This is a genomic window from Hydrogenophaga sp. H7 (assembly GCF_002025745.1).
GTDB lineage: Bacteria > Pseudomonadota > Gammaproteobacteria > Burkholderiales > Burkholderiaceae_C > Hydrogenophaga > Hydrogenophaga pseudoflava.
Map to the genome: position 1 here is coordinate 223519 of NZ_MCIC01000015.1, position 56181 is coordinate 279699.

Sequence of the window (56181 nt, forward strand, 5' to 3'; positions counted from 1 at the left end):
CGAACGCCTGCTGGACGCGCAGCAGCGCGCCGACGCCGAGGGCGCCGAACTGGCCGCGCGCGGGCTGGAGCAGCGCATCCGGCTGGAAGCGAAGTCCATGGCCGAGAAGTACCTGGAGCCGCCGCACACCACCGATTTCGCCATCCTGTTCCTGCCCACCGAAGGTCTGTACGCCGAGGTGCTGCGCCGCCCGGGCCTGATGGAGGCGCTGCAGCGCGATCACCGCGTCACGCTCACCGGTCCGACCACGCTCATGGCCATGCTCAATGCGCTGCAGATGGGCTTTCGCACGCTGGCGCTGGAAAAGCGCAGCAGCGAGGTCTGGCAGGTGCTCGGTGCGGTCAAGACCGAGTTTTCCAAGTTCGGCGACGTGCTGGCCAAGGTGAAGAACCAGACCCAGACCGTGCTCAACACGCTGGACGCGGCCGAGGTGCGCAGCCGCGCCATGGGCCGGGCCCTCAAGACCGTCGAGGCCCTGCCGCAGGACCGCGCGCAGTCGCTGCTGCCGCTGGACGCTGCCGACGGCGATCCGGCTTGAGACCCGGCACCCGCACCGCCCTGGTCCGCCTGATCGGCGCGCAGATCTGCGTGCACGCCTGCATGACCGGTTTTCGCATGGCTGCGCCGCTGATGGCGCTGCGCGAAGGTCACAGCGCCGCCGCGGTCGGCGTGCTGCTGGCCCTGTTCGCGCTGGCCCAGGTGGTCCTGGCCCTGCCCGCTGGCCGGTACGCCGAGCGCCATGGTCTGCAGCGCCCGTTCGTGCTGGCCAGCGTGGTGGCGACGGCCGGGGGGCTGTGCTCGGTCGCATGGCCGCAGTTTGGTGTGCTCTGCCTGACGGCGATCACCAGCGGCGCCGCCGTCTGCCTGGCCATGATCGCGCTGCAGCGCCACGTGGGCCACATGGCGAGCGACGCCACCGAACTGCGCCAGGTGTTCAGCTGGGTCGCCGTCGGGCCGTCCATTTCAAACTTTCTCGGACCGTTTCTGGCGGGCCTGCTGATCGACGCCAGCGGTTTTCGTGCCGCCTACTTGCTGATGGCCTTGCTGCCTTCGCTGGCCTGGTGGTGGGTGCGGCGCGTGCCCGACCATCCCGCGCCCGACACGGGCGAAGCGCCGCGCCGGCAGTCGTCCTGGGATCTGCTGCGGGACAAACCGTTCCGCAACCTGATGCTGATGAACTGGTTGCTGGCCTCGTGCTGGGACGTGCACACCTTCCTCGTGCCGGTGCTGGGTCACGAGCGCGGGCTCTCGGCCACGGTGATCGGCGCCATCCTTGGCTCCTTCGCGCTGGCGGCCACGGCCATCCGGCTGATCATGCCCTGGCTGGCCTCGCGGCTGCACGAAGGCACGGTGATCGGCACCGCCATGGTCAGCACGGCCGCACTGTTCGCGCTCTACCCGCTGGTGCACACGGCCTGGCTGATGGGGCTGCTGTCGGTGCTGCTGGGACTGGCCCTGGGCTCGGTGCAGCCCATGGTGATGAGCACCCTGCACCAGATCACACCGAAACACCGGCACGGCGAGGCACTGGGCCTGCGCTCCATGGCCATCAACGGTTCCAGCGTGGTGATGCCGTTGCTGTTCGGGTCGGCCGGGGTGCTGGTGGGCGTGAGCGGCGTGTTCTGGACAGTGGGCTTCGCGGTGGGGACCGGGTCCCGGCTGGCCTGGCGCATGCGCGGGTCCGCCCCCCCACCGCAGCGGCTCGACTGATTCCGGTTAAGCCCCCGGGAACTCGCGGGGTGGGTGGTGCTCCCTAGAATGCCCGCTCACCCGAAGGAAGCACCGTGCTCTTGTTGATTGTCTTGCTGCCTCTGCTGCTCGGGACCGTGGCCACCGCCTGGCTCGGTTCAAAGTCCCGCCCTCTCACCGCCCTGGCCGCCGGCCTGGTCACCGCGTCGGCGCTCGCGCTGCTGCTGGCGCAGGCACCGGCGGTGTTCGCCGGCCAGACGGTGATCAACGCCTGGCCCTGGGTGCCCGAGATCGGCCTGCAGCTGAGCTTCCGGCTCGATGGCCTTTCGCTCATGTTCGCCGGGCTGATCCTGTTCATCGGCCTGCTCATCGTGCTGTACGCAGCCTACTACCTCGCGCCCGAGGACTCGGCCGGCAAGTTCTACAGCTTCATGATGCTGTTCATGGCGGCCATGCTGGGCGTGGTGCTGTCGGACAACCTGTTGCTGCTGGTGGTGTTCTGGGAGCTGACCAGCATCTCGTCCTTCCTGCTGATCGGCTTCTGGAGCCACCGTGCCGACGCGCGCGCCGGGGCGCGGCAGGCCCTGGCCGTCACCGGTGGCGGTGGTCTGGCCATGCTGGGTGGTTTCGTGCTGCTGGGGCAGATCGCCGGCACCTACGAGATCAGCGCCCTGGCGGCCCAGGTCGCCACCATCCAGGCCGACCCGCGCTTTGTGCCCGCGCTGCTGCTGATCCTGCTGGGCGCCTTCACCAAGAGCGCACAGTTCCCGTTTCATTTCTGGCTGCCCGACGCCATGGCCGCGCCCACGCCGGTGTCCGCCTACCTGCACTCGGCCACCATGGTCAAGGCCGGCGTGTTCCTGCTCATGCGCCTGTACCCGGTGCTGGCCGGCACGGGTCATTTCGAGGTCATCGTGAGTGCGGCCGGACTGGCCACGGTGCTGTTCGCGGCCTTCATTGCCATCTTCAAGCACGACCTCAAGGGCCTGCTGGCGTACTCCACCGTCAGCCACCTGGGGCTGATCGTGTTCCTGATCGGTCTGGGCTCGCCGCTGGCGGCCGTGGCCGCCGTGTTCCACGTGCTCAACCACGCGGCGTTCAAGGCCTCGCTGTTCATGATCGCCGGCATCGTGGACCACGAGACCCATTCGCGCGACATGCGCCAGCTCGGTGGGCTGTGGAAGTTCATGCCCTGGACGGCCACCTTGTCCATGGTGGCGGCCGCGTCCATGGCCGGCGTGCCGCTGACCAACGGTTTCCTGTCCAAGGAAATGTTCTTCACCGAAGCCGTGGTCGGCACCAGCGGCATCTATGCCTGGCTGGTGCCCGCGCTGGTGACCCTCGCCGGCGTCTTCAGCGTGGCCTACTCGCTGCGCTTCGTGCACGACACCTACTTCAACGGCGAGTTGGGCGATGTGCCGAACGATCACCCGCACGAGCCCCCGCTGGGCATGAAGCTGCCTGCGATGCTGCTGGTGATCATCTGCATCGCGGTCGGCCTGGCGCCCGCGCTCACCTTCGGGCCGCTGGTGCACGTGGCCGCGACCGCGCTGTTGGGCCAGGCACTGCCCGAGTACCACCTGGCGATCTGGCACGGCTTCAACCTGCCGCTGCTGATGAGCGCCATTGCGCTGGCGGTGGGCGTGGGCTTGTACCTGTGGCTTGCGAAGGGCCGACGCCTGCACCACATCGCGTCGGAAAACTGGTTCGGTGTGGCCACGGGCCGCAGCATTTTCGAATGGCTGATCGACCGCCTGTTCGGCCTCTCGGGCCGGCTGACGGCGCGGCTGGAAACCGGTTCGCTGCAACGCTACGTGGGCTGGCTGCTGCTGACCGCGCTGGTGCTGGGTGCGCTGCCGTTTCTGGGCAGCGGCATCGGCACCGGGACCCGGCCCCAGATGCCGGCAACGCCGCTGGCCTGGGCCATGTGGGCGCTGCTGCTGCTGACCTGCATCGCCATCGCGCGCACGCACCACCAGCGCTTCCAGACCGTGGTGCTGGTGGGTGTGGTCGGTGTGGCGGCCTCGCTCACCTTCCTGGGCTTCTCGGCGCCCGACCTGGCGCTGACGCAGCTGTCGGTGGACATCGTCTCCACCGTGCTGCTGCTGATGGGCCTGGCTCTGCTGCCTCAGACCAGCCCGAAAGAAACCCCGGCGCTGCGCAAGGGCCTGCACGCGCTGCTGGCGCTGGGTGGCGGCGCGGCCATGTCGGTCATCACCTGGCTGGTGCTCACGCGCGACCACGAATCCATCTCGTGGTATTTCCTGCAGGAGTCGCTGCCCAAGGGCGGCGGCACCAACGTGGTCAACGTGATCCTGGTGGACTTCCGCGGCTACGACACCATGGGCGAGATCACCGTGCTGGGCATCGCCGCCGTCGGCGTGCTGGCGCTCATGGACGGCCTGCGCACGCGCCGCCCGGGCATGGACCCCGAGGGCCGCGCCTGGACCTTCGCACAACAGCCGTTGCTGCTGCGCGTGGCCGCGTCGGTGGTGCTGCCGCTGGCCCTGGTGTTCAGCCTCTACATCTTCATGCGCGGCCACAACCTGCCCGGTGGTGGTTTCATCGCCGGGCTGATCACGGCCGTGGCGCTGGTGCTGCAGTTCATGTCGCTGGGTCAGGCGCGGGCCGAGCAGTTCCTGCGCGCGGGCGGCGGGCGCCGCTTCGTGCGCTGGATCGGCAGCGGCCTGGGCATTGCGGGCCTGACCGGCGTGGGCGCGTTCGCGCTGGGCCGTCCGTTCCTGACCAGCGCCCACGGCCACCCGCATGTGCCGATGCTGGGCGAACTGCCGCTGGCCACCGCTGCCATTTTTGACCTGGGCGTCTACCTCACTGTGGTGGGCAGCACGCTGCTGACGATCTCGGTGCTGGGTCAGTCCTCGCGCGAGTTGCCCGCCACCGCCACCCCCACCCCAAGGAGTGCCGCATGAGCATGGAATTCCTTCTCGCCACCGGCGTGGGCATGGTCACCGCCACCGGCATCTACCTCATGCTGCGCGGTCGCAGCTTCCCGGTGGTGCTGGGGCTGTCGCTGTTCGGGTATGCGGTCAACGTGTTCATCTTCCTGATGGGCCGGTTGTGGAGCAACGCCGCGCCGGTGCTGGTGGGCGAGGGTCCGGTGGCCGACCCTCTGCCGCAGGCGCTGGTGCTCACCGCCATCGTGATCGGCTTTGCGACCACCGGCTTCGTGGTGGAACTGGCGCTGCGCAGCCGCCATGAAAGCGGCAACGACCACGTGGACGGCCACGAGCCCGGAGGGCCGCGCGCATGACGGGCTCGCTCCACGACCTCTGGCTGCAGCACGCCCCGGTGCTGTCGGTGGTGCTGCCCATGCTGACGGCCGTGGTGCTGCTGCTGGTCGGCGATGCGGGCGGCATGGCCGGGCAGGGCGGGGCGCACGACGACGCGCCGCTGCGCTGGCGCCGCCGCATCGCGCTGCTGTCCACCGCGCTCGGCCTGTTCATGGCCGCGGGGCTGGTGCGGCACGCGGCCGGCGGCGAGCTGCTGGTCTACCGCCTGGGCGAATGGCCGGCGCCGTTCGGCATCGTCATGGTGGTGGACCGCCTCTCGGCGCTGATGGTGCTGCTGACCTATCTGGTGGCCTTGCCGGTGCTCTGGTATGCCGCCAGCGGCTGGGACACCCGCGGCCGCTACTTCCATGCCATCTTCCAGTTCCAGCTCATGGGCCTGTGCGGCGCTTTCCTCACCGGCGACCTGTTCAACCTCTTCGTGTTCTTCGAGGTGCTGCTGATCGCCTCCTACGTGCTGCTGGTGCACGGGCAGGGGCGCGAGCGCTTCCGCATGGGCGTGCACTATGTGGTGCTCAACCTGGTGGCCTCGGGCCTGTTTCTGATCGGCCTGTCGCTGGTCTACGCCGCCACCGGCACGCTGAACATGGCCGATGTGGGCCGGCGCCTGGCGCTGCTGCAGGGCGACACCCTGCTGTTCGCGCAGGCCGCCGCGCTGGTGCTGATGGTGGTGTTTGGCCTCAAGGCCGCCATGCTGCCGCTGTACTTCTGGCTGCCGGGCACCTACGCGGCGGCCTGCGCGCCGGTGGCGGCGCTGTTCGCCATCATGACCAAGGTGGGCGTCTACAGCATCGTGCGGGTGCACTGGCAGATCTTCGGCTCCGAGGCCGGTGGTGCCGCGCTGGCGGTGGCCGACTGGCTGCTGCCGCTGGCCCTGGCCACCAGTGCGCTCGGTGTGCTGGGCGCGCTGGCGGCGCACAGCCTGGGCCGGCTGGTGGGCTACCTCACCGTGTCGTCGGTGGGCACCATCCTGGCCGGCATCGGCCTGTTCACACCCGAGACGCTCTCGGCCGCGCTCTACTACACGCTGCACAGCACGATCGTGATCGCGGGCCTGTTCCTGCTGGTGGAGCTGATCGCGGCGCAGCGCGGCGAGACCATGGACCGGCTGCAGCCGGCGCACGCGGTGCGCGAGCCGGTGCTGCTGGGCGTGATGCTGCTGTTCGGCGCCGCCTCGGCTGCGGGCCTGCCGCCGCTGCCGGGCTTCCTGGGCAAGCTCATGGTGTTGCAGGCCAGCAGCGGTCTGGTGGTGCAGGCCTGGGTCTGGAGTGTGGTGCTGGGGGTGGGCTTCCTCACCATCATCGGCCTGGCGCGTGCCGGCGTGATCGTGTTCTGGCATGTGCAGCCCGCGGTGGACCAGGGCGCTCCCGGCAGCAGTGCCCACCTGCGGGCCCCTGTGTGGGCTTTCATGGCGTTGACGGTGGCGCTGGCCGTGCTGGCCGCGCCGGTCAAACGCTACACCGACGCCGCCGCGGCGCAGCTCTCGGTCAACGCCGACTACGTGCGCGCCGTGCTCGGGCCGGACGCACCGCCCAGCATGCGCCCCTACGACGGCCAGCGCGCCGCCCCCGCCCAGGAGAAGCAACCATGAAATCCGACACCCTCGACCGCCGCGGTGGCTGGTTCGACCACCCGGTGCTGTCCCTGCTGCTGGCGGCCAGCTGGCTGGCGCTCTCGCGCAGCCTGGAGCCGGTGCACCTGCTCTCGGCCGCGCTGCTCGGCCTGATCGTCCCTCGGTTGCTGCGTGGCCTGCTGCACGCGGGCAGCCCGATCCGCTGGGGAGCCGCGTTCCGTCTGACCTTCGTGGTGCTGTGGGACATCGTGCTGTCCAACATCACCGTGGCCCGGCTGGTGCTCGGCCCCATGAGCCGTCCGCAGCCGGCCTGGCTGCGCGTGCCGCTGGCCTGCGAACACCACCGGGTCAACGCGCTGTTCGCCAGCATCATCACCATGACGCCAGGGACGGTCTCGGCCGTGGTGGACGAGGTGGCACCCTGCATCTGGGTGCACGCGCTCAATTGCGACGACGCGCCCGGCATGGTGGCCGAGATGAAGGCGCGCTATGAGGCACCGCTGATGGCCATCTTCCGGCTCGACGGGGAGGGCGCCACATGAGCGTGCTGGATATCGCGCTGACCCTGGGCATTGGCGCCGTCACCCTGACCCTGCTGCTCTGCGGCTGGCGCCTGCTGCGTGGCCCGACCATCGCCGACCGCGTGCTGGCGCTGGACACGCTCTACCTGAGTCTGGTGGCGCTGGTGGTGCTGCTCGGTCTGCGCTGGCAGACCCCGCTGCTGTTCGAGGCTGCGCTGATCGTGGCGCTGCTGGGCTTTGTCGGCACGGTGGCGCTGGCGCGCTACCTCAGCCGCGGCGATGTGGTGGAGTGAAACGATGGAACTGAACCCGGTGATCGAATGGGCGGCCGCGATCCTGATCGTGGTCGGGGCCTTCTTCCTGCTGGTGGGTGCCATCGGCATGGTGCGCCTGCCCGACTTCTACATGCGACTGCACGCGCCCACCAAGTCGTCCACCCTGGGCGTGGGTGGGGTGCTGCTGGCTTCGCTGCTGCTGGGCTGGGCGCAGGGGCGGCCCGGCCTTGCCGAGTTGCTGATCACGCTGTTCGTTTTCGTGACCGCGCCGGTGTCGGCGAACCTGCTGGCGCAGGCGGCACTGCATCTGCGGCTGCCTTCGCGCGCGCCGCAGCCCGAGGCGCTGCCGCCTTCGGCGCCTCCGGGGCGCTGAAGCCCAGACCCGCCAGGTAGCTGTCCATCACCTGGGCGCCAACCTGGACCAGGTCGAAGTCGCTGGTGTCGAGCAGCCAGTTGTCGAGCACGCCGGTGAGGATGGCCTTGAGGCCCAATGCCGCGCTGCGGGTAGGGATGGACAGGCGGATGCCCGCGTCGGCGGCTGCGGCCTCGAACTGCTGGGTGAGATAGAGCAGGTACTCGTCGCGCCAGCGCAGCTTGCGTTCGCGAACGGCCAGCATCTCGCCGTTGTACTCGACCTGCTGGGTGGCGATTTCGAACACGCGGCGCGCCTGTTCGTCGGTGGCGGTCTTGTGCAGGGCCGTCAGCACCGACATGCGCATCTGCTGCAGCGGCGTTTCCTCGACCTGCGCGGCATAGGTCGACTGTTCCAGAGGCAGTGTCACCCGGTCCATCATGGCGTTGAAAAGATCGGCCTTGTCCTTGAAGTGCCAGTAGATCGCTCCGCGCGTGGTGCCTGCCGCGCTCGCGATGTCCTGCAGCGAGGTGCGTGAGACCCCGTTGGCCTGGAACAGCTGTTCGGCGGCGTCGAGCAGGGCGGTGCGTGTGGCTTCGGCGTCGGCCTTGGTGCGTCGGACCATGGTGATCTGTTGGTATAAAAAACAACCCTGCGAATATACATACATTCGTGTCTGTATGTATACTGCGACCCCTTCGGTAACGCTGGCATGCGCTTTGCGCAGGATGGCGTGTCCGTCCAGGTTCCGTCTTCATCCGTCGCCCATGAGGTTCTTCATGCCCGCTTCATCCCCCGTTTCCCCGACGCCGCCCGCGGCGCGCACATCCTCTGGCGCTCGTCTGCGCCAGACCTTCCTGCTGCTGCCCCTGGTGGCGGCGCTGGCCGCCTGCGGCAAGGCCGATGCACCGCCTGCCGGTGGCGGCGCACCGGGTGGGGGCATGCCCGCGCCGGAAGTGGGCGTGGTGACCGTTCAGCCGGGCGATGTCGGTCTGCAGACCGAACTGCCGGGCCGGCTGGAGGCCTCTCGCGTGGCACAGGTGCGGGCCCGCGCGGCCGGCATCCTGCAGCAGCGCCTGTTCAAGGAAGGCAGCGATGTGAAGGCCGGTCAGGCGCTGTTCCGCATCGACGCCGCGCCCTACCAGGCCACGTTGCAGAGTGCCCAGGCCAGCCTGGCCCGTGCCCAGGCGAACCTGGCCAGCACCACCGCGGTGGCCGAGCGCTACAAGCCGCTGGTGGCCGAGAACGCGATCAGCCAGCAGGAGTACACCAACGCGGTGGCGGCCCAGAAGGCCGCCGAGGCGGATGTGGCCGCCGCCAAGGCCGCTGTGCAAACCGCGGGCATCAATCTCAACTATGCCAGCGTGACCGCACCCATCTCGGGCCGCATCGGCCGGGCGCTGGTGACCGAGGGCGCGCTGGTCGGGCAGGGCGAGGCGACCGCGCTGGCCGTGATCCAGCAGGTCGACCCGCTGTATGTCAACTTCACCCAGTCGGCCACCGAGGCCATGCGCCTGAAGCGCGCGATGGAGGCCGGCCAGCTCAAGGGCGCCGGTGACGGCGCTGCCGCGGTCCGCGTGGTGCTCGACGATGGCAGCGAACACGCCAAGCCGGGCAAGCTGCTGTTCTCCGATCTGACGGTCGACGCCACCACCGGCCAGGTGACGCTGCGCGCCGAGGTGCCCAATCCGGGCGGCATGCTGCTGCCGGGGCTGTACGTGCGCGTGCGGCTGGAGCAGGCCGTGGCGAGCAACGCCATCACGCTGCCGCAGCAGGCGGTGACGCGCACGGCCCAGGGCGACACGGTGTCGGTGGTGGGCGCGGACGGCAAGATCGAACAACGCCCGGTCAAGGTGGGCGGGCAGCAGGGCGGCCGCTGGGTCGTGCTCGATGGCCTGAAGGCCGGCGAACAGGTGATGGTCGACGGCTTCCAGAAGCTGCAGATGATGCCCCCGGGCACCCCGGTCAAGGCCGTGCCCTGGGCGCCACCGGGCAGCCAGCCCGCAGCTCCGGCCGCTGCCGCGGCGGACGCCAAGCCTGCCGAGACTGCCAAGCCGGCTGCCGAAGCCAAGCCCGCTGCGGAACCCGCCAAGTAAGGAGCGCCCGACATGGCGAAATTCTTCATCGAGCGCCCCATCTTCGCGTGGGTGATCGCGCTCTTCATCATGGTGGCGGGCGCGGTGTCCATCACCCAGCTGCCGATCGCGCAGTACCCGCCGGTGGCGCCGCCATCCATCATCATCAACGCCACCTACCCGGGGGCGTCGGCCAAGACGCTGGAGGACAGCGTGCTGTCCGTCATCGAACAGGAGATGAACGGATCGCCGGGTCTGATCTACATGGAAGCCGTGGCCCAGGCCAACGGCACCGGCAGTATCACGCTGAGCTTCGAGCCCGGTACCAACGCCGACCTGGCGCAGGTGGATGTGCAGAACCGGCTCGCGCGCGCCACGCCCCGCCTGCCCGCGGCCGTGACGCAGCAGGGTGTGCGCGTCGACAAGTCGCGCAACAACTTCCTGCTGTTCGCGATCCTGACCAGCGACGACCCCGCCCTGGACCCGGTGGCCCTGGGCGACTACGCCTCGCGCAGCGTCGTGCCTGAAATCCAGCGCCTGCCCGGCGTGGGCCAGGCCCAGCTGTTCGGCACCGAGCGTGCGATGCGCATCTGGATCGACCCGGCCAAGCTGCTGGGCTTCAACCTCAGCGCGGCCGACGTCACCAACGCGATCCGCGCGCAGAACGCCCAGGTCTCGGCCGGTGAAATCGGCGCACTGCCCAACGTGGCAGGGCAGAGCATCTCGGCCACCGTGGTGGTCAATGGCCAGCTCGCCAGCGTCGAGCAGTTCGGCAACATCGTGCTGCGCGCCAGCAGCGACGGCGCCACCGTGCGCCTGAAGGACGTGGCCCGCATCGAGCTCGGCGCCCAGGGCTACGCCACCTCGGCGCGCCTGAACGGCAAGCCGTCCACTGGCATCGGCGTGCAGCTGGCGCCCAGCGGCAACGCGCTGGCCACCGCGGAAGCCGTGCGTGCCCGCATGACCGAGCTGGAGAAGTTCTTCCCCAAGGGCATGAGCTGGACGATTCCCTACGACAGCTCCAAGTTCGTGAAGATCTCGATCCAGGAAGTGGCCAAGACCCTGGCCGAAGCCGTGGCCCTGGTGTTCCTGGTGATGCTGCTGTTCCTGCAGAACTGGCGCTACACGCTGATTCCCACGGTGGTGGTGCCGGTGGCGCTGCTGGGAACCTTCGCCGCGCTGCTGACCATGGGCTTCTCGATCAACGTGCTGACCATGTTCGGCATGGTGCTGGTGATCGGCATCGTGGTGGACGACGCCATCGTGGTGGTGGAGAACGTCGAGCGCATCATGAGCGAGGAGGGCCTGCCGCCGCTGGAGGCCACGCGCAAGGCCATGGGCCAGATCTCGGGCGCCATCATCGGCGTGACCGTGGTGCTGATCTCGGTGTTCGTGCCGCTGGCCTTCTTCAGTGGCTCGGTGGGCAACATCTACCGCCAGTTCGCGGCGGTGATGGGCGTGTCCATCGCCTTCTCGGCCTTCATGGCGCTGTCGCTCACGCCCGCCTTGTGCGCCACGCTGCTCAAACCGGTCGAGGCCGGGCACCACCACGAGAAGAAGGGCTTCTTCGGCTGGTTCAACCGCACCTTCTCTCGCACCGCCAAGCGCTACGAGGCAGGCGTGTCGCGCCTGCTGCCGCGCGCGGGCCGCACCATGCTGATCTATGTCGCCATCGTGGCGGCCGTGGCACTGGTCTACCAGCGCCTGCCCGGTTCCTTCCTGCCCAATGAAGACCAGGGCACGATGCTGGTGAACGTGCAGCTGCCGCCGGGCGCGACCCAGGAACGCACGCTGGACGTGATGAAGCAGGTCGAAGGCTTCGTGCTGCAGCAACCGGAAGTGCAGAGCATGGTCAGCGTGCTGGGCTTCAGCTTCTCGGGCCAGGGCCAGAACGCGGCGCTCGCCTTCGTGACGCTCAAGGACTGGGCCGAGCGCACGGCGCCGGGCAGCGACGCGCAGTCCATCGCCGGCCGGGCCTTCGGTGCGCTGTCGGGCATCCGGGATGCCTTCATCTTCCCGCTGAGCCCACCCCCCATCCCTGAACTGGGTGCGTCGTCTGGCTTCAGCTTCCGCCTGCAGGACCGCGCCGGTCTGGGCCGCGACGCGCTGGTGGCCGCGCGCAACCAGATGCTGGGCATGGCCTCGCAGAGCAAGCTGCTGACCCAGGTGCGGCCGGATGGTTTGGAAGACGCGCCGCAGCTGCAGATCGACATCGACCGCGACCGCGCCAACGCGCTGGGCGTGGGCTTCGACAGCATCAGCGCCGCTATCGGCACCGCGCTGGGCTCCAGCTACGTCAACGACTTCCCCAACGCCGGGCGCCTGCAGCGCGTGGTGGTGCAGGCCGATGCCACGGCCCGCATGCAGCCCGAAGACCTGCTGCGCATCAACGTGCTCAACAACAAGGGGCAGGCGGTGCCGCTGTCGGCCTTTGCCAGCACCCACTGGATCACCGGCCCGATGCAGACCGTGCGCTACAACGGCTACCCGGCCATGCGCATCAGCGGCAGCGCCGCGCCGGGCGTGAGCACCGGCCAGGCCATGGCCGAGATGGAGGCGCTGGCGGCCAAGCTGCCGCAGGGCTTCGGCTTCGAATGGACCGGCCAGTCGCGCGAGGAAAAACTCGCCGGCTCGCAGGCCATGATCCTCTACGCCTTCGCCATCCTGGCCGTGTTCCTCTGCCTGGCCGCGCTGTACGAAAGCTGGTCGATCCCGATGGCCGTGATCCTGGTGGTGCCGCTGGGCGTGCTCGGCGTGCTGCTGGCGACGCTGCTGCGCGGCTACGCCAACGACGTCTACTTCCAGGTGGGTCTGATCACCATCATTGGCCTGTCGGCCAAGAACGCGATCCTGATCATCGAGTTCGCCAAGGACATGCAGGCCCAGGGCCACAACGTGATCCAGGCCGCGCTGGCGGCGGCGCACATGCGCTTCCGTCCGATCGTGATGACCTCGATGGCCTTCACCCTGGGCGTGCTGCCGCTGTTCCTGGCCAGCGGGGCCGGCTCGGCCAGCCAGCGCGCCATCGGCACCGGCGTGATCGGCGGCATGCTGACCGGCACCGTGCTGGCGGTGGTCTTCGTTCCGATCTTCTTCGTCCTCGTGCGCACATTCTTCAAGGACAGCGAGCGCCAGCAGCGCCTGCACGAGTCCGAGGCCCAACACCATGGGGTACACCATGCCTGACACCCGTTTCTTCTCTCTTGGCGCGCTGGCGGCAGCGGCCCTGATCGCCGGCTGCTCGATGACGCCCACGCTGGAGCGTCCCGCGGCCCCCGTGCCGGCCACTTTCCCAGGGCAGCCGGCCTCGGTCACGGCCAGCGGCCCGGTGCAGGCGTGGGAGAGCTTCATCACCGACGCCCGCCTGCGCGAGCTGGTGGCGCTGGCGCTGAAGAACAACCGCGACCTGCGCGTGGCGACACTCAACATCGAACAGGTGCGCGCGCAGTACCAGGTGCGCCGCGCCGACCAGGTGCCGACCGTCAACGCCACGGTGGCCGGCAACCGCCAGCCCACCCCCAGCGGCGACATCAGCAGCACCTACACGGCGGGTCTGGCCATGGCCAGCTGGGAGCTGGATTTCTTCGGCCGCGTGGCCAGCCTCAAGGACGCCGCGCTGGCCCAGTTCCTCGCCAGCGAGGAAGCGCAGCGCGCGGTGCAGACCAGCCTGGTCGCCTCGGTGGCCAGCAGCTGGCTCAGCCTGCAGACCGACGAGGCGCTGCTGGCGCTGACCCAGCGCACCCTGGCCACGCGCGAGGATTCGCTGCGGCTGACCAAGCTGCGCTTTGACAACGGTGCCGCGTCCGCGCTGGACCTGCGCCAGGCGGAGTCCCTGACCGCGGCGGCGCGCGCCACGCTGGCGCAACAGCGCCGGACCATCGCGCTCGACCTCAATGCCCTGACCTTGCTGGTGGGGCAGGAGGTGCCGGCGAACCTGCTGCCCGGCGCGGGCGACGTGGCGCCGTTCCAGCCGGTGCCCGAAGGTCTGCCGTCGGAACTGCTGACCCGCCGCGCCGACATCCGGCAGGCCGAACAGCAGATGGTCGCGGCCAACGCCAACATTGGTGCCGCGCGGGCCGCGTTCTTCCCGCGCATCTCGCTGACCGCTGGTATCGGCACCGTCAGCACCGAGCTCTCGGGCCTGTTCAAGGACGGGTCCTGGGGCTTCACGCTGGCGCCGCAGGCCCTGCTGCCGATCTTCGACATGGGGCGCAACCAGGCCAACCTGGACGCGGCCAAGGCTGCGCGCGACATCGCCATGGCCCAGTACGAAAAGGCCATCCAGGTCGCGTTCCGCGAGGTGGCCGACGCGCTCGCCGGGCGCGCCACACTGGGCGAACAGCTCGCGGCCCAGGAAGCGCAGGCCCAGGCAGAGACCGATCGCTTCCGCCTGGCCGAACTGCGCTACCGCAACGGCGTGGCAAGCTACCTCGATGTGCTGGACGCGCAGCGCTCGCTGTTCGCCACCCAGCAGGCGCTGGCACAGACCCGGCTGGCGCAGCAGCAGAACCAGGTGGCTTTGTACAAAGCCCTCGGCGGAGGGTATTAAGTCCTCAAGTCGTAGAAGCGCACGATGTGGTCCCAGGCCGACTGCGGGTCGTCGACCAGCTTGAACAGGCTCAGGTCCTCGGGCGATATCGTGCCTTCCTCGACCAGCACCTCCAGGTTCAGCAGGCGCTTCCAGTAGTGGCTGCCGAACAGCACGATGGGCACCGGCTTGGCCTTCTTGCACTGCACCAGGGTGATCACTTCGAACAGCTCGTCGAGCGTGCCAAAGCCGCCCGGAAAGGCCACCAGCGCCTTCGCGCGCATCATGAAATGCATCTTGCGCAGTGCGAAGTAGTGGAACTTGAAGCTCAGCTCGGGCGAGATGAAGCGGTTGCCCGACTGCTCGTGCGGCAGTGAGATGTTCAGACCGACGTTGAGTGCGCCCTCGTCGTGTGCCCCGCGGTTGGCCGCTTCCATGATGCCCGGGCCGCCGCCGGTGCAGATGAACAGCTGGTCGTGCCGCGGGCAGCCGCGGCTGTAGCGCGCCACGATGCGGGCGAACTCCCGCGCCTCGTCGTAGTAGTGGGCGTTGCGCAGCTGCGCCTCGGCCTTGCGGATGGTTTCGGCGTCACCGCCCTGGATGGCCTTCTCCAGGTTGGCTCTGGCCTCGTCTGGCTCACGGAAGCGCGCACTGCCGAAGACCACGATGGTGTTCTCGATGCCCAGCTGCTGCTGCGCGAGGTCGGGTTTGAGCATTTCCAGCTGGAAACGGATGCCGCGGGTCTCGCGTCGCAGCAGGAACTCGGGGTCGGCAAAGGCCAGCCGGTAGGCATCCGCCTGCAGGGCGTTGCCGCTGTTGGAATGGGCCTGCAGGTCGGCCCAGGCGTCGGCGATGCGCTGTTCGCTCAGGTGTTGGGTGGTTTCCATGCGAAATCCTCGGTGACAGACAAAAACGGATCAGAGCCCGATGGCCAGGGCCAGCGGCACGAAGACCACTGCCAGGGCGTTGCCCAGCATGATCATGGCGGCGACCTTGTCGGGCTCCTGGTGGTAGCGCTCGGCCAGCATGAACTGCATCACGGCCGGGGGCAGGGCGGCAAACAGCAGCAGCTGTCCGCGCGCCGCGCCCTCCAGTCCCAGGGCCCAAGCAAGAGGGATGCCGATGGCCAGGCCGAGCAGGGGTCTGGCCAGTGCACCCAGCAGACCCAGTGCCAGACCGGAACGGGTGAGCGAGGTCAGTCGCACGCCCAGGGCAAACAGCATCATGGGCAGCATCGCATCGCCCAGCAGCCTCAGGCCCCCCAGCAGCACGTCGGGCGGACGGAGGTCGGTGAGCGCGCTGGCGAACCCGAGCACGGTGGCGATCATCAGCGGGCTGGTCAGCAGGTCGCGCGTGCGGGCCGAGGCGCTGGTGATGCGCGCGCCGATCGAAAAGTGGAACAGGTTGCTGACCGAGAACAGCGCGACCGCCGCACCGAAGTGCGCCGGGCCAAAGGCCAGCAGGGCCAGCGGCAGGCCCATGTTGCCGCAGTTGTTGAACATCACCACCGGCACCAGGGTGCGCGGCTGTGCACCGAACCAGCGCGCCAGCGGCCAGGCCAGCAGGCCGCTGCCCAGGATCAGCACCGTGCCGCCGATCAGCAGCGGCACATGATCGGCCAGGTGGAAGTCCTTGGCTGCCAGAGCCGAATACACCAGCACCGGCGCCAGCACGTCCAGCGCGATGCGGTTGAAGGTGGACAGGTCCGGCACCTTGCGGCGCGCGTAGCCGTAGCCGATGGCCACGATCAGGAAGACCGGGATGATGACGTCGGCGATGCGGGAGAGAAGGTCCATGGTGCAAGGGTAGCAACAACAAAAAAGGCTCCCTTGCGGGAGCCTTTCTGTGGAGCGGGGACCGGATCAGACACGCTTGCGGTATTCGCCGGTGCGGGTGTCGATTTCGATCTTGTCGCCCTGTTCCACGAACAGCGGCACAGCGATTTCGAAGCCGGTGGCGATCTTGGCGGGCTTGAGCACCTTGCCGGACGTGTCGCCCTTGACGGCGGGTTCGGTCCAGGTGATCTCGCGCACGATGCTGGTGGGCAGTTCGACGGAGATGGCCTTGCCTTCGTAGAACACCACTTCAACGGCCATGCCGTCTTCCAGGTAGTTCAGGGCGTCGCCCATGTTCTCGGCTTCGACTTCGTACTGGTTGTACTCGGTGTCCATGCAGACGTACATCGGGTCGGCGAAGTAGGAGTAGGTGCACTCCTTCTTGTCCAGAATGATCTGGTCCATCTTGTCGTCGGCCTTGAAGACAACTTCGGTGCCGATGTTGCCCAGCAGGCCCTTGAGCTTCATGCGGACGGTGGCGGCGCCGCGGCCGCCGCGGGCGTACTCGGTGCGCAGGACGATCATGGGGTCCTTGCCGTGCATGATCACGTTGCCGGCGCGGATTTCTTGGGCGATTTTCATAGGGTTTCCAACAGTTGGGCCGCGGTTCCTTGTGCGGCGACGCTTCTAGCAAAGCCTTGAATTTTAACGCTTTCCAGTGACGAACCCGATCAGCTGGCCGATCAGGTCGGGCTGGGCTTGCAGGCGCTGCCGCGCCGCCAGCGCACAGGGCTGCCAGGTGTTCACCACGTCCCAGCCCGGCCAGACGGTGCCGGGGCGCGTAACGCCGTTCCAGGCGCGGTGGAAATCGCGCAGCGAGGGTGGTGCCGCCAGCCAGTCCAGGAAAGCCTCCAGCTTGGCGTGGTGGGCGTTGTCGTGCTGCGGGTAGATGTGCCAGACGAAGGGCTTGCCTGCCCACAGCGCGCGCACCAGCGAATCCTCGCCGCGCACGAAATTCAGGTCGCAGGACCAGAGCAGGTGGTCGTAGTCGTGCTGGGTCAGGCGGGGCACGGTGTGCAGCCGGGCCAGACCGGTGTCCAGACCCCGGCCGCGCTCGGCTGCCACGGCGTCGGCGGCGCGGCCGGTGGTGACCAGCCAGTCGCTGGGCGCCTGCGCACCCGCCTCTTGGAGCACGGCGCGCAGGGCAGGGGGCTCGTAGCAGAACAGGCTGGCCCTGGGGAGCCCGCCGACCGGCAGCGACTGCGACGCCAGCCAGGCGGGCGCGTCGAAGGCCGACTGCCGCGCAGGCAGGTCCGTTTCGCGCAGCAGCCCCCCCGTCCGGGGGGTGAAGCCCGGGTAGAAGAACCACTTGGTCAGGCCCTGCAGCGGCCCGGTCATGATGGGCGAGGGCAGGCGGTGGCAGCGCTCGACATAGGCCTCGGCGCTCATGTATTCCAGGTTCAGCCAGACCGGCGCCGCAGCGCCCTGTCGCACGCGCAAGGCCAGCTCATCCAGGCATTCCTGCGCCGGATCGCAGCCGAAGGCCTCGATCCAGACGTCGGCGGCGGGGCCGGCGTGGGCAACCTTCAGCGGCTCCGTCCAGTGGATCACTTCGACCCCGGGGATGTGACCCTCCCGGGCGCCGGGCACCATCCAGTCCAGATCGTCGGGCACGTCGATCCACAGACGCACACGCTGCTGGCGCGCCGCCAGTCCCGCGCACAACCGCCAGCACACGCCGATGTCGCCCAGGTTGTCGATGACCCGGCAGAAGATGTCCCATTGCATGCGCCGATTGTCCATGGCGGCGGATTCACAATACGGCCCCATGTCCAGTCCCGCACCCGACGCACCGCACTCCGAACAACTGCTGGCCGAAGTGGCGGCCCTGCCTGGCCTGCCGGGGGTGTACCGGTATTTCGATGCCCAGGACCAGCTGCTCTATGTGGGCAAGGCGCGCAACCTGAAGAAGCGCGTCAGCAGCTACTTCCAGAAGAACCACGACGGCACCCGCATCGGCCACATGGTCAGCCGCATCGTGCGCATGGAGACCACGGTGGTGCGCACCGAGGCGGAGGCGCTGCTGCTGGAAAACAACCTGATCAAGACGCTGAACCCCAAGTTCAACATCCTGTTCCGGGACGACAAGAGCTACCCCTACCTCAAGATCACCGGCACGCGCGAGACCTTCCGGACCGCCGGGACCAAACCGCTGCCGATGCTCGCGTTCCCGCGCATGGCCTATTACCGCGGGGTGGTCGACCGGCGGCACAGCTACTACGGCCCCTACCCCAGCGCCTGGGCGGTCAAGGAAACCATCACCCTGCTGCAGAAGGTGTTCCGCCTGCGCACCTGCGAGGACACGGTGTTCGCCAACCGCACACGCCCCTGCCTGCTCTACCAGATCAAGCGCTGCACCGGCCCCTGCGTGGACCTGATCGACACCGAAGCCTACGGGCGGGACGTGGCCGACGCCGAGCGCTTCCTGCGCGGTGAGACCCAGGAGGTGCTCGACGCGCTGCAGGCGCGCATGATGGCCCACGCCGAGAAGCTGGAGTTCGAGCAGGCGGCCGAGATCCGCAACCAGATGAGCGCACTGTCCCGCGTGCTGCAGCAGCAGGCGATGGACAACCTCTCGGACAAGGACGTCGACGTGCTGGCGGTGAAGGTGCTGGGCGGACGGGCCTGCGTGAACCTGGCCATGGTGCGCGGTGGCCGGCACCTGGGCGACCGGCCGTACTTTCCGGCCCATGTGGAGGACGCGACCCAGATCGACGAGGCGCTGGAATCCGAAGCCGAGTCATCGCCGGCCACCGACCCGATGGAACGGGTGCACGTGCGGGTGTTGGAGGCCTTCATCGCGCAGCACTACCTCGGGGCGGCGCTGCCGCACACCCTGGTGACCAGCCATCCCGTGAGCCGGACGCTGATGGAGGCCCTCACCGAGCAGAACGGGGCCAAGGTGCACACGGTGCACCAGCCGCGCGAACACCGGCGCGCCTGGCTGGACATGGCGCAGAAGAACGCCGAGATCGCGCTGGCGCGCCTGCTGGCCGAAGAAGGCTCTCAGCAGGCGCGCACGCGCGCGTTGGCCGAGGCGCTGGGGTTGCCCGACGACAACCTGGACGAGTTGCGCATCGAGTGCTTCGACATCTCGCACACGGCGGGTGAATCGACCCAGGCGTCTTGCGTGGTGTTCGAGGCGCACAAGATGCAGAACAGCCAGTACCGCCGCTACAACATCGACGGCATCACGCCCGGCGACGACTTCGCGGCCATGCGCCAGGTGCTGCTGCGGCGCTACGGCAAGATCGCCGAGGCGCTGCGGGCCGAGCAGGGTGTGGCACCGGAGGCCACGGCCGGGGCGGTGGATGTTCCGGCGGGTGCGGCGGACACGCCGGAACCCGCGGCCGAGGTGGCGGGCGAGGCGCCCAAGGGCCCGCGCATGCCCGACCTGGTGCTGGTCGATGGCGGCAAGGGCCAGGTCAGCATGGCGCGCGAGGTGTTCCAGCAACTGGGGCTGGACCTGTCGCTGATCGTCGGCGTCGAGAAAGGCGAGGGCCGCAAGGTCGGGCTGGAGGAACTGGTGTTCGCCGACGGGCGCGAAAAGGTGTACCTGGGCCACGATTCGGCGGCGCTGATGCTGGTGGCGCAGATCCGCGACGAGGCGCACCGCTTTGCCATCACCGGCATGCGGGCGCAGCGCGCCAAGGTGCGCACCGGTGGCAGCAAGCTGGAAGACATCCCGGGCGTCGGGCCCAAGAAGCGGGCACGCCTGCTGCAGCGCTTCGGTGGCGTGCGTGGCGTGGCGGCTGCCAGCGTCGAGGAACTGAGCACCGTCGAGGGCATTTCGGCCGAGCTGGCCGACGCCATCTACCGGGCGCTGCACTGAGGGGCGGAGCTGGCCTACTTGCTGGTGAAGAGAAAGCTGCCGTCCCATTCCGCCAGCGGTGGGTGGTCCAGGTAGCGGCGGCAGCGGCTCAGCAGCACCCGCGACGGCGGGTCGTCGGGGTGGCGTTCCAGCAGGGCCATCGCCGTGCCGAAGTCGCGCTGCTGGTAGTGGGCAAACGCGGTCTCGTAGTCGGCCACCACCGCCAGCGGCTCCGGCGCCACCGCGCCCTGGCGACCCAGCAGCTCGTACACCCGGATCGGCCGGCTCTTGCCATACGCCACCAGCTGGTCCACCAGGCGGGTCACGAACTGCGCCCGCACTCGCTGCTGCGTGTGTTCGGACAGCAGGATCGAGGTGCCATAGAACTTGTTGGTCGCTTCCAGCCGGCTGACCAGGTTCACCTCGTCGCCGATCACGGTGTAGCTCATGCGGTCGTTGGAGCCGATGTTGCCGACGATGGCCTCTCCGGTGTTGATCCCGATCCGCGTCCTGAACGCCACGCGGCGGCCCTGCGCCTCCCAGGCGAGATTGAGCTGGGCAACAGCCTCCTGCACCGCCAGGGCCGCGTCGCAGGCGCGTTGCGGATGGTCGGCCGCGGGTTCGGGCGCGTTCCAGAAGGCCAGCACCGCGTCACCGATGTACTGGTCGACGGTGGCACCGGCACTCAGCAGGCGGCCGGAGACCGCGGTCAGGTACTCGCCGAGGTGGTGCACCAGCTCGTCCGGCGCAAGCCGCTCGCTGAGCGTTGTGAAGCCCTCGACGTCGGACATGAAGAAGGTCATCTCCTGCTGCGTGCCGCCCAGCTCGGCATCCACCCCCCGCGCGACGAGCCGCCGCACGAGCTCGGCCGGCACGTATTTCTGGAACGACCGCAGGCCGGAACGCATGCTCTCCAGTTGCTCCACCATGCGGTTGATCTCGATCACCCGTGAGTGGATGGGTGGCGTGCTTTCCAGGTCGAACTGGCGCACCTTGCGCATGTCACCCTCGAGCCGCGACAGCGGGCGTCGGATGCGGTGGGCCATCCAGTAGGCCAGCGGCATCATCAGCAGCGCGAGCAGGGCGCAGGCGCCCCAGAGGGTGTACTGGTATTGCCGCTCCTGCTGGAGGATGCGGTCCGCCGACATGTCCAGCACGAGCACCGCGTCAAGGCGACCGTCGGGCAGGTACAGCGGCGCGTAGGCCGACATCCAGGTGCCCCAATCATCGGTGTAGAAGCGCTGCGTGACAAAGGCCTTGGCGGTGCCCCGGGGCGCCGACAAGGCGACCCGCAGTTCAGGGCTCACGTCGGCGTAGACGTCGCCGAGTGCGCTGAAATCTTCCGGTTTCTCCTCGGCGTCCACCACGAAGACCACCTGGCCGTCCTGTCGCAGGCGGGTGGTGTAGATGAAGCGGATGTGGGTGCCGTGGTCCCTGATTTCCCGCAGGTGGTCGCGCAGGGCACGGTAGTCCGGGCTGTCCTGGTCCTTCGGTGTCTGCAGGCGGTGGTGGGCCTGCACATTGATCTGCGTGGCGGCGACGGCCACCAGGTCCGACATGCGTAGGCGGAATTCGTCGCGCATGAAGTCGCCCACCAGGGTGGCGGTGGCCAGCCCGATGACCAGGCTGACCAGCAGCGTGATGCCGGTGAACGCCGCCACGAGCGTGAACCGCAGGGTGAAGGTGCCCAAGCTCCGAGGCGCCGCGGGGAGAGAGGGAGGGGGCGACATGGAGGGCCAGTGTACAAAACCACCCCCATAATCTCGTCCATGTTCTTCAACCTTCCCACCCTGCTGACCTGGGCGCGCATCGTCGCCATTCCCCTGATCATCGGCGTGTTCTACCTGGAAGGTGTGAGCCCGGCGCAGCAGAACCTGATCGCCACGGTGATGTTCATCGTGTTCGCCGCCACCGACTGGGCCGACGGCTATCTGGCCCGCAAGCTCAACCAGACCTCTGCCTTCGGTGCCTTCCTTGATCCGGTGGCCGACAAGTTCCTGGTCTGTGCCTGCCTGCTGGTGCTGGTGCACCTGGAACGGGCCGATGTGTTCGTGGCGCTGATCATCATCGGCCGCGAAATCGCCATCTCGTCGCTGCGCGAATGGATGGCCATCATCGGTGCCACCAAGAGCGTGGCGGTGCACATGATCGGCAAGGTCAAGACCACGGTGCAGATGATCGCAATTCCGTTTCTGCTGTACCACGGTACGCTGTTCGGCGTGATCGACACCCATGTCTGGGGCACCTGGCTGATCTGGATTTCCGCGGTGCTGACCGTGTGGTCCATGGTGTATTACCTGCAGAAGGCGCTGCCCGAGATACGCGCCCGCTCGCGCTGATGGGCACCAGCGACAACGCGTGGCTCAGGGCCATGCCCTGGGTGTTCGTGCTGATCTGGAGCACCGGTTTCATCGTCGCGCGCTACGGCATGCCGCATGCACCGCCGATGTCCTTTCTGGCGGTGCGCTATGCGCTGTCCATCCTCTGTTTCCTGCCCTGGATCGTGCTGGCCGGGGTGAAGTGGCCGTCCGACCGCCGGCAGGCCCTCCACCTGGCCGTCACCGGCGTGCTCATGCATGCGGGCTACCTGGGCGGCGTCTGGGCCGCGGTCAAGGCCGGCATGGGCTCCGGCCTGTCCTCGCTGATCGTCGGCATCCAGCCGGTGCTCACCGCGATCTGGCTCACGAGCGTGGGCGGGCACCATGTGTCGCGCCGCCAGTGGCTGGGCCTGCTGCTGGGTTTTGCCGGCCTGGTGCTGGTGGTCTCCCGCAAGTTCGGCGCCGGTGGGCCGGGCGATTCGGCCAACTGGCTGAACCTGTCGTTTGCGGTGATGGCCCTGTTCGCGATCACCGCCGGCACGCTGTATCAGAAGCGCTTCGTCCAGCCTTGTGACGTGCGCACCGCGAACACCGTCCAGCTGGCGGCGGCGCTGGTGGTGACGCTGCCGCTGGCGCTGCTGGAGGCCGAAACCATGCACTGGAACGCCGAACTGGTGGGTGCCATGGCGTGGTCCGTGCTCGGGCTGACGCTGGGGGGCAGTTCGCTGCTGTACATGCTGATCCAGCGAGGTGCGGCGGCCTCGGTGACCAGCCTGATGTACCTGGTGCCACCCTGCACCGCGCTGATCGCCTGGGTGCTGTTCGCCGAACCGATTACGGCGACCACGATCGCCGGCACCGCGCTCACCGCTTTCGGCGTGAGCCTGGTGGTGCGTCCTTCGCGCTGACCGGGCTGGCGGCCTGCTGGCGCCAGGGCTCGTCCCGGAAGCGCTCGGCCAGGAAGTCCACCAGCAGCCGGATGCGGCGCGGCACCTGCGCCCGGTAGGGTGCGATCCAGTGAACGTCCGCGTCGGGCATGCTCCATTCGTTCAGCACACGCACCAGATCGCCGCGCTCCAGCAGCGGCGCCACGTCCCACAGGCTGCGCAGCATGATGCCGTGGCCCGCCAGGCACCAGTCGCGCACCAGCTCGCCCGAGTTGCTCGACAGCGGACCCCGCACCGGCGTATGGACCCACTGGCGTTCGCCGATTCGCTGAAGGCGCCAGTGGTCGAAGCGCAGGTCGGGGCTGCCACCGTTCTCGCACACCACCAGGCAGTCGTGCTGTGACAGCTCGTCCAGCGAACGGGGTTCTCCGCGCCGGCGCAGGTAGGCTGGCGCGGCGACCAGCACACGCTGGTTGGTGGCGAGCCGCCGTGCAACCCACTCGCCCGCGCGCTGTGCCGGCGCGCTCCAAAGCCAGATTGCCCCGTCCAGCCCGTCCAACGTGAGGTCGGGCAGTTGTTCCGTCAACTGCACCTGCACGCTCACCTTGGGATGGAGGGACTGGAACGATGCCAGTGCCGGCCCCAGCCAGGTGCGGCCAAAGCCGAAGGTGGCCGCCAGCCGGACCGGCCCGGACGGCTCGGCTTGGCGCTCGCGCAGTTCCGCTTCGGCCGATTCAAAGGCGCGCAGCAGTTCCTGCGCGCGTTCGCACAGCGTGTCGCCGTCGGCGGTCGGGCTCACGCGGCGGGTCGTGCGCTGGAACAGCCGTGTGCCCAGCCGGACCTCCAGTGCCGCGAGTCGTTTGGTCACCACGGAGGGCGCCACCTTCAGCGCCCGAGCGGCGGTGACAAGGCTGCCGTGGCGCCGGACGGCCAGCACCAGTTCCAGATCAGGACGGTCCAATTCTTTCTTTCATGGAAATAATGAATGAATGAATTATTGTCATAAACAGCCGTAAGCTCGACACCACATTGCCACCACAGGAGCTTTCCATGTCATCAGTCCATCGCATCGCTGTCATCGCCGGAGACGGCATCGGTACCGAAGTCATGCCCGAGGGGTTGCGCGTCCTCGAAGCGGCGGCAACGAAGTTCGGCATCGGCCTGCAGTTCGACCACTTCGACTTCTCCAGCTGCGACTACTACGAGCGCCACGGCAAGATGCTGCCGGACGACTGGAAGGAGCAGATCGGCGGACACGATGCGATCTACTTCGGTGCGGTGGGCTGGCCCGACAAGGTGCCCGACCACATTTCGCTCTGGGGGTCGCTGCTGATGTTCCGCCGCGAGTTCGACCAGTACGTCAATGTGCGGCCGGCCCGGTTGATGCCCGGCGTGCGGGCACCGGTGGTGCGGCGCGATGGCAGCCCGCGCGAACCGGGCGAGATCGACATGGTGATCGTGCGCGAGAACACCGAGGGCGAGTACAGCAGCATCGGTGGCCGCATGTACGCCGGCACCGAGCGCGAGATCGTGGTGCAGGAGACGGTGATGTCCCGCGTCGGTGTGGACCGCGTGCTGCGTTATGCCTTCGAGGTTGCGCGCTCCCGCCCGAAGAAGCACCTGACCAGTGCCACCAAGTCCAACGGCATCGCCATCACCATGCCCTACTGGGACGAGCGCGTGGAAGCGATGGCCAAGGAGTATCCGGATGTGAAGGTCGACAAGTTCCACATCGACATCCTCACCGCGCACTTCGTGCAGCGACCCGACTTCTTCGACGTGGTGGTGGGCAGCAACCTGTTCGGCGACATCCTCTCCGATCTGGGGCCGGCCTGCACCGGCACCATCGGCATCGCGCCGAGCGCCAACCTCAACCCCACGCGCCAGCATCCCTCTCTGTTCGAGCCCGTTCATGGTTCGGCGCCGGACATCGCGGGGCAGGGCATTGCCAACCCGATCGGGCAGATCTGGTGCGGGGCGATGATGCTGGATTTCCTGGGGCATCGCGAGGCCCATGACGCCATCATGCGGGCGATCGAAGCCTGTCTGGCCCCCGGCAGCGATGCGCCGCGCACCCGCGACCTTGGGGGGCAGGCCAGCACCAGCGATCTCGGCAAGGCGATCGCGGCCAGCGTGCAGGCGGGGTGATCCGGCACGCGGCGCGCGGCATGGTGTTCGTCGCGCGAGTGTCGCTGGGAGCCCATGCAAACCGCATAGAATCTCGCGGTTCTGGCGTTCGTCGGGGGTTTCGATGGCCTCTGTATTGACAGTGCAGCAGGCCCGTGGGTCTAATGAAGACGCGCGTGGGCGGTGGCTTTCCCGCACCGGTGCGACCTGTGACCCAACCAGAAACTGCAGGCAGTGGCGGCCGGTGTTTAACCATCACGCACTCGCCTGATGAGACGAACTTTTATTTCTTATAGAGGGGCTATTTGTGAACAAAACAGAACTCGTCGAGCACATCGCCAAGCACGCCGACATCTCCAAGGCTGCGGCCACCCGCGCACTGGACTCCACCATCACCGCCATCCGCACCACCCTGAAGAAGGGTGGCACGGTGTCCCTGGTGGGTTTCGGTTCGTTCGCCGTGACCAAACGTCCCGCTCGCAAGGGTCGCAATCCCCGCACCGGCGCTGAGATTAAAATCAAGGCCGCCAAGGTTCCGAAGTTCCGTCCGGGCAAGGCCCTCAAGGATGCTCTGAACTGAGCAAACCCAGGTACCCGGTGGGGTGCTTAGCTCAGTCGGTAGAGCGGCGCCCTTACAAGGCGTAGGTCGGCGGTTCGACCCCGTCAGCACCCACCACCATCAAGAAGGCGAACTCGGGTTCGCCTTTTTTGTTGTCGACATTCCGATGTCGGCGTTTGTTTGAAGTAGCAGGATTCCAGGCATGTTCGACTCCATCCGCAATCACAAGAAGTACCTCATGGGCTTCCTGCTGATACTGATCATTCCGTCTTTCGTGCTGTTCGGTGTCCAGGGCTTCACCGACTTCAACCAGCGCGGTGAAGCCGTGGCGACGGTGGACGGTCACGACATCCGCAAGAGCGAATGGGACGAGGCGCACCGCAACGAGGCGCAGCGCCTGCGGGAGCAGATGCCCAACCTCGATGCCAAACTGCTCGACAGCGACGCCGCGCGCTACGCGACGCTGGAACGGCTGGTGCGCGACCGCGTGCTGGCCGCCGCCGTGCAGAAGGACCACCTCTATACCAGCGACCAGCGCCTGGCGCGCGCGCTGCAGGAAGACCCCGGCATCGCCGCGCTGCGCAAGCCCGACGGCTCACTGGATGTCGAACGCTATGCGCAGATGGTGGCGCGTCAGGGATTGACGCCCGAGGGCTTCGAAGCCCGCATCCGCTCCGACCTGTCCATGCGCCAAGTGCTCGGTGGTGTGCAAGGCACCGGGTTCGCGCCATCGGCCGTGGCCCAGGTGTCGCTCAACGCATTTTTCGAACGCCGTGAAGTGCGCGTGCTGACGCTGGCCGCCAAGGACTTTGCGGCCAAAGTGGCGCCGACCGATGCCGAGATCGAGCAGTTCTACAAGGACAACCAGGCCCTGTTCCAGGCGCCCGAACAGATCGACGTCGAATACCTCGTGCTCGATGCCGCGGAGATCGCCAAGGGCCTGACGCTCAACGAAGAGGACCTGCGTGCCTACTACAAGGAGAACGTCGCCAAGCTCTCCGGTGACGAGGAGCGGCGTGCCAGCCACATCCTGCTCAATGCCGCGGCCGGCGCGCCCGCCGAGGAGCGCGAAAAGGTCAAGGCCAAGGCGCAGGCCCTGCTGGCTCAGGTGCGCAAGGCGCCCGAAACCTTCGCCGCCGTGGCCAAGGCCAACTCGCAGGACGCCGGGTCTGCCGCCAAGGGTGGCGACCTGGAGTTCTTCGGACGTGGTGCGATGGTCAAGCCGTTCGAAGACGTGGTCTTTTCGCTCAAGAAGGGTGAGATTTCTGATCTGGTGGAAACCGAGTTCGGTTACCACATCATCCAGCTCACCGACATCAAGGCTCCCAAACAGAAGACGTTCGAGGAAATGCGTCCGCAGATCGAGGCCGATCTGAAGAAGCAGCAGGCGCAGAAGCGCTTCGCAGAGAGCGCGGACGGTTTCGGCAATACGGTCTACGAGCAGGCGGAAAGCCTCAAGCCCGCGGCAGACCAGTTCAAGCTCGAGATCAAGACCGCGAAGGGCCTGACACGCCAGCCGGTACCGGGCTCCGGTGTGCTGGCCAACGAGCGCCTTCTCTCCGCCCTGTTCGCGCCCGACTCCGTCCAGAACAAGCGCAACACCGAGGCGATCGAAACGGCCTCGGGCCAGTTGACGGCGGCGCGCGTCGTGAACCACGCGCCAGCCCGCACGCTGCCGCTGGCCGAAGTCCGCGACAGTGTGCGCGCTCGCCTGATCGCCCAGCGGTCCGCCCAGATGGCCAAGGAAGAGGGTGCCCGCAAGCTGGAGGCACTCAAGTCGGGCAGCGACACCACTGCGCTGCCTGCATCTGTGGTCGTTTCTCGCGACAACCCGCAAGGTGTGTCCGGACAGGTCCTGAGGGCGGCGCTCAGCACCGATCCCAAACAGTTGCCGTCCTGGGCCGGAGTGGACCTGGGCGAGCAGGGCTATGCAATCGTGAAGGTGGAGAAGGTGCTGCCGCGCGCCACGCCCTCGGCCCAGAACCAGGAAGTGCAGCAATATGCCCAGTGGTGGAACGCCGCCGAGGCGCAGGCGCACTACGAGCTGCTCAAGCAACGGTTCAAGGTCAAGATCCTGGTGCCAGAGCCAAAGCAGTAAAGGTTCACGCTATAATGGCAGGCTTGCGGTGGCTGTAGCTCAGTTGGTAGAGTCCAGGATTGTGATTCCTGTCGTCGTGGGTTCGAGTCCCATCAGCCACCCCAGAAATATATGAACAAAGCCCGGTGTTTGCCGGGCTTTGTCGTTTCAGGCTCCTGGTGGAACCCGCTGGGTCAGTTCACCAGCACCAGCTTTCCTTTGACCGAACGCGAACCCATGATGGCGTAGGCCTTGGGCAGGTCCTTCATCGGCAGCGTCTGGTCGATCACCGGCTTGATCTGTTCCTTCATGTACATCGTGGCCAGCGTCTGCATCATCTGGGCGTTGGCCTTGGGTTCGCGCTTGGCAAAGTCGCCCCAGAACACGCCCACAATGCTCGCGCCCTTGAGCAGCGACAGGTTCAGCGGCAGGCTGGGGATCGGGCCGCTGGCAAAGCCCACCACAAGATAGCGGCCGCGCCAGGCGATGGAGCGGAAGGCCGGCTCGGCGAAGTCGCCGCCGACGGGGTCGTAGATCACATCGGGCCCTTTGCCTCCGGTCAGCCGCTTGATTTCGTCGCGCAGCGTGGTCTGCGGTGTGTGCACGCTGTAGTTGATGGTTTCGTCGGCCCCCAGCTGCCTGCACAGGGCGCACTTGTCGTCGCTCGACGCGGCGGCGATCACCCGTGCCCCGGCGGCTTTGGCGAGCTGGATTGCGGCCGTGCCGACGCCTCCCGCGGCACCCAGCACCAGCACCGTTTCTCCGGCCTTGAGCTGGGCGCGATCCACCAGCGCATGCTGCGAGGTGGCGTAGATCATGATGAAGGCGGCGGCATCCACCGGCGGGAAGCCTGGTGGCAGAGGCATGCACAGTGCTGCGGGCGCGAGCGTGTGGGTGCCGAAACCGCCGGTGCCGCTCAGGCAGGCGACGCTCTGGCCCACCTGCAGATGCGTCACGCCTTCACCCACCGCGCGAACCACTCCGGCGTACTCCGAGCCAGGCACGAAGGGCAGCGGTGGCTTCATCTGGTACTTGTTCTGGACGATCAGCAGATCGGGAAAGTTCAGGCTCGCTGCCTGGATCTCGATCAGCACCTCGCCCGCTCCGGGTTCGGGGGTGGGCAGTTCTTTCCAGGTCAGGGCGTCCACGCCCACGGGGTTTTCGCAAAGCCAGGCTTGCATCGGTCGTCTCCGGAGTTGTCAGGGTCGATGCATGATAGGCAGGGCCACGCACGATGGGCGTCACCTGTGCGGCCCCATGTCCCGGGCGTGACCCGGGGCGGGCCGCCTAAAATCCTGCCAATGAAAATTCTCATCTCCAACGACGATGGTTACCAGGCGCCCGGCATCGTGGCCCTGTACGAGGCGCTCAAGGGCCTGGCCGACGTGGAGGTGGTGGCGCCGGAGCACAACAACAGTGCCAAGTCCAACGCGCTGACCCTGCACTCGCCGCTGTACGTGCACCGCGCGTCCAACGGTTTCCGCTATGTGAACGGCACCCCTGCCGACTGTGTGCACATCGCGCTGACCGGGCTGCTGGGCTACCGGCCCGATCTGGTGGTGTCCGGCATCAACAACGGCGCCAACATGGGGGACGACACCATTTACTCTGGCACCGTCGGAGCGGCCATGGAGGGCTACCTGTTCGGCATCCCTGCCATCGCGTTCTCCCAGACGGAGCGCGGCTGGGCACATCTGGACGTGGCTGGACAGAAGGCCGCCGAGCTGGTCAGACACCTGCTGCCGACGCTGCCGTCCGGTGGCGACGCGGGTCGGCGACAGGCTCCGTGGCTGCTGAATGTCAACATTCCTTGCCGCCCGGCCGAGCAGATCCGGGGCTTCAAGGTCGCCCGCCTCGGGCGCCGCCACGCGGCCGAGCAGGTGATCACGCAGACCAACCCCCGCGGTGAAACCATGTATTGGATCGGCAGCGCCGGTCCGGCCAAGGACGATGCCGAAGGCACCGACTTTCACGCCACGGCGCAGGGCTTCGCCAGCATCACGCCGCTGCAGGTGGACCTGACCGACCACGAGCGCCTCTCTTATTGGGTTCCGACGGCGGCCGCCTTGGGCGCTGGGACGCCATGAAACGGACAGTTCCAACTTCGCCGGCCACGAGCGCTTCCACTGTCCCCGCCTCCGGAAGGCCCCGGCCGGCATTTCCCGCTCGCCTGGACACAGGGCCGGTGGTATCGGTCAACAGGCCGGGCGTCCCGTCGGCGGTGCAGGGCCGCAGCCCGGCGCCCATGGCGGCGACCACGGCCCCCCGCGGTGTCGGCATGGATTCGTTGGCAGTTCGTCAGGCCATGGTGCGCAAGCTGCAGGCCCAGGGCATTTCCCACCCAGGCGTGCTGGGGGCCATGCAGGTCGTGGAGCGGCACCGCTTCGTGGACACCGCGCTGGCCAACCAGGCATATGAAGACACCAGCCTGCCGATCGGCCTGGGGCAGACCATCTCCAAGCCCAGTGTGGTGGCGCGCATGCTGGAGTTGCTGTGCCAGGGCAGGGAGGGCCGCATTGGCCGGGTGCTGGACATCGGAACCGGGTGTGGCTACCAGGCTGCGGTGCTGAGCCATCTGGTGCAGGAGGTCTACAGCATCGAGCGGCTGCGGGCGCTGCACGAGAAGGCGCGCGACAACCTGCGGGCCTTCCGGCTGGCCAATGTCCACCTCCTGTTTGGCGATGGCATGGCGGGCTATGCGCAAGGCGCGCCATACGCCGGCATTGTGGCCGCCGCAGGTGGGAACGATGTGCCGCAGGCCTGGATCGAACAGCTCGCGGTGGGGGGGCGCCTGGTGGCTCCGGCGGTGACCGACTCGGGCCAGCAGCACCTGATCGTCATTGAGCGCCATGCTCACGGATTCACACGTTCTGTATTGGAACCGGTGCTCTTCGTGCCCCTAAAATCAGGCGTTTCGTGAAACCTTTCGGCCGACACGTGGCTGGCGAGTGTTTCGTAGAGGCAGTGCCCGGGTGGAAACGGGCCTGACATCAGGCAGGAAACAGGAATGAACAAGCGGGATTTCGATAGACAGCCAGTGCGCACGCAGCGCATCTCGTGGCGCGGTGTGGCCCTGTGGACCCTGATGGGGGGACTGGTGCTGACGGCCGGATGCTCCACGCGGCGACTGAGCCAGCCCGCACCGGTCGAGGACCGTTCCGGCGCGGCGCGGCCGTCCGAAGGCAAGCCCTTGCCAGGTGCGGAGAACGCGGGCAAACCGGGTTACTACACCGTGCGCCCCGGCGACACCCTGTACCGGATTGCACTGGAGGCCGGCCAGGCACCGCGCGACGTGCAGGCATGGAACAACCTGACCAACCCCAACCTGATCGAAGTCGGTCAGGTGCTGCGGGTGGCCCCGCCCGTATCGGGCACCGCCCCCACAGCGACGGGTGTGACCGCTGCGCCGGTGGCCACGCCGGGCGTGGTGGCACGGCCCCTGAACACGCCCCCTGCATCGGGCGCGCCGGGTGCAACACCCACGGCGCCGACCGCTGCCACACCCGCGCCGGCCACCGAGCCCGTTTCTGCCGGTGCCGACGACGTTGCATTTGTGTGGCCTGCCCAGGGCGCAGTGGTCGCTTCTTTCGATGAGGGCAAGAACAAGGGCGTGTCCATCAGCGGTCGTCTGGGCGATCCGGTGCTCGCTGCCGCCGACGGGCGCGTGGTGTATGCCGGCGCCGGTTTGCGCGGCTATGGCAACCTGATCATCCTCAAGCACAACAACACCTTCCTCACGGCCTACGCCCACAACCAGGCCCTGCTGGTGCGCGAGGACCAGACCGTGAAGCAGGGACAGCGCATCGCCGAGATGGGCAGCAGCGACGCCGACCGCGTCAAGCTGCACTTCGAGGTGCGCCGCAACGGCAAGCCGGTCGATCCGGTGGCCTACCTGCCCAAGCGCTGAGCTGGCCGGTGCATGGCCTGGCCGGTTCTCGTTTTTGACATCGAGTCGATTCCGGATGTCGACGGGTTGCGCGCGTTGCGGGGTGCGCCCGCCGATGCCGCCGATGCCCAGGTCTACGAGGCCTGGCTGAACGAGCGCAAGGACAAGGGCCAGAGCGATTTCGCACCGCTGCACCTGCAGCGCGTGCTGGTCATCAGCGTGGTGTTCCGCAACGCCGAAGGCCTGCGCGTGCACTCCTTCGTCGACCGCGACGGCCAGAGCGAAGGCCGGGTCATCCAGACCTTCTTCAACAGCATCGAAAAGCACCAGCCGCAGCTGGTGAGCTGGAACGGCGGCGGCTTCGACCTGCCCGTGCTGCACTACCGCGGACTGCGCCACGGCGTCGAGGCCAGCAAGTACTGGGATATGGGCGAGGACGACCGCGAGTACAAGTGGAACAACTACATCAGCCGATACCACATGCGCCATCTGGACCTGATGGACCTGCTGGCGATGTACAGCCCCAAGAACAACGCGCCTCTGGACGCGCTGGCCAAGCTGTGCGGCTTTCCCGGCAAGCTGGGCATGGATGGTTCGCAGGTCTATCCGCAGTACCTGGAAGGCCGGCTGGAGGACATCCGCCGCTACTGCGAAACGGACGTGATGAACACCTATCTGGTGTACTGCCGTTTCCAGAAGATGCGTGGCGGCCTCACGGAGGCCGAGTACGAACAGGAAATCGCGTTCGTGAAAGAGACGCTGGGGCGGCTGGCGCCCGCTGAGAGCCACTGGCAGGAATACCTCGCCGCCTGGGCCTGAGACAATCGGGGCATGAGCCAAGACAGCCCCACACAACAAGATCCCCACACCCCCATGTCGCCCTCCGCCGGTCTGCCCGAAGGCCAGCTGTTTGTCGAGTCGCTCGACATCGAGGCGCAGGGCATCGCCCACCGGCCCGACGGCAAGGTCGTGTTCATCGACGGCGCGTTGCCGTTCGAGATCGTCAGCGCCAAGGTCCATCGCAAGAAGAACAACTGGGAAGCGGCGACGCTGACCGAGATCCACCGCGAGTCGCCCCAGCGCGTCACGCCCGGCTGTCCGCATTTCGGTCTGCACGAAGGCGCGTGCGGTGGCTGCAAGATGCAGCACCTGCATGCCAGCTCGCAGGTGGCCATCAAGCAGCGCGTGCTGGAGGACAACCTCTGGCATCTGGCCAAGGTCAAGGCCGAGACGTTGCTGCGCCCGATCGAAGGGCCGGCCTGGGGCTACCGCTACCGCGCGCGCCTGTCGGTGCGCTTCGTGCACAAGAAGGGGGTGGTGCTGATCGGTTTCCACGAGCGCAAGAGCCGCTACGTGGCCGACATGCAGGTCTGCCGTGTGCTGCCTCCCCACGTGAGCAACCTGCTCATGCCCTTGCGCGAGCTGATCTACGGCATGGACGCGCGCGAGACCTGCCCGCAGATCGAACTGGCCTGCGGCGATGACATGACCGCCCTGGTGCTCCGGCATCTGGAGCCCCTGAGCGACGACGATCTGGCCCGGCTGCGCGCCTTTGGTCAGCAGAACGGCGTGCAATGGTGGTTGCAGCCCAAGGGCCCCGACACGGTCCGGCTGCTGGACGAGGGCGGACCGCAGCTGAGCTACCGCCTGCCCGAGTTCGGCATCACCATGCCGTTCAAACCGACCGACTTCACGCAGGTCAATCCGCACATCAACCGGGTGCTGGTGGCGCGTGCGCTGCGCCTGCTGGATGCGCAGAAGAGCGAACGCGTGATCGACTGGTTCTGCGGTCTGGGCAACTTCACCCTGCCGATTGCCACGGGCGCCGGCGAGGTGCTGGGCATCGAGGGCAGCGAGGCACTGGTGGCGCGCTCGCGCGAGAACCTCGCGTTCAACCAGCAGGGGCGTCCGTCACCGCTGGCGCCCACGACCTTCGTGGCGCGCAACCTGTTCGAGATGACGCCCGAGATGCTGGTGGCCGATGGGGTGGCGGACAAGTGGCTGGTCGACCCGCCGCGGGAGGGCGCGTTTGCGCTGACCAAGGCGCTGGCCGACCTGCACCAGCAGCCGGAGCTGCGCGCTGGCTGGACACCGCCCCGGCGCATCGTCTACGTGAGCTGCAACCCGGCCACGCTGGCGCGCGACGCCGGCCTGCTGGTGCACCAGGCGGGCTACCGCTGCACGGCGGCGGGGGTGGTCAACATGTTCCCGCACACAGCACACGTCGAAAGCATGGCGGTGTTCGAGCTGCCCTGAGGCTCAGCCGGTCTCGGTGTGGGCCCAGGGCGTCAGGATCTTTGGGTTTTGGCGTCGCCGGACGACCTGGTGGCCGGGGTCTTGTCGGCCGCCTTCTTCCCGGCGGATGGCTTCGCATCACCCGAAGCGTGTTCGTCCGGGGCCGCGGTGTCTTCGTGTTCGACGACCTCTTCGCCAGTGGGCGACTCGATGGCAGACGGCATGCCGACGATCTGGTTGTCGCGCATGTACTGGTCCATTTCCTTCCAGCCCGCAAACACGGCGGCCTTGCCGGCCTTGGGGTTGGTCTTGAAGCAGTCCTCGATGCTGCGGATCGCGTGTCGGCAGGCGCTGCCGATGGCGTGGGCCTCGGCCTGCTTGCGCTCGGCCACCTGGGTGGCGCTTTCGATGCCCAGTGCGTCGCAGCCGGCCAGCAGGGCGGTGCAGAGGCAGAGGGGCAGGGCAAGGTGTCGCATGGTGCTTGAACGGGGTTTGTCTTCGTTTTCGGCCGGGCGGACGGGAACTTGAGCGCGCGCAGGCATGAAAAAAGGGGACCCGGAGGTCCCCTTGAGTCGAATGTGCAGTCCGACGGATCAGTCGTCACCGCCCATGATGCCGAACAGCGCCAGCAGGTTCTGGAACACCGCGAAGATGTCGATGAACAGCTGGGTGGCGGCCACGATGTAGTTGGTCTCGCCACCGTCGACGATGTTCTTCACGTCGTAGAGCATGTACAGGCTGAAGACCAGCGTGCTCAGGGCGGTCAGGGCCAGCATCATGGCCGAGCTGCCGATGAAGATGTTGACCACGGCCGCGATCAGGATGGCGATCATGCCGGCGAACAGCCAGCGGCCCATGCCGCTGAGGTCGCGCTTGATCACGGTGGCCAGCGTGGCCATGGTGAAGAACACGCCGGCCGTGCTGGCGAAGGCGGCCATCACCAGCGTGGTGCCGTTGCCCATGCCCAGCACCATGCCCAGCAAGCGCGAGAGCATCAGGCCCATGAAGAAGGTGAAGGCCATCAGGATGGCCACACCCGCGCCGGAGTTGCGGAAACGGTAGATCGCGAACTGGAAGGCCATCATGCCGCCGATGAACAGCACCATGCCGACGATGCCGCCGAGGTTGCGGGTGATGCCGGTGCTCACGCCGATCCAGGCGCCCAGCACGGTCGGAAGCAGGCACAGGGCCAGCAACCAGTAGGTGTTGCGCAGCACCTTGTTGCGTTCGGCGCTGAGGGCGCCGGCAGTGCCTTGGTATTGGGTGAAGTCGGTCATGGTCTCTCCTGGTGGTTGGCGGAACGCCGCTTGCGGCGAATTGTAGGGCGGCGCTCGTTGGTGTGTGGAATGTGCTGCCAGGCCACCGCGTGGTGAGAACAGTTTTGATCGCCAGTTCTGCAATGAACGCGTTATCGTTCGCCCTTCATTCCATTTTCCGCAGGATTGCCTTCATGAAAACCAAAGCCGTGCTCGAACTCGCCGATGTCAAGGCCATTGCCGCCGCTGCCGAAGCCGAAGCCATGAAAAACCAGTGGGCCGTCACCATCGCCATCGTCGACGACGGCGGTCATCTGCTCTGGCTGCAGCGCCTGGACGGCGCGCCGGCGATGTCCTCACACATCGCGCCGGCCAAGGCCCACACGGCTGCGCTCAGCCGCAAGGAGAGCAAGGTCTATGAGGACGTCATCAACCAGGGCCGCACCTCGTTCCTGAGCGCGCCGACGATTCAGGGCTTGCTCGAAGGTGGGGTGCCGGTGATCAAGGATGGCCAGTGCATCGGCGCGGTGGGCGTCAGCGGTGTGAAGTCCAGCGAGGACGCGCAGATCGCCAAGGCAGGTATCGCTGCAATCGGCCTGTGATCTGAAAAAACGCCTGGCTAACGGGGCCTTCGGCCCCCTGGCTGGCGAAAAACGACGCTCGGGGAATTGCTCATACCCCGGGTCGCCCCACGATTGAAGAAAGCGGTCTGGTCGGGTCGCTCACTTGGTCAGGATGAGCTTGCCCTGACGGGTGGTCTGCAGGCGGTAGACCGCGCCGTTGTGTTCGATGGCCACCTGCGACCGGCCCTGCAGCACCGTCTGACTGCTGAGCACCGGCGCGGCACCCGAGGCCGGAGCCGTTGCAGGGGCCGTGACCTGGCTGGTCGCCACGGGAGTGGAGGTGGTCGGACGGTTCATGGCTGTGCGGGCTCCGTGATGAAACCGATCTTGCGCACACCCGCGCGCTGGGCGCTGGCCATGGCCAGTGCCACGCGCTCGTAGCGCACGTCCTTGTCGCCGCGCATGTGCAGCTCGGGCTGCGGCTCCATGGCCGCGATCTGCGACAGGCGGGTGTTCAGCTCTGCGTCGGCGATGGGCGTTTCGTTCCAGTAGTAGGCGCCCGAGGCGTCGACCGACAGGCGCACGTTCTCCGGCTTGTCGACCAGCTTTTCATTGCTGGCGCGGGGCAGGTCGACCTTGACCGCGTGCTTGATGACCGGCACGGTGATGATGAAGATGATGAGCAGCACCAGCATGACGTCGATGAACGGGATCATGTTGATCTCCGCCATCATTTCGTCGCTGTCGTCCTGGGTTCCGATGGCCATGGGGACTCCTTGATCAGGCCTTCTTCATCGGCAGCACCTTGGCGTCGGCGCCGGAGCTGACGCGGGCACCGGTGACGAAGTAGGCGTGCAGGTCGTGGGCGAAGCGGTTGAGCTTGTGCAGGATGGCCTTGTTGCCGCGCACCAGGGCGTTGTAGCCCAGCACCGCGGGGATGGCGACCAGCAGGCCCAGGGCCGTCATGATCAGCGCCTCGCCGATCGGGCCGGCCACCTGGTCGATGCTGACCTGGCCCGCGGCGCCGATGCCCAGCAGGGCGTGGTAGATGCCCCAGACGGTACCGAACAGGCCCACGAAGGGTGCGGTGGAGGCGATGGAGGCCAGCACCGTCAGGCCGCTCTGTGCCTTGGCGACGTGGTCGTCCAGCGTGCGGCGCAGGCAGCGCTCGATCCAGTCGCTCACGTCCAGGCTGTCGTGCAGCTGCGGGACCTGGCGGCAGTCCTTGTGCAGGATGTGCCGCTGTGCCTCACGGCCTTCGACCGCCAGGGCGCGGAAGGGGTTGTTGTCGGCGGCACCGAGCTTGTCCAGCCCCTCGGCGAAATCGGCGCTGTGCCAGAAGCCTTCGCTGGCCTTGGCCTGCTGGCGCTGGGCGCGCTGGTCCAGCACCTTCCAGAGAATGATGATCCATGTGGCCAGCGACATGACCAGCAGCACCAGGGCGACGGTGCGGGTGACGGCGTCGCCTTGCGACCAGACGTGGGCCAGGCCCGAGCTTGCGAGAGGAGTGTCCATGAAAGATTCTGAGAAGGCGGAGGGTTGACGACGGTCAGTCTTCGAGACGGAAATCGATGGGAATCAGGTACGACATGGCTTCGGGAACGCCGGCCCGTTTGCCTGGCACATAGCGCCAACGCAGCACGGTCTGGACGGCGGTTTCGTCCAGGCGCGGAAAGCCGCTGGATTTCTGGACTTCGGCGCGGGTGGCGATGCCGTCGGTGCTGATGTGGACACGGACCACGACACGACCCTGCTCCCGCAGCCGCTTGGACATCTGCGGGTAGGGCGGTGGCGGGTTGTTCAGGTAACTGGCGTCGCTGGAGGGCAGTTCCACCTTGGGCGGGGCTGGCGGCGCGACGGGAGCGGCCGCTACCGGTTCGGTGACCGCCGGCTGGGGTTCGGGTGGCGCGCTGACCACGCCCGTGGGCGCTTCGGGCACTGGAGCCGGGTCGGGAACGGCCAGCGGCATCGGGGCCTGTTTCACCACGCGCTGCACCGGCGCCACCGGCTTCGGGGCCGGCTGTGGCTTGGGCGGGGTGGGCTCCGGCGCGACCAGGGGCTGGGGCGGCTCGATCAGCTCGGCCATCACCGTCACGGGCACCACCAGTTCCACGGCGCGGCGCAGCAGACCGGCCTGCAGGGCCCAGAGGCCCAGCACGTGAAAGCCGATGACGGCGGCCACGATGAACAGACGGCGGTCCATGGGAGCTGGGTTGGAACGTGCCTTGCGTGCTTTGCCGGCAGACGTTGCCGGAGGGACGGGAAGGCCAAGAGCGGCGGAACTCATAGTGTAGGTGTCGTCGGAACGGAGCCGGTCCTTGTCAGGGGCGGAACACCCACCACAGAGCGCCCAGAAGCAGGGCAAGGCTGACGAAGAGGGTGGTCAGGGTTCCGGTCATGGTGAGCTCTCTGGTGAAGGCGTTGGGCCGAAAAACGATGTCTTGATTATAAATGAGAATGGTTCGTATTCTATTGATGAGGAAAAATTTTTGTGCTCACGAGCGCGGCTGCAGATGCGCGGGTCCCAGTTCATCGAGCGTGCGGCAGCCGCACAGCGCCATGGCGATCTCCAACTCGTCGCAGATCAGGCGCAGCACCTGGGCGACACCCGTCGCACCGGCGTTCGCCAGCCCGTGCAGCACCGGTCGCCCGACCAGCACGGCGCTGGCACCCAGCGCCAGCGCCTTGAGCACGTCGGTGCCGCGGCGCACGCCGCCATCGACCAGCACGGGCACGTGACCCTCCACCGCGGCCACGACCTCGGGCAGCAGGGTGGCGGTGGCGGGCAGGGTGTCCAGGGTGCGCCCCCCATGGTTGGAGACGATCACGCCGCTCGCGCCGTGTTCGACCGCCAGATGGGCGTCGTCCGGGTGGGTGATGCCTTTGAGCAGGATGGGCAGCCGTGTGACCGAGCGCAGCCAAGCCAGGTCCTCCCAGCTCGGGGCGTGTTCCGCCAGGCCACCACAGAGGCCAGGGCCACCAGTCGCCATGGCAACGCCCTCAGGCAGGTTGACCGCCGCCACCCCAGGGGGCAGCTGGAAACCGGTGCGGCGCTCCTGGTCGCGGCTGCCCTGCACGGGGGCGTCCACCGTGAGCACGAGGGCCTCGTAGCCGGCGGCCTCGGCGCGCGCCACCAGCGACTGCGTCAGACCGCGGTCGGGCTGCAGGTAGAGCTGGAACCACAGCGGTCCGCGGGCGGCCTCGCCGTGGGCGAGGCGGGCGACTTCTTCCATGGGCACCGAGGCCTGCGTGCTCAGCACATAGCCCAGCCCCATCACCGCCGCCGCCAGTGTGCTGGCCCGTTCACCCTGTGGGTGTGCCAGTCGCTGGTAGGCCATGGGGGCCACCAGCAGCGGGTGGGCCAGTTCCCGACCGAGCAGCGTGCGGCGCGTGTGGCCGCCGGCGAGCGGACACAGCACCCGGGGGCGCAACTGCAGGCGCTGCCAGGCGGCGCGGTTGTCACGCAAGGTGATCTCGTCGGCGGCCCCACCGCAGAGGTAAGCCCAGATGTCTGGTGCCATGCGCTCTTTCGCAAGGCGTTCGTGGTCTTCCAGCGTGACGGGCTCGGTCATGTTTCTGCCCACATGCGCAGCAGGTTGTGGTACGTCCCGGTCAGGCCCGTCGTTTCGGTGGTCTCGCCGTGGCGCTGGCGCAGTGCGAGCAGGTTCATGTCGAGTTCGTAGAGCAGGCGGCGCTGTTCGTCGCTGCGCACCATGCTCTGCACCCAGAGGAAGCAGGCCAAGCGCTCGCCGCGCGTGACCGGTGTGACCTGGTGCAGGCTGGTGCCGGGGTAGAGCACCGCGTGGCCGGCGGGCAGCTTGACGCCGCGCGTGCCGTAGGTGTCGCTGACGGTGAGCTCGCCGCCGTCGTACTCGCCGGGGTCGTTCAGGAACACGGTGCAGGAGACGTCGGTGCGCACGTACTCGGTGCCGGCGGTCGTGGCCTTGAGGCGCACGGCGTTGTCGATGTGGTTGCCGTAGGTGTTGTGCTCGCCACCGTAGCGGTTGATGCGCGGGGTGAAGATGCGCAGCGGCAGGGCGGCGCTGAAGAACAGGGCGGAGCGGTTCAGTCCGTCCAGCACCATCTGCCGGATGCGGGTCGCGGCTTCGCAGTCGTGCGGCAGCTGCTGGTTGTTCTTGACGGTGAGTGCCTGCGGGCCGGCGCTGTCGCGGCCATTGGCCCAGGGGGCGCTGCGCAGCAGGTCGCGCGCGGTGCGGATGTCGTCGGGCGACAGGATGTCGGGCAGGGTCAGCAGCATCGTGGGAGCGGGCCGGTCTTTGTCCGGGCCTTTCAGTGAGGGCTTTCAGTGGAAAAGCCGCCCGGCTTGCGCGGGGCGGCGGTGGGTTCGGCGCGGTGTGGGCGTCAGAACTTCAGGCTGGCGGTCACCTGCAGCGTGCGGCCGGCACCCGGGATGTAGTGCGCCGGGTAGAGCTGGTCCGCGTAGAGCTTGTCGGTGGCGTTGGCCAGGTAGGCCTTGATCGACAGGCGTTCGAAGTCGAACGTGTACTCGGCCATCAGGTCGACCGTGGTGTAGGACGGAACCTTGAAGGCGACGCGGGTCGGGCTCTGCGCGCTGCGGAAGTTCAGGCCGGCACCCATGCGCAGGCGCGGGGTGACCTGGTAGGTGCTCCACACCGTGCCGCTGTGCTCGGGCGTGAGAGCCGGGTGGTCGCCGGGGCGCTCGCCGATCGCGCCTTGCGCGCACTGGCCGGTGGTCGGGCAGGGCGCGGCCTTGTCGACGCGCGCCACGGGCAGCCACATGTAGGAACCGTAGACCTCCCACTGCGGGGTCAGGCGGCCGGTGATGTCGGCCTCAAAACCCGCCACATGGCGCTTGCCGCTGAGCACCGTGACCGGCAGGTCCGGGTCGGTGTTGCGCTCGTTGGTCTTGGTCGAGCGGAAGACGGCCAGGCGGGTGGAGAAGCGCTTGTCCGCCGAGTCGAGCTTGGCGCCGAGTTCGAGGTTGACGCTCTTTTCCGGATCGGTGTCGGCGTTGGAGGCGCTCAGCGAGTAGGCATCGCCCGAGGTGTTGAACGAGGAGCCGGCGGACACGTGGAAGGAGTGCAGCGGGGTCGGCTGGAACAGGGCACCAATGCGCGGGCTGAACTCGGAGACGTGCATGCGGTACTTGGTGGCCGTGACCGGGCCGGGGGCTGCATCCGGGATGGCGTTGATGTCGTAGTCGCCGTTGAGGTTGTCGTAGCGCACGCCGCCGACGACCTTCCAGGCCGGGGCGACCTGGATCACGTCCTGCACGTAGGCGCCGACGCCGGTCGCGACATAGGCGTTGTTCACCCGCAGCACGCGGCTGGCTTCGTTCACCGAGGCGCCGTCTTCCGGAGTGCCGATGGTGGTGGTGGGCTTGGTGATGGTGACACCGCCCTGCGCGGCCGAGCGCGCGGCGTAGACCGTGCGCTCCTCGCGGGAAACGTCGACGCCGGCGATCAGCTCGTGCTTGACGCCCAGCGCGTCGAACTTGGTGCTGAAGTCCGATTGCGCCTGGACCGAGTCGAGCTTCTGGATCTTCAGGTGGGTGCCGCGGGTGAGCACGGTGCCGGGGCCGAAGTTGTCCAGGCTGACCGAGGTCGGGCAGTTCGGGTTGGTGATGGCGCCGGTCTGCTGGTTCACGCCCTGCGTGCACAAGCGGATCGCGCCCGAGCGCAGGTCGCGGTCGAACTTGCCCACGCGCACCTGGGTCTTGAGTTCGCTGTCGCGGCTGAAGCGGTGGGTGTGGGCCAAGCCGGCGATGGTGGCGCTGGAGTCGTTGTAGTCGCTGGCCAGGCCGTAGTTGGTGTCGGGGTCGACCGGCAGCAGCGTGCGGTCGCTGGAACCGCGGGCCGGGGCAATGAACGGCATGCCGTAGTTGACACCGTTGTTGTTGTCCAGGTGGTAGAGGCTGGCGAGGAATTCGTCGCGCTCGCCGATGCCAGTGCGGTAGGCCACCGCCATGCCGCGCTTGTCCAGGCTGGCGCCGCTGCCGTTGTTGTCGGCCTTGGTGGCCATGGCGTTCAGGCGCAGCGCGGAGCTTTCGCCGGTCATGATGTTGAAGTCGCCCGTGGCGCGCACGTACTTGTGGTTGCCCAGGGTGAGGTCGACCTGGTGCTCGTCGATCAGCCGGGGCACCTTGGACACCTGGTTGACGGCGCCGCCGGTGGAGCCACGGCCGAACAGCATCGAGGCCGAGCCGCGCAGCACTTCCATGCGGTCCATGGCGAAGGTGTCGCGGTCGTAGATCGCGGGGTCGCGCATGCCGTCGATGAACAGGTCGCCGGTGGCCTGCAGGGCGAAGCCGCGCAGGCGGATGTCTTCCTCGCCACCCTCGGCGGCCAGGAAGGTGATGCCGGCGGTGTTCTTCAGCGCCTCCTTGACGGTGTCGAGGTTGCGGTCGTCGATCAGGCGCTCGGTCACGACGGTGACCGACTGCGGAATGTCGCGCAGCTGCTGCTTGCCCTTGCCGATGGTGGTCTCGGTGGCCTGCAGCGCGTCCTTGCCTTCGGGGGCCAGGGCCTTTTCACGCACGACCACGGTGGGCAGCTGTTTGTCTTCGCTGGCAGGCGCGGTCTGGGCCAGGGCGCCAAAGGAGCTGGCCAGCAGCATGGCGCCCAGGGGCAGCATCACGCTGGAGGCGGCGGGCAGGGAGGAGGGGGCAGGGTGGGGGCGGCCGGCACGGGCGCGCAGGTTCTTGCGACGTTGGGACATGGAAGCTCGGGTCGAACAGGTTGTCGGCTGGCTTCAACGCAAGGCGCTGTGGCTGGCTGGATCGTCGATGATATTGCAAACAAAAACGATTCTCAATAAAGTCTTTACCTGGCGGACATTTTTTTCGCTATTTGTAGCAAGCGGTCCACACAAGCCAAGCCCCTCGACGGGGTCGGTCAATGCTGCACAGCAGCACAGGCTATCGGGTCGATGTAAACTATCAATGCGGAAAATTGATAGATGTCGACTATGATTCACCCCGTCGCGATATCCATCGCTTCCCGTTTCCGATTCCCTTCAACCTCTTCACAGGAAAAACCATGTCCCTGATCAACGCGCTGTCCATCATCAACACGCAAGTGCAGCCCTTCAAGACCACCGCCTTCGTCAACCGCGGCGGCAAGGGCGAGTTCATCGAAGTGACCGAGAAGAGCCTGCAGGGCAAGTGGTCCGTGCTGATCTTCATGCCGGCCGCCTTCACCTTCAACTGCCCGACCGAGATCGAGGACGCCGCCGACAACTACGCCGAGTTCCAGAAGGCCGGCGCCGAGGTCTACATCGTCACCACCGACACCCACTTCTCGCACAAGGTGTGGCACGAGACCAGCCCCGCCGTGGGCAAGGCCAAGTTCCCCCTGGTCGGCGACCCGACGCACCAGCTGACCCGCGCATTCGGCGTGCACATCGAAGAAGAAGGCCTTGCCCTGCGCGGCACCTTCGTGATCAGCCCCGAAGGCGTGATCAAGACGATGGAAGTGCACTCCAACGAAATCGCCCGCGACGTCAAGGAAACCGTGCGCAAGCTCAAGGCCGCCCAGTACACCGCCGCCAACCCCGGCCAGGTGTGCCCCGCCAAGTGGAACGAAGGCGCCAAGACCCTGGCCCCCTCGCTGGACCTGGTCGGCAAGATCTGATCCCCGCTGAGTGTTGAGCGTCGGGCGTTCGGCGGCCATTCGCCGAGCGCCCTTCACCCAACGCTTCGCGCACAACGCACCACATTCAAGGAGTCCACCATGCTCGACGACACCCTCAAAGCCCAGTTGCAGCAGTACCTCGGCATGCTGCGCCAGCCCATCACGCTGATCGCGTCGCTGGACGAGAGCGACACCGGCGCCGAGATGCGTGAGCTGTTGCAGACCATTGCCAGCCTGTCGGACAAGGTCACGCTGGACACCTCGGGCAACGACGCTCGCAAGCCGTCCTTCGTGATCGCCCGCGCCGGCGAAACCACAGGCGTGCGCTTCGCCGGCCTGCCGCTGGGCCACGAGTTCACCTCGCTGGTGCTGGCGCTGCTGTGGACCGGTGGCCACCCGCCCAAGGTCGAGCAGGAGGTGATCGACTCGATCAAGTCGCTCGACGGTGAGTACAGCTTCGAGGTCTACATGTCCCTGACCTGCCACAACTGCCCGGACGTGGTGCAGGCGCTGTCGCTCATGGCCATCGTCAACCCGAAGATTCGCACCGTGGTGATCGAGGGTGGCGCCTTCCAGCAGGAAGTGACCGAGCGCGAGATCATGGCCGTGCCCATGGTGTTCATGAACGGCCAGGTGTTCGCCTCCGGCCGCATGAGCGTGGAAGAGATCGTCGCCAAGCTCGACACGAAGTCGGGTGAGCGCGAAGCCGCCAAGCTCAACGCCAAGGACGCCTACGACGTGCTGATCGTCGGCGGTGGCCCGGCTGGTGCGGCCGCCGCCGTGTATGCGGCCCGCAAGGGCATCCGCGTGGGCATTGCGGCCGAGCGCATGGGCGGCCAGGTCAACGACACCATGGCGATCGAGAACTACATCTCGGTGCTGGAAACCGACGGCCCGAAGTTCGCGGCTGCGCTGGAAGCCCAGGTGCGCCACTACGAGGTGGACGTGATGAACCTGCAGCGCGCCGACAAGCTGATCCCTGCGAGCGAGCCGGGTGGCCTGGTGCAGGTGCAGATGGCCAATGGCGGCGTGCTCAAGGCGCGCAGCGTGATCCTGTCCACCGGCGCGCGCTGGCGCAATGTCAATGTGCCGGGCGAGCAGGAATACAAGAACAAGGGCGTGGCCTACTGTCCGCACTGCGACGGCCCGCTGTTCAAGGGCAAGCGCACGGCGGTGATCGGTGGCGGCAACTCGGGCGTGGAAGCGGCCATCGACCTGGCCGGCATCGTCCAGCACGTCACGCTGATCGAATTTGCCGACCAGCTCAAGGCCGACGCGGTGCTGGTGAGCAAGCTCAAGAGCCTGCCCAACGTCACCATCCATGTGAACGCGCAGACCACCGAGATCACCGGCGACGGCAGCAAGGTCAACGGTCTGAAGTACAAGGACCGCGTGAGCGGTCGGGAACACCTCGTCGCGCTGGAAGGCGTGTTCGTGCAGATCGGCCTGGTGCCCAACACCGAGTTCCTCAAGGGCACGGTCGAGCTCAGCCGCTTCGGCGAGATCGTGGTGGACGCCAAGGGTCACACCAACGTGGAAGGCGTGTTCGCCGCGGGCGACTGCACCACGGTGCCTTACAAGCAGATCGTGATCGCTGCAGGCGAGGGCGCCAAGGCCGCGCTCAGTGCGTTCGACCACCTGATCCGCACCCCCGTGCCGGCCGAGATGGCGCCGGCCTGAACCTCACAACCAGGGCGTCGTTGGGGAAAAGAAAAAGGGCCACCGCATGAGCGGTGGCCCTTTCTCATGGCAAGGTCAGAAACTCAGTGACCCGATGCGCCCGATGCACCGATGCCGGTCTCGGAGCGAACCTGCTGGGCCACGAAGCCCGCGCGGTCCTTCTTGGCACGCGCGCTGTTGTCCAGGATGGAGAACAGCCAGATGCCGACGAAGCCGATGGTCATGGAGAACAGCGCGGGCGAGGTGTAGGGGAACAGCGCCGAGCCCTTGGGGTTGCCCAGCGTGGCTTCCCACACCGAGGGCGACACGACGGTCAGCGCGACCGACGAGATCAGGCCCAGGAAGCCGCCGATCACCGCGCCCTTGGTGGTGCAGTCCTTCCACAGCACGCTCATGAAGAGCACCGGGAAGTTGGCCGACGCGGCGATGGCGAAGGCCAGCGACACCATGAAGGCGATGTTCTGCTTCTCGAAGGCAATGCCCAGCACCACGGCGATGATGCCCAGTGCAATGGTGGTCATCCGGGACACGCGCAGCTCGTCGGCACTGTTGGCTTTGCCCTTCTTGATCACGGTGCCGTAGATGTCGTGCGACACGGCCGAGGCGCCCGAGAGCGTCAGGCCGGCCACCACGGCCAGGATGGTCGCGAAAGCCACGGCCGAGATGAAACCCAGGAACACGTTGCCACCCACGGCGTTGGCCAGGTGCACCGCCGCCATGTTGTTGCCACCCAGCAGGCCGCCCTTGGCGTCGAGGAAGTCAGGGTTGGTCAGCACGAAGGTGATGGCGCCGAAGCCGATGATGAAGGTCAGCAGGTAGAAGTAGCCGATCCAGCCGGTGGCCCACATCACGCTCTTGCGTGCTTCCTTGGCCGAGGGCACGGTGAAGAAGCGCATCAGGATGTGGGGCAGGCCGGCGGTGCCGAACATCAGCGCCATGCCGAAGCTGATGGCCGAGATCGGGTCCTTCACAAAGTTGCCGGGGCCCATGATGGACTGGCCGGCCGCAGCGGCTTCTTCGGACGTCTTGCCCGCCGCGCTGGCTAGGCCCGCCTTGATCTCGACCGACTTGGCGAACATCGCCTCGGGGCTGAAGCCGAAGTGCCACAGCACCATGAAGGCCATGAACGAGGCGCCGCCCAGCAGCAGGCAGGCCTTGATGATCTGCACCCAGGTGGTGGCTGTCATGCCGCCGAACAACACGTAGACCATCATCAGCGCGCCGACGATGATCACCGCGATGTAGTACTCCAGGCCGAACAGCAGCTTGATCAGCTGGCCCGCGCCCACCATCTGGGCGATGAGGTAGAAGGCCACCACGACCAGCGTGCCCGAGGCCGCGAAGATGCGGATGGGCTTCTGCTCGAAGCGGAAGGCGGCCACGTCGGCGAAGGTGAACTTGCCCAGGTTGCGCAGGCGCTCGGCCATCAGGAAGGTGATGACCGGCCAGCCGACCAGGAAGCCGATTGAGTAGATCAGGCCGTCAAAACCCGAGGCCATCACGGCCGCCGAGATACCCAGGAAGGACGCTGCCGACATGTAGTCGCCTGCGATCGCCAGACCGTTCTGGAAGCCGGTGATGCCGCCACCGGCGGTGTAGAAGTCGGCGGCGCTCTTGGTCTTGGCGGCGGCCCACTTGGTGATGAACAGCGTGGCCACCACGAACAGCGCGAACATGGTGATCGCGGTCCAGTTGGTGGCCTGTTTCTCGGCCTGGCCAAGGTCGGCGCCCGCGGCCAGAGCGGCAGCAGAAACGGCGAACAGCGAGGCGAGGGTCAGGGCGGGGCGCAGCAAGGTGCGGGTGTTCATTTGTGCACCTCGGTGATGATGGCGTGGGAGAGGTCGTCGAACTCGCTGTTGGCGCGGCGGACGTAGATCGCGGTGATCACGATGGTGAACAGGATCACTCCGAAACCGACGGGGATGCCCACCGTCATGACGCCTTCACCCAGGCGCTGCGACAGCCACTCCTTGTTGAAGGCCACCAGCAGGATGAAGCCGTAGTAGACGATCATCATCGCGGCGGTCAGCCACCAGCCGAAGCTGGAACGCTTGCGCCTGAGTTGCTGGTATTTGGGGTTGTCCAGGATGCGCTGGACCATCTTGTCTTCCATGGAGTCCTCCTTTGGATGGAAACGCTCCGCAGGCTAAGTGGACCCTCTTACCTAGGACTTACCCTTGGATTACAGCAGCTGACGGGCCGCAGCAATTTAGCTGTAAGGAATCGCAACCAAAGTCCGCCGCGTAGTACTTGGGAAAGCCCTTTTTCGGGTACACACAGCGTGGCGGCGTCAGCCGTCGAAACTGCAAACGCATCACTTAGAGGAGACAACTTTCATGAGTAGTGAAAGCAACGCGAAGGCCTATTGGTCTGCAACGCTGGGACTGCTGACCAAGGTGCTGGTCATCTGGTTCGTCGTGTCCTACCTGGCCGGCATCATTTTTGCCAGCGCGCTCAACAGCATCAAGCTGGGCGGCTACCCCCTGGGCTTCTGGTTCGCCCACCAGGGATCCATCTACATCTTCATCGCGCTGATCTTCTGGTACGCGAAGAAGATTGGTGACATCGATCGCAAGTTCGGCATGCAAGAAGACTGACCAAGAGGACATCACACCATGGATCTTCAAACCCTGACCTATGTGGTTGTGGGCGCAACCTTTGCGCTCTACCTCGGCATTGCCTTCTGGGCACGTGCCGGCAGCACCTCCGAGTTCTACGTGGCCGGTGGCGGCGTGCACCCCATCACCAACGGCATGGCCACGGCGGCCGACTGGATGTCGGCCGCTTCGTTCATTTCGATGGCCGGCCTGATCTCCAACATGGGCTACGGCGGCGCCGTGTTCCTGATGGGCTGGACCGGTGGCTACGTGCTGCTGGCCTGCCTGCTGGCTCCGTACCTGCGCAAGTTCGGCAAGTTCACCGTGCCCCAGTTCATCGGTGACCGCTACTACTCGCAGACGGCGCGTACCGTGGCCGTGGTCTGCCTGCTGGTGGCCTCCACCACCTACATCATCGGTCAGATGACCGGTGTGGGCGTGACCTTCTCGCGCTTCCTGGGCGTGTCCAGCGAAACCGGTATCTACATCGGCCAAGCCATCGTGTTCTTCTACGCGGTGTTCGGCGGCATGAAGGGCATCACCTACACCCAGGTGGCCCAGTACATCGTGCTGATCCTGGCCTACGTCATCCCGGCGATCTTCATCTCCCTGAACCTGACCGGCAACTTCCTGCCGCAACTGGGTCTTGGCTCTGACCTGGCTGGTACCGACGTGTCCCTGCTGGCCAAGCTGGACCAGGTGGTGACCGATCTGGGCTTCAGCCAGTACACGACCGCTTCTGCCGGTTCCATGCTGAACATGTTCTGCTTCACGCTGTCGCTGATGATCGGTACCGCCGGTCTGCCGCACGTGATCGTCCGCTTCTTCACCGTGCCCAAGGTCTCTGACGCCCGCATGTCGGCTGGCTGGGCCCTGGTGTTCATCGCCCTGCTGTACACCACGGCCCCCGCCGTCGGTGCCATGGCCCGCCTGAACCTGATCGGCACCGCCAACACCGCCGTCGGTATCGGGGCCGGCCCGGATGGCCAGATGGTCGTGAAGGCTGATGTGGTCAAGGCCAACGCCGACCTGTTCGCCGCCGAAGCCAGCCTGAAGTACGAAGACCGCCCGGAGTGGATGAAGCGCTGGGAAAAGACCGGCCTGCTGAAGTTCGAAGACAAGAACGGTGACGGCCGCATCCAGTACTACAACGACGCCACCAAGAACGAAGCCGTCAAGGGCAAGGCCGAAGCCGCCGGCTGGAAGGGCAACGAGCTGACCGTGAACGCCGACATCATCGTGCTGGCCAACCCGGAAATCGCTCAGCTGCCCAACTGGGTGATCGCCCTGGTCGCCGCTGGTGGTCTGGCCGCCGCGCTGTCTACCGCCGCCGGTCTGCTGATGGCCATCTCCTCGGCCGTGTCGCACGACCTGATCAAGGGTTCCATCAACCCGAACATCAGCGAGAAGAACGAACTGCTGGCAGGCAAGATCTCCATGGCCGTGGCCATCGTGATCTCGGGCTGGCTGGGTCTGAACCCGCCGAGCTTTGCGGCCGGTACCGTGGCCCTGGCCTTCGGTATCGCTGCCTCGTCGATCTTCCCGGCCATCATGATGGGTATCTTCAGCAAGTCCATCAACGACAAGGGCGCCAGTGCCGGCATGCTGGCAGGTCTGTTCGTGACCCTGTTCTATGTGTTCGCACACAAGGGCCTGTTCTTCATCAAGGGCACCGAGTTCCTGAACCTGGTTGGCGGCAACAACGGCTTCTTCGGCATCTCGCCGGAAGGCATTGGCACTGTGGGCGCCCTGGTGAACTTCATCGTGGCTTACCTGGTGAGCAAGGCCACCAAGCCGGTGCCGGCCCACATCGCCGAGCTGGTCGAATCCGTTCGCGTGCCCAAGGGCGCCGGCGGTGCTGTGGCCCACTGATGGTGTGAGCGACACCTGCAGGGGATGAGCATCCCCTGACCGGAAGCCCCGTTGGGTGACCAACGGGGTTTTTTTATTGAGAGAATCCCAACAAGGGGTGCAGTCCGCACCCGGCCTATCGACTGGATGGCATGAGCATCTTCATCTTCAACTGGATCTTCCTGCTGGCCTTGTTTCCGGTGGCCTTCTTCTGGCTGCGCAGGGCCTGGCGCATTCTGGTCAAACGCGACTTTTCCGAGGTGGCCCTGAAAAAAGGCCTGCCACCGCCCAACCCCGAGAAATTCGCTCCCTACGAAATGGTCATCAACCTGGTCGGTGGCGTGGTGATGGTGGTGGTGCTGGTGGCGGTGCTGGGCTTTCAGGCGCTGGCCAGCGAGGACTGGGTGGCCATTGCCGGCTCCACCCTGTGGACGAAGCTATTCCTGTCGTTCGCGCTGGGCCGCCACGCACACGGTGGCATGACGGAGCTGGCCAAAAAATCGGCCGAGGCGCGGGAGAAGAAGGCCAAGGGTTGAGCGGTGGCCGGCGGCGCAGGCTGCGCGATCCGGTCCGCCGCTCTCAGTACGCCAGCCGTTCCGGACGGATTTCCTGCAGGATCGTGGTGGCGATTTCTTCGATCGACTTGGTCGTGGTCGAAAGCCAGCGGATGCCCTCGCGCCGCATCATGGCCTCGGCCTCGCTCACCTCGGCCCGGCAGTTTTCCAGGCTGGCGTAGCGCGAATTCGGGCGGCGCTCGTTGCGGATCTCCGAGAGCCGCTCGGGGGCGATGGTCAGGCCGAAGATCTTCTTGCGATGGGGCATCAGCGCCGGCGGCAGCTTGCGGCGTTCGAAGTCTTCCGGAATCAGCGGGTAGTTGGACGCCTTCAGGCCGTGCTGCATGGCCAGGTAGAGCGAGGTCGGCGTCTTGCCGCTGCGGCTGACACCCACCAGGATCACGTCCGAGCCCTCCAGGTCCCTGTGGCTCTGGCCGTCGTCGTGCATGAGCGCGAAGTTGATGGCCTCGATGCGGTCGTTGTACTCCTTGCTCTTGGAGGCGTCCGAGAAACGGCCGACCCGGTGGTTGGACTTGATGCCCAGCTCTTCCTCCAGCGGCTCGACGAAGGTGCCGAACATGTCCAGCATCATGCCGTGGCAGTGCTCCTTGACCACTGCCAGCACCTCCATGTTGACCACGGTGGCGAACACCAGGGGGCGGCGGCCTTCGACCTCGGCGGTGTGGTTGATCTGGCGCACGGCCTGGTGGGCCTTGTCCACACTGTCCAGGAACGGCAGCCGCACCCGGCGGACCGTGGCTTCGAACTGGGCCAGGATGGCGTTGCCGAAGGTCTCGGCGGTGATGCCGGTGCCATCGGAGATGAAAAAGACGGTGCGGTTGGGCATGGCAAGGCTCGCTCGGGTTCAAGAAATTTCAGGACCACCCCACGCTGATTTCACAGGGGTAGCCAGCCCGGGGTGATCCCGGGCTGGCGGCACCATCCTACAATCATGGACGCCCAGAATGCTTGCCCCCTGCCCGGTGCACGACCCATAACAGAACCACAGGTCACCCGCTGGCGCATGGAGCCCCCGGTTTTTCAACCTTAGGAGTCTTCCATGTCCAACCTGTTCGAGCCGACCGCCCTGGTCGTGCCCTTCGAAAAACTGCGAATGAGCGATGTCGAGATCGTCGGCGGCAAAAACGCCAGCCTCGGCGAGATGATTTCGCAACTGCCCCAGGGGGTGAAGGTGCCCACGGGCTTCGCCACCACGGCCCACGCCTTCCGCGAGTTCCTCAAGGCCGACGGCCTGACCGACCGGATCAACGCGCGCCTGGACGCGCTCGACACCGAGGACGTGCGCGCGCTGGCCGAAGCCGGTGCCGAGATCCGCGCCATGGTCGAGAACCAGCCGTTCCCGGCCGATCTGGAAAAGGCCATCCGCGAGGAGTTCGCCCGCCTGAGCGAAGGCAACCCCGACGCCTCGTTCGCCGTGCGATCCTCCGCCACGGCCGAAGACCTGCCCGATGCCTCGTTCGCCGGCCAGCAGGAAACCTTCCTGAACGTGCACGGCATCGAGGATGTGCTGCACAAGATGAAGGAGGTGTTCGCCTCCCTCTACAACGACCGCGCCATCAGCTACCGCGTGCACAAGGGCTTTGCCCACGCCGACGTGGCGCTGTCGGCCGGCGTGCAGCGCATGGTGCGTTCCGACCTCGGCGCCGCCGGCGTGATGTTCACCATCGACACCGAGTCGGGCTTTGAAGACGTGGTTTTCATCACCTCCAGCTACGGCCTGGGCGAAACGGTGGTGCAGGGCGCCGTGAACCCCGACGAGTTCTACGTGCACAAGCCCATGCTCAAGGCGGGCAAGCAGGCGGTGATCCGCCGCAACCTGGGCAGCAAGCTGATCGAGATGGTGTTCTCCACACCCGAGGAGAAGGCTGCGACGAAGAAGCTGGTGAAGACCGTGGACGTGCCGGTCGAGCTGCGCAACCGCTACAGCCTGACCAACGCCGAGGTCGAGCAGCTGGCGCACTACGCGCTGGTGATCGAGCAGCACTACGGCCGCCCGATGGACATCGAGTGGGGCAAGGACGGCACCGACGGCCAGCTCTACATCCTGCAGGCCCGCCCCGAGACGGTGAAGAGCCAGTCGGCCGGCAAGACCGAGGTGCGCTACAAGCTCAAGGGCAAGGGTGCCGTGCTGGCCAGTGGCCGCGCCATCGGCCAGAAGGTCGGCACCGGCCCGGTGCGCCTGGTGCACAACATCAGCGAGATGGACAAGGTGCAGCCCGGCGACGTGCTGGTGACCGACATGACCGACCCGAACTGGGAGCCGGTGATGAAGCGCGCCAGCGCCATCGTCACCAACCGCGGCGGCCGCACCTGCCACGCTGCCATCATCGCGCGCGAGCTGGGCATCCCGGCCGTGGTGGGCTGCGGCAACGCCACCGACCACCTGAAGGACGGCACGCTGGTGACGGTCAGCTGCGCCGAGGGCGACACCGGCCACATCTACGACGGGTTGCTGGAGACCGAGGTCACCGAGGTGCAGCGCGGCACCATGCCCGAAGTCGACGTCAAGATCATGATGAACGTGGGTAACCCGCAGCTGGCCTTCGACTTCGCCCAGGTGCCCAACGGCGGCGTCGGTCTGGCGCGGCTGGAGTTCATCATCAACAACAACATCGGCGTGCACCCCAAGGCCATCCTGGACTACCCGGCCGTCGACGCCGACCTGAAGAAAGCGGTGGAGTCGGTGGCCCGTGGCCACGCCTCGCCGCGAGCCTTCTACGTCGACAAGGTGGCCGAAGGTGTGGCGACGATTGCCGCCGCGTTCTGGCCCAAGCCCGTCATCGTGCGCCTGTCGGACTTCAAGTCCAACGAGTACCGCAAGCTGGTGGGCGGCAGCCGCTACGAGCCCGACGAAGAGAACCCGATGCTGGGTTTCCGCGGCGCCGCACGCTACATCAGCGAGGACTTCGCCGAAGCCTTTGCCATGGAATGCGAAGCCCTCAAACGCGTGCGCGAGGACATGGGCCTGACCAACGTGCAGGTGATGGTGCCTTTCGTGCGCACGCTGGAGCAGGCGCGCAAGGTGACCGAGCTGCTGGCGGCCAAGGGCCTCAAGCGCGGCGAGCACGAGCTCAAGCTGATCATGATGTGCGAGATCCCGAGCAACGCGGTACTGGCCAAGGACTTCCTGCAGTACTTCGACGGCTTCTCGATCGGCTCCAACGACCTGACCCAGCTCACCCTGGGCCTGGACCGCGACTCCGGTCTGGAATTGCTGGCACACGACTTCGACGAGCGCGATCCGGCCGTCAAGGCGCTGCTCAGGCTGGCCATCGGCGCCTGCAGGGCCGAGGGCAAGTACGTGGGCATCTGCGGCCAGGGCCCCAGCGACCACCCGGACTTCGCCCAGTGGCTGCGCGACGAGGGCATCAGCTCGATCTCCCTGAACCCGGACTCGGTGGTCGACACCTGGCAGTTGCTGGCATCTTCCGCCAAGTGACCGCCGGTCTTTGAGCGCCGAAACGGCCGGGCTCTGCCCGGCCGTTTTTCTTTGTGCTCCAGCGTAAGGCCGGGGTCAGTGCCTGGCGCACAATCAGGCACAAAGGCGACCCCACGAGGTCGCCGCCGACAGAGGAGACGCGCATGTTTCGAGGACTGGACGCCCAACGCCTGGTGGCCCTGTTCGTGGCCGGTCTGTTGCTGTTCAACTTTCCGCTGCTCGCGCTCTGGGACCATGACATCCGCGTGCTGGGGCTGCCCCTGTTCCCGGCGGCGCTGTTCCTGATCTGGGCACTGCTCATCTGCGCGCTGGCCTGGATCGTCGAGCGTTCGCCGGACACGTCGCCCGGCGGCGATCGCCACTGAACCATGCTGTCCGCCCCGCTGGTCATCGGCGTCTCCTTTGCCTACTTGCTGCTGCTGTTCGCGGTGGCCTATTGGGGCGACCGCCGCGCGCAGGCGGGGCGCTCGGTCATCGGCAACGCCTGGGTCTATGCGCTGTCGATGGCGGTCTATTGCACGGCCTGGACCTACTTTGGCAGCGTCGGCCGCGCCGCCAGTTCGGGCGTGTGGTTCCTGCCGATCTACCTGGGGCCCATGCTGGCCATGGTGCTGGCCTGGATGGTGGTGCGCAAGATGATCCGCATCGCGCGCACCTACCGCATCACCTCCATCGCCGATTTCATCGCCAGCCGATACGGCAAGAGCCCGCTGCTGGCCGGGCTGGTGACGCTGATCACGTTGGTGGGCATCGTTCCCTACATCGCGCTGCAGCTCAAGGCGATTGCCAGCGGTTATGCGGTGCTGACCTCCCCGCTGGGCGAGGCGGCGCCTCCGCCACAACAGTGGTGGCGCGACAGCACGCTCTATGTGGCGCTGGCGCTGGCCGGCTTCACCATGGTGTTCGGCGCACGGCACCTGGACAGCACCGAGCGCCACGAGGGCATGGTGGCGGCGATCGCCTTCGAGTCGGTGGTCAAGCTGGTGGCGTTTCTCGCGGTGGGCCTGTTCGTCGCCTACGGCCTGTACGACGGGCTGGGGAACTTGTTCGCGCAGGCGGCGGCGCAGGAGGCCATCCACCGGCTGCTGCAGTTCGACCAGGGCCAGCCCTTCGCCTACGCTCAGTGGACCGGACAGACCCTGCTGGCCATGCTGTCGGTGCTGTTCCTGCCGCGCCAGTTCCAGGTCATGGTGGTGGAAAACGTTCGCGAGCAGCACCTGCGCCGCGCGGTCTGGGTGTTTCCGCTGTACCTGTTGCTGATCAACCTGTTCGTGCTGCCGATCGCCATCGGCGGTCTGATGCATTTCGGCCCCGGTCGCATGGACCCGGAAACCTTCGTGCTGTCGCTGCCGCTGTCCGAGGGTCTGAACGGTCTGGCGTTGCTGGCCTTCGTGGGCGGGCTGTCGGCCGCCACGGGCATGGTGATCGTCGAGGCCATCGCGGTATCCACCATGCTGTGCAACGACCTGGTGATGCCGATGCTGCTGCGCAGTCGCCGGGTCGGCATGCGCTCGGCCAGCGATCTGACCGGGCTGCTGCTGCAGATCCGGCGGCTGGCGATCCTTCTGATCCTGCTGCTGGGCTACCTGTATTTCCACCTGGCGGGCGAGGCTTACGCCCTGGTGAGCATCGGCCTGATCAGCTTTGCCGCGGTTGCACAGTTTGCCCCCGCGATGCTGGGCGGCATGTACTGGAAGGGCGGGACGCAGCGAGGCGCGCTCGCGGGGCTGGTGCTGGGCTTTGGCTTCTGGGCCTACACGCTGATGCTGCCTTCGCTGGCGAAGTCGGGCTGGCTGTCCGACGGATTCCTGGACCACGGCCTGTTCGGATGGACATGGCTCAGACCCGAGGCCCTTCTGGGCTTGAGCGGGCTCGACAACCTGACCCATTCGCTGTTCTGGAGCCTGCTGGCCAATGTGGGGGCCTATGTGGCGGTGTCGCTCTGGCGAGCCCCGTCGGCGGCGGAGACCAGCCAGGCCCTGTTGTTCGTCGACGTGTTCCACCGCACCGAGGGTGCCCCCCGTCCGGTGTTCTGGCAGGGCAGGGCGCAGGTGCCCGACCTGCAGGCTCTGATGGTCCGGTTCCTGGGGCCCACCCGGGCAGGGCAGTTGCTGCAGGCCCATGCGCGCGACCGCGGGGTGGCACAGGTGGCCGACATCCCGGCCGACGCGCGGCTGGTGCAGTTTGTGGAAACCCAGCTGGCGGGTGCCATCGGCAGCGCCTCGGCCCGGGTGATGGTGGCCTCGGTGGCCGAGGAAGAACAGCTCGACCTCGACGACGTCATGCGCATCCTGGACGAGGCCTCGCAGCTGCGGGCCTACTCGATGGCGCTGGAGGAGAAATCGCAGTCCCTGGAGCGCGCCACCACCGAGCTGCGGGAGGCGAACGAGAAGCTGAAAAGTCTGGACCGGCTCAAGGACGACTTCATGTCATCGGTGACGCACGAGCTGCGCACGCCCTTGACATCGATCAGGGCGCTGTCGGAACTCATGCGGGACGATGACGCCATGGAGTTGGCGCAGCGGCAGCAGTTCCTGGGCATCATCGTGAC

The 56181-nt window shown here is 67.0% G+C and carries 50 protein-coding genes, 2 tRNA genes and 1 pseudogene (2 of these 53 cut by a window edge); 33 read left to right on the forward strand and 20 right to left on the reverse strand.

Features of this window, described 5'->3' with window-relative positions:
• The 8 genes and pseudogenes from rmuC to mnhG all read left to right on the forward strand — a co-directional run.
• Positions 1–538: the 3' portion of a DNA recombination protein RmuC gene (rmuC, locus tag BC358_RS12390; RefSeq protein ID WP_079366061.1), read on the forward strand. Its footprint begins 851 nt before the window's first position; the window shows 538 of its 1389 coding nt (coding positions 852–1389); the start codon falls outside the window, past its left edge; the stop codon is at positions 536–538.
• Complete coding sequence (locus tag BC358_RS12395; RefSeq protein WP_256861489.1) at positions 535–1710, forward strand: MFS transporter; 1176 nt, start codon at positions 535–537, stop codon at positions 1708–1710. The genes rmuC and BC358_RS12395 overlap by 4 nt, the downstream gene beginning before the upstream one ends.
• 74 nt (positions 1711–1784) lie before the next feature.
• Positions 1785–4619 (forward strand): monovalent cation/H+ antiporter subunit A, encoded by a 2835-nt coding sequence (locus BC358_RS12400; RefSeq protein ID WP_079366062.1) that lies wholly within the window; start codon positions 1785–1787, stop codon positions 4617–4619.
• Between the two features lie 2 nt (positions 4620–4621).
• Positions 4622–4960 carry a Na+/H+ antiporter subunit C gene (locus BC358_RS12405; RefSeq protein ID WP_218669492.1) on the forward strand — a complete coding sequence of 113 codons (339 nt, stop codon included), beginning with the start codon at positions 4622–4624 and terminating at the stop codon, positions 4958–4960.
• A complete protein-coding gene (locus tag BC358_RS12410; RefSeq protein ID WP_079366064.1) occupies positions 4957–6588 on the forward strand; it encodes a monovalent cation/H+ antiporter subunit D in 1632 nt (543 codons plus the stop codon). Before BC358_RS12405 ends, BC358_RS12410 begins: the two co-directional genes overlap by 4 nt.
• Positions 6585–7112 (forward strand): Na+/H+ antiporter subunit E, encoded by a 528-nt coding sequence (locus BC358_RS12415; RefSeq protein WP_066158947.1) that lies wholly within the window; start codon positions 6585–6587, stop codon positions 7110–7112. The genes BC358_RS12410 and BC358_RS12415 overlap by 4 nt, the downstream gene beginning before the upstream one ends.
• Positions 7109–7384 carry a K+/H+ antiporter subunit F gene (locus tag BC358_RS12420; RefSeq protein ID WP_079366065.1) on the forward strand — a complete coding sequence of 92 codons (276 nt, stop codon included), beginning with the start codon at positions 7109–7111 and terminating at the stop codon, positions 7382–7384. Before BC358_RS12415 ends, BC358_RS12420 begins: the two co-directional genes overlap by 4 nt.
• Before the next feature lie 4 nt (positions 7385–7388).
• Positions 7389–7646: pseudogene (gene mnhG, locus BC358_RS12425) on the forward strand (monovalent cation/H(+) antiporter subunit G); the annotation flags it as partial.
• Here mnhG and BC358_RS12430 read toward each other — a convergent pair.
• Positions 7609–8343, reverse strand: a complete 735-nt coding sequence (locus BC358_RS12430; RefSeq protein ID WP_256861490.1) for a TetR family transcriptional regulator — start codon at positions 8341–8343, stop codon at positions 7609–7611. The pseudogene mnhG and the gene BC358_RS12430 sit on opposite strands and share 38 nt — an antisense overlap.
• A gap of 154 nt (positions 8344–8497) precedes the next feature.
• On the opposite strand from BC358_RS12430, the gene BC358_RS12435 reads away from it, so the two are divergent.
• Genes BC358_RS12435 through BC358_RS12445 form a run of 3 tightly spaced genes read left to right on the forward strand, consistent with a single transcriptional unit; the run spans position 8498 to position 14342 of the window.
• Entirely contained in the window at positions 8498–9814 is a 1317-nt protein-coding gene (locus tag BC358_RS12435) for an efflux RND transporter periplasmic adaptor subunit (RefSeq protein WP_079366067.1), read from the forward strand.
• 12 nt (positions 9815–9826) lie between these two features.
• Entirely contained in the window at positions 9827–12979 is a 3153-nt protein-coding gene (locus tag BC358_RS12440; RefSeq protein ID WP_079366068.1) for an efflux RND transporter permease subunit, read from the forward strand.
• Positions 12972–14342 (forward strand): efflux transporter outer membrane subunit, encoded by a 1371-nt coding sequence (locus BC358_RS12445; protein ID WP_066159190.1) that lies wholly within the window; start codon positions 12972–12974, stop codon positions 14340–14342. Before BC358_RS12440 ends, BC358_RS12445 begins: the two co-directional genes overlap by 8 nt.
• On the opposite strand, the gene BC358_RS12450 is transcribed toward BC358_RS12445, so the two are convergent.
• The 4 genes from BC358_RS12450 to earP all read right to left on the reverse strand — a co-directional run bounded on the left by BC358_RS12450 (position 14339) and on the right by earP (position 17884).
• Positions 14339–15208, reverse strand: coding sequence for a TIGR00730 family Rossman fold protein (locus BC358_RS12450; RefSeq protein WP_079366069.1), 870 nt, complete (start codon positions 15206–15208; stop codon positions 14339–14341). The two genes, BC358_RS12445 and BC358_RS12450, sit on opposite strands and share 4 nt — an antisense overlap.
• Positions 15209–15238: 30 nt before the next feature.
• Positions 15239–16117 (reverse strand): AEC family transporter, encoded by an 879-nt coding sequence (locus BC358_RS12455; protein WP_079366070.1) that lies wholly within the window; start codon positions 16115–16117, stop codon positions 15239–15241.
• Positions 16118–16183: 66 nt separating this feature from the next.
• The gene (efp, locus tag BC358_RS12460; protein WP_079366071.1) at positions 16184–16738 is read right to left on the reverse strand and encodes an elongation factor P; all 555 of its coding nucleotides are present in this window, start codon (positions 16736–16738) and stop codon (positions 16184–16186) included.
• A 63-nt stretch (positions 16739–16801) separates the two neighbouring features.
• Positions 16802–17884 (reverse strand): elongation factor P maturation arginine rhamnosyltransferase EarP, encoded by a 1083-nt coding sequence (gene earP, locus BC358_RS12465; protein WP_256861491.1) that lies wholly within the window; start codon positions 17882–17884, stop codon positions 16802–16804.
• Positions 17885–17924: 40 nt separating this feature from the next.
• On the opposite strand from earP, the gene uvrC reads away from it, so the two are divergent.
• Complete coding sequence (uvrC, locus tag BC358_RS12470) at positions 17925–19988, forward strand: excinuclease ABC subunit UvrC (protein WP_079366224.1); 2064 nt, start codon at positions 17925–17927, stop codon at positions 19986–19988.
• A 14-nt stretch (positions 19989–20002) separates the two neighbouring features.
• Here the strand turns inward: uvrC and BC358_RS12475 are convergent, their stop codons facing one another.
• Positions 20003–21658, reverse strand: a complete 1656-nt coding sequence (locus tag BC358_RS12475; RefSeq protein WP_179130071.1) for an adenylate/guanylate cyclase domain-containing protein — start codon at positions 21656–21658, stop codon at positions 20003–20005.
• Between the two features lie 78 nt (positions 21659–21736).
• Between BC358_RS12475 and pgsA the strand changes: the two genes are divergently transcribed.
• Together pgsA and BC358_RS12485 are read left to right on the forward strand one after the other, a co-directional pair.
• On the forward strand, positions 21737–22306 hold the full coding sequence (pgsA, locus tag BC358_RS12480; RefSeq protein WP_079366074.1) for a CDP-diacylglycerol--glycerol-3-phosphate 3-phosphatidyltransferase: 570 nt from the start codon (positions 21737–21739) through the stop codon (positions 22304–22306).
• On the forward strand, positions 22306–23193 hold the full coding sequence (locus BC358_RS12485; protein WP_066158919.1) for a DMT family transporter: 888 nt from the start codon (positions 22306–22308) through the stop codon (positions 23191–23193). Before pgsA ends, BC358_RS12485 begins: the two co-directional genes overlap by 1 nt.
• Here BC358_RS12485 and BC358_RS12490 read toward each other — a convergent pair.
• A complete protein-coding gene (locus tag BC358_RS12490; RefSeq protein WP_079366075.1) occupies positions 23150–24133 on the reverse strand; it encodes a LysR substrate-binding domain-containing protein in 984 nt (327 codons plus the stop codon). The two genes, BC358_RS12485 and BC358_RS12490, sit on opposite strands and share 44 nt — an antisense overlap.
• 89 nt (positions 24134–24222) lie before the next feature.
• On the opposite strand from BC358_RS12490, the gene BC358_RS12495 reads away from it, so the two are divergent.
• The 5 genes from BC358_RS12495 (at position 24223) to BC358_RS12515 (ending at position 28060) form a co-directional block, all read left to right on the forward strand.
• Positions 24223–25320 (forward strand): tartrate dehydrogenase, encoded by a 1098-nt coding sequence (locus BC358_RS12495; protein ID WP_079366076.1) that lies wholly within the window; start codon positions 24223–24225, stop codon positions 25318–25320.
• 286 nt (positions 25321–25606) lie between these two features.
• A complete protein-coding gene (locus BC358_RS12500; RefSeq protein WP_066158910.1) occupies positions 25607–25879 on the forward strand; it encodes an HU family DNA-binding protein in 273 nt (90 codons plus the stop codon).
• Positions 25880–25899: 20 nt separating this feature from the next.
• Positions 25900–25975 (forward strand) — tRNA-Val (locus BC358_RS12505).
• 85 nt (positions 25976–26060) lie between these two features.
• Positions 26061–27956, forward strand: a complete 1896-nt coding sequence (locus tag BC358_RS12510) for a SurA N-terminal domain-containing protein (protein WP_079366077.1) — start codon at positions 26061–26063, stop codon at positions 27954–27956.
• A gap of 28 nt (positions 27957–27984) precedes the next feature.
• A tRNA-His gene (locus BC358_RS12515) sits at positions 27985–28060 on the forward strand.
• A gap of 69 nt (positions 28061–28129) precedes the next feature.
• Here BC358_RS12515 and BC358_RS12520 read toward each other — a convergent pair.
• Positions 28130–29116: an NADPH:quinone oxidoreductase family protein gene (locus tag BC358_RS12520; protein WP_079366078.1), complete on the reverse strand. Its 987-nt coding sequence runs from the start codon at positions 29114–29116 to the stop codon at positions 28130–28132.
• A 120-nt stretch (positions 29117–29236) separates the two neighbouring features.
• Between BC358_RS12520 and surE the strand changes: the two genes are divergently transcribed.
• The 5 genes from surE (at position 29237) to rlmD (ending at position 34077) form a co-directional block, all read left to right on the forward strand.
• Positions 29237–30022: a 5'/3'-nucleotidase SurE gene (surE, locus tag BC358_RS12525; protein ID WP_066154658.1), complete on the forward strand. Its 786-nt coding sequence runs from the start codon at positions 29237–29239 to the stop codon at positions 30020–30022.
• A 158-nt stretch (positions 30023–30180) separates the two neighbouring features.
• Positions 30181–30855, forward strand: coding sequence for a protein-L-isoaspartate(D-aspartate) O-methyltransferase (locus BC358_RS12530; RefSeq protein ID WP_066154764.1), 675 nt, complete (start codon positions 30181–30183; stop codon positions 30853–30855).
• Positions 30856–30942: 87 nt separating this feature from the next.
• Entirely contained in the window at positions 30943–31842 is a 900-nt protein-coding gene (locus BC358_RS12535) for a peptidoglycan DD-metalloendopeptidase family protein (RefSeq protein ID WP_079366079.1), read from the forward strand.
• Between the two features lie 12 nt (positions 31843–31854).
• Complete coding sequence (locus tag BC358_RS12540; protein ID WP_079366080.1) at positions 31855–32640, forward strand: 3'-5' exonuclease; 786 nt, start codon at positions 31855–31857, stop codon at positions 32638–32640.
• Between the two features lie 12 nt (positions 32641–32652).
• Complete coding sequence (gene rlmD, locus BC358_RS12545; protein WP_179130072.1) at positions 32653–34077, forward strand: 23S rRNA (uracil(1939)-C(5))-methyltransferase RlmD; 1425 nt, start codon at positions 32653–32655, stop codon at positions 34075–34077.
• A 32-nt stretch (positions 34078–34109) separates the two neighbouring features.
• On the opposite strand, the gene BC358_RS12550 is transcribed toward rlmD, so the two are convergent.
• Together BC358_RS12550 and BC358_RS12555 are read right to left on the reverse strand one after the other, a co-directional pair.
• Positions 34110–34532 carry a hypothetical protein gene (locus BC358_RS12550; RefSeq protein ID WP_174545241.1) on the reverse strand — a complete coding sequence of 141 codons (423 nt, stop codon included), beginning with the start codon at positions 34530–34532 and terminating at the stop codon, positions 34110–34112.
• A gap of 117 nt (positions 34533–34649) precedes the next feature.
• The gene (locus BC358_RS12555; RefSeq protein ID WP_079366082.1) at positions 34650–35333 is read right to left on the reverse strand and encodes a Bax inhibitor-1 family protein; all 684 of its coding nucleotides are present in this window, start codon (positions 35331–35333) and stop codon (positions 34650–34652) included.
• Between the two features lie 173 nt (positions 35334–35506).
• Here BC358_RS12555 and BC358_RS12560 point away from each other — a divergent pair, with 173 nt between their 5' ends.
• Complete coding sequence (locus tag BC358_RS12560; RefSeq protein ID WP_066154645.1) at positions 35507–35914, forward strand: heme-binding protein; 408 nt, start codon at positions 35507–35509, stop codon at positions 35912–35914.
• 120 nt (positions 35915–36034) lie between these two features.
• Here the strand turns inward: BC358_RS12560 and hemP are convergent, their stop codons facing one another.
• The 7 genes from hemP to BC358_RS12595 all read right to left on the reverse strand — a co-directional run bounded on the left by hemP (position 36035) and on the right by BC358_RS12595 (position 42574).
• Positions 36035–36232 carry a hemin uptake protein HemP gene (gene hemP / locus BC358_RS12565; RefSeq protein WP_079366083.1) on the reverse strand — a complete coding sequence of 66 codons (198 nt, stop codon included), beginning with the start codon at positions 36230–36232 and terminating at the stop codon, positions 36035–36037.
• Positions 36229–36642 (reverse strand): biopolymer transporter ExbD, encoded by a 414-nt coding sequence (locus BC358_RS12570; RefSeq protein WP_066154639.1) that lies wholly within the window; start codon positions 36640–36642, stop codon positions 36229–36231. Before BC358_RS12570 ends, hemP begins: the two co-directional genes overlap by 4 nt.
• Positions 36643–36655: 13 nt before the next feature.
• Positions 36656–37390, reverse strand: a complete 735-nt coding sequence (locus tag BC358_RS12575; protein ID WP_079366084.1) for a MotA/TolQ/ExbB proton channel family protein — start codon at positions 37388–37390, stop codon at positions 36656–36658.
• 34 nt (positions 37391–37424) lie between these two features.
• Positions 37425–38078: an energy transducer TonB gene (locus BC358_RS12580; protein ID WP_079366085.1), complete on the reverse strand. Its 654-nt coding sequence runs from the start codon at positions 38076–38078 to the stop codon at positions 37425–37427.
• Positions 38079–38370: 292 nt separating this feature from the next.
• A complete protein-coding gene (locus tag BC358_RS12585; RefSeq protein WP_079366086.1) occupies positions 38371–39447 on the reverse strand; it encodes an alpha-hydroxy acid oxidase in 1077 nt (358 codons plus the stop codon).
• Positions 39444–40133, reverse strand: coding sequence for a Fe2+-dependent dioxygenase (locus tag BC358_RS12590; RefSeq protein ID WP_079366087.1), 690 nt, complete (start codon positions 40131–40133; stop codon positions 39444–39446). The genes BC358_RS12585 and BC358_RS12590 overlap by 4 nt, the downstream gene beginning before the upstream one ends.
• 104 nt (positions 40134–40237) lie before the next feature.
• The gene (locus BC358_RS12595; RefSeq protein ID WP_079366088.1) at positions 40238–42574 is read right to left on the reverse strand and encodes a TonB-dependent siderophore receptor; all 2337 of its coding nucleotides are present in this window, start codon (positions 42572–42574) and stop codon (positions 40238–40240) included.
• A gap of 338 nt (positions 42575–42912) precedes the next feature.
• Here BC358_RS12595 and ahpC point away from each other — a divergent pair, with 338 nt between their 5' ends.
• Positions 42913–43488, forward strand: a complete 576-nt coding sequence (gene ahpC / locus BC358_RS12600; protein ID WP_079366226.1) for an alkyl hydroperoxide reductase subunit C — start codon at positions 42913–42915, stop codon at positions 43486–43488.
• 99 nt (positions 43489–43587) lie between these two features.
• Positions 43588–45168, forward strand: a complete 1581-nt coding sequence (gene ahpF / locus BC358_RS12605) for an alkyl hydroperoxide reductase subunit F (protein ID WP_079366089.1) — start codon at positions 43588–43590, stop codon at positions 45166–45168.
• 83 nt (positions 45169–45251) lie between these two features.
• Here ahpF and BC358_RS12610 read toward each other — a convergent pair whose 3' ends face one another.
• On the reverse strand, positions 45252–46976 hold the full coding sequence (locus BC358_RS12610; RefSeq protein ID WP_066154620.1) for a cation acetate symporter: 1725 nt from the start codon (positions 46974–46976) through the stop codon (positions 45252–45254).
• Positions 46973–47281: a DUF485 domain-containing protein gene (locus BC358_RS12615; RefSeq protein ID WP_066154617.1), complete on the reverse strand. Its 309-nt coding sequence runs from the start codon at positions 47279–47281 to the stop codon at positions 46973–46975. The genes BC358_RS12610 and BC358_RS12615 overlap by 4 nt, the downstream gene beginning before the upstream one ends.
• A 223-nt stretch (positions 47282–47504) precedes the next feature.
• On the opposite strand from BC358_RS12615, the gene BC358_RS12620 reads away from it, so the two are divergent.
• The 3 genes from BC358_RS12620 (at position 47505) to BC358_RS12630 (ending at position 50152) form a co-directional block, all read left to right on the forward strand.
• Positions 47505–47765 carry a DUF4212 domain-containing protein gene (locus tag BC358_RS12620; RefSeq protein ID WP_066154614.1) on the forward strand — a complete coding sequence of 87 codons (261 nt, stop codon included), beginning with the start codon at positions 47505–47507 and terminating at the stop codon, positions 47763–47765.
• Between the two features lie 18 nt (positions 47766–47783).
• Positions 47784–49637: a sodium:solute symporter family protein gene (locus BC358_RS12625; protein ID WP_066154609.1), complete on the forward strand. Its 1854-nt coding sequence runs from the start codon at positions 47784–47786 to the stop codon at positions 49635–49637.
• A gap of 131 nt (positions 49638–49768) precedes the next feature.
• Positions 49769–50152, forward strand: coding sequence for a hypothetical protein (locus tag BC358_RS12630; RefSeq protein WP_066154606.1), 384 nt, complete (start codon positions 49769–49771; stop codon positions 50150–50152).
• Between the two features lie 43 nt (positions 50153–50195).
• On the opposite strand, the gene BC358_RS12635 is transcribed toward BC358_RS12630, so the two are convergent.
• Complete coding sequence (locus BC358_RS12635; RefSeq protein WP_066154603.1) at positions 50196–51017, reverse strand: pyruvate, water dikinase regulatory protein; 822 nt, start codon at positions 51015–51017, stop codon at positions 50196–50198.
• A 213-nt stretch (positions 51018–51230) separates the two neighbouring features.
• Here BC358_RS12635 and ppsA point away from each other — a divergent pair, with 213 nt between their 5' ends.
• From ppsA to BC358_RS12650, 3 genes are all read left to right on the forward strand, one after another.
• Complete coding sequence (gene ppsA, locus BC358_RS12640) at positions 51231–53630, forward strand: phosphoenolpyruvate synthase (RefSeq protein ID WP_079366090.1); 2400 nt, start codon at positions 51231–51233, stop codon at positions 53628–53630.
• Positions 53631–53773: 143 nt separating this feature from the next.
• The gene (locus tag BC358_RS12645) at positions 53774–53995 is read left to right on the forward strand and encodes a hypothetical protein (RefSeq protein WP_066154596.1); all 222 of its coding nucleotides are present in this window, start codon (positions 53774–53776) and stop codon (positions 53993–53995) included.
• Between the two features lie 3 nt (positions 53996–53998).
• Positions 53999–56181, forward strand: the 5' portion of a protein-coding gene (locus tag BC358_RS12650; protein ID WP_079366091.1) for a sensor histidine kinase. 583 nt of this gene lie beyond the right edge of the window; 2183 of the gene's 2766 nt are visible here — the first part of the coding sequence; the start codon lies at positions 53999–54001; its stop codon lies off the right edge, out of view.

Excerpts from the sequence above, each read along its gene's own strand:
- BC358_RS12405 (WP_218669492.1), top strand. The coding sequence starts at position 4,622 with ATGGAATTCCTTCTCGCCACCGGCGTGGGCATGGTCACCGCCACCGGC.
- BC358_RS12410 (WP_079366064.1), top strand. The coding sequence starts at position 4,957 with ATGACGGGCTCGCTCCACGACCTCTGGCTGCAGCACGCCCCGGTGCTG.
- BC358_RS12415 (WP_066158947.1), top strand. The coding sequence starts at position 6,585 with ATGAAATCCGACACCCTCGACCGCCGCGGTGGCTGGTTCGACCACCCG.
- BC358_RS12420 (WP_079366065.1), top strand. The coding sequence starts at position 7,109 with ATGAGCGTGCTGGATATCGCGCTGACCCTGGGCATTGGCGCCGTCACC.
- BC358_RS12430 (WP_256861490.1), bottom strand. The coding sequence starts at position 8,343 with ATGGTCCGACGCACCAAGGCCGACGCCGAAGCCACACGCACCGCCCTG.
- BC358_RS12435 (WP_079366067.1), top strand. The coding sequence starts at position 8,498 with ATGCCCGCTTCATCCCCCGTTTCCCCGACGCCGCCCGCGGCGCGCACA.
- BC358_RS12440 (WP_079366068.1), top strand. The coding sequence starts at position 9,827 with ATGGCGAAATTCTTCATCGAGCGCCCCATCTTCGCGTGGGTGATCGCG.
- BC358_RS12445 (WP_066159190.1), top strand. The coding sequence starts at position 12,972 with ATGCCTGACACCCGTTTCTTCTCTCTTGGCGCGCTGGCGGCAGCGGCC.
- BC358_RS12450 (WP_079366069.1), bottom strand. The coding sequence starts at position 15,208 with ATGGAAACCACCCAACACCTGAGCGAACAGCGCATCGCCGACGCCTGG.
- BC358_RS12455 (WP_079366070.1), bottom strand. The coding sequence starts at position 16,117 with ATGGACCTTCTCTCCCGCATCGCCGACGTCATCATCCCGGTCTTCCTG.
- efp (WP_079366071.1), bottom strand. The coding sequence starts at position 16,738 with ATGAAAATCGCCCAAGAAATCCGCGCCGGCAACGTGATCATGCACGGC.
- earP (WP_256861491.1), bottom strand. The coding sequence starts at position 17,884 with ATGCAATGGGACATCTTCTGCCGGGTCATCGACAACCTGGGCGACATC.
- uvrC (WP_079366224.1), top strand. The coding sequence starts at position 17,925 with ATGTCCAGTCCCGCACCCGACGCACCGCACTCCGAACAACTGCTGGCC.
- pgsA (WP_079366074.1), top strand. The coding sequence starts at position 21,737 with ATGTTCTTCAACCTTCCCACCCTGCTGACCTGGGCGCGCATCGTCGCC.
- BC358_RS12485 (WP_066158919.1), top strand. The coding sequence starts at position 22,306 with ATGGGCACCAGCGACAACGCGTGGCTCAGGGCCATGCCCTGGGTGTTC.
- BC358_RS12495 (WP_079366076.1), top strand. The coding sequence starts at position 24,223 with ATGTCATCAGTCCATCGCATCGCTGTCATCGCCGGAGACGGCATCGGT.
- BC358_RS12510 (WP_079366077.1), top strand. The coding sequence starts at position 26,061 with ATGTTCGACTCCATCCGCAATCACAAGAAGTACCTCATGGGCTTCCTG.
- BC358_RS12520 (WP_079366078.1), bottom strand. The coding sequence starts at position 29,116 with ATGCAAGCCTGGCTTTGCGAAAACCCCGTGGGCGTGGACGCCCTGACC.
- surE (WP_066154658.1), top strand. The coding sequence starts at position 29,237 with ATGAAAATTCTCATCTCCAACGACGATGGTTACCAGGCGCCCGGCATC.
- BC358_RS12530 (WP_066154764.1), top strand. The coding sequence starts at position 30,181 with ATGGCGGCGACCACGGCCCCCCGCGGTGTCGGCATGGATTCGTTGGCA.
- BC358_RS12535 (WP_079366079.1), top strand. The coding sequence starts at position 30,943 with ATGAACAAGCGGGATTTCGATAGACAGCCAGTGCGCACGCAGCGCATC.
- BC358_RS12540 (WP_079366080.1), top strand. The coding sequence starts at position 31,855 with ATGGCCTGGCCGGTTCTCGTTTTTGACATCGAGTCGATTCCGGATGTC.
- rlmD (WP_179130072.1), top strand. The coding sequence starts at position 32,653 with ATGAGCCAAGACAGCCCCACACAACAAGATCCCCACACCCCCATGTCG.
- BC358_RS12550 (WP_174545241.1), bottom strand. The coding sequence starts at position 34,532 with ATGCGACACCTTGCCCTGCCCCTCTGCCTCTGCACCGCCCTGCTGGCC.
- BC358_RS12555 (WP_079366082.1), bottom strand. The coding sequence starts at position 35,333 with ATGACCGACTTCACCCAATACCAAGGCACTGCCGGCGCCCTCAGCGCC.
- BC358_RS12560 (WP_066154645.1), top strand. The coding sequence starts at position 35,507 with ATGAAAACCAAAGCCGTGCTCGAACTCGCCGATGTCAAGGCCATTGCC.
- hemP (WP_079366083.1), bottom strand. The coding sequence starts at position 36,232 with ATGAACCGTCCGACCACCTCCACTCCCGTGGCGACCAGCCAGGTCACG.
- BC358_RS12570 (WP_066154639.1), bottom strand. The coding sequence starts at position 36,642 with ATGGCCATCGGAACCCAGGACGACAGCGACGAAATGATGGCGGAGATC.
- BC358_RS12575 (WP_079366084.1), bottom strand. The coding sequence starts at position 37,390 with ATGGACACTCCTCTCGCAAGCTCGGGCCTGGCCCACGTCTGGTCGCAA.
- BC358_RS12580 (WP_079366085.1), bottom strand. The coding sequence starts at position 38,078 with ATGGACCGCCGTCTGTTCATCGTGGCCGCCGTCATCGGCTTTCACGTG.
- BC358_RS12585 (WP_079366086.1), bottom strand. The coding sequence starts at position 39,447 with ATGACCGAGCCCGTCACGCTGGAAGACCACGAACGCCTTGCGAAAGAG.
- BC358_RS12590 (WP_079366087.1), bottom strand. The coding sequence starts at position 40,133 with ATGCTGCTGACCCTGCCCGACATCCTGTCGCCCGACGACATCCGCACC.
- BC358_RS12595 (WP_079366088.1), bottom strand. The coding sequence starts at position 42,574 with ATGTCCCAACGTCGCAAGAACCTGCGCGCCCGTGCCGGCCGCCCCCAC.
- ahpF (WP_079366089.1), top strand. The coding sequence starts at position 43,588 with ATGCTCGACGACACCCTCAAAGCCCAGTTGCAGCAGTACCTCGGCATG.
- BC358_RS12610 (WP_066154620.1), bottom strand. The coding sequence starts at position 46,976 with ATGAACACCCGCACCTTGCTGCGCCCCGCCCTGACCCTCGCCTCGCTG.
- BC358_RS12615 (WP_066154617.1), bottom strand. The coding sequence starts at position 47,281 with ATGGAAGACAAGATGGTCCAGCGCATCCTGGACAACCCCAAATACCAG.
- BC358_RS12620 (WP_066154614.1), top strand. The coding sequence starts at position 47,505 with ATGAGTAGTGAAAGCAACGCGAAGGCCTATTGGTCTGCAACGCTGGGA.
- BC358_RS12625 (WP_066154609.1), top strand. The coding sequence starts at position 47,784 with ATGGATCTTCAAACCCTGACCTATGTGGTTGTGGGCGCAACCTTTGCG.
- BC358_RS12630 (WP_066154606.1), top strand. The coding sequence starts at position 49,769 with ATGAGCATCTTCATCTTCAACTGGATCTTCCTGCTGGCCTTGTTTCCG.
- BC358_RS12635 (WP_066154603.1), bottom strand. The coding sequence starts at position 51,017 with ATGCCCAACCGCACCGTCTTTTTCATCTCCGATGGCACCGGCATCACC.
- ppsA (WP_079366090.1), top strand. The coding sequence starts at position 51,231 with ATGTCCAACCTGTTCGAGCCGACCGCCCTGGTCGTGCCCTTCGAAAAA.
- BC358_RS12645 (WP_066154596.1), top strand. The coding sequence starts at position 53,774 with ATGTTTCGAGGACTGGACGCCCAACGCCTGGTGGCCCTGTTCGTGGCC.